The organism is Streptomyces sp. PA03-5A, from assembly GCF_033792725.1.
GTDB lineage: Bacteria > Actinomycetota > Actinomycetes > Streptomycetales > Streptomycetaceae > Actinacidiphila.
Genome location: NZ_JARAVL010000013.1, coordinates 1 through 56,167, shown reverse-complemented (window position 1 = coordinate 56,167; position 56,167 = coordinate 1). Strand labels below are relative to the sequence as shown.

The following is a 56,167-nucleotide window of genomic DNA, read 5'->3' as shown; positions in this document are numbered from 1 at the left end:
GGCCGTCCCGCATCGATCCCGGCCTCGATGGCGGCGCCCACGTCGTCGACGTGGACGTGGACGTTCCACAGCCCGTCCCCGCCGACGACGACGAGGGAGTCGCCGAGCCGGTCCAGCCGGGTGCGCAGCGCGGGGACGGCGCGGTCGGGTGCCTCCAGGAGGTAGATGACCTCGAAGTCCGGCCCGCCGGGCACCGCGTGCGGGTCCGCGCCGTCCCCGCCGGTCGCGCAGCCGTAGGGCACGACCTGGGACGCGCCCCTGGGCAACGGCACCCGCAGGGCGTCGTCGAGCGGGCCCATCGGGGCCTGTCCCGAAACCGCGTCCGCGAGGGCGCCCAGGACGGCGACGAGGCCGCGGCCGCCGGCGTCGACGACACCGGCGTCGCCGAGGACGGCCAGCTGCCGCGGAGTTGCCGCCAGGGCGAGGCGGGCCGCCTCGTACGCGGCCCGGGAGACCTCGTGGACGTCGCCGGTCACGGCGGCGGCCGCCTCCGCGGCGGCCGTGGCGACGGTGAGCATCGTGCCCTCGACCGGATGCGCGACGGCCTGGTAGGCGGACTCCGCGGCCCGGCGCAGGGCCGGCCGCAGGTCGCCGGCGTCCTCGGCGAGGACCTCGGCCATGCCGCGCAGCAGTTGGGCGAGGATCGTCCCGGAGTTGCCGCGTGCTCCTATGAGCGCGCCGTGCGCCATGGAGCGCAGGCACGAGGTGAGGTCCGGGATGCCGCCCGAGGCGGCGTGGCCCTCGAAGACGGCGTCCACGGACTGGGCGGCGGACTCCACGGTCAGGAACAGGTTCGTGCCGGTGTCCCCGTCGGCGACGGGGTAGACGTTGATCGCGTCGATCTCCTCGCGGGCCCGGCCGAGCGCCTGGAGGGACAGCCGGCACCATGCGCGCACCGCGGGAGGGTCGAGCGTCGGCGGCACGTGTTCCTCCTGCGGGGGCGGCCGGGGACCTGGGGTGGGGAGGTGTCCGCACGCAGCGTACTGAGCGCCGGGGCCCACCGGGCGACCGCCCGTACCGCTGACCATGGTAATTTCGAGGGACAGGAGCGGACGTAGTATGCTGCTCCGGTTGCCTGGGGCTGTCCCGGGCCGTCCCTCGGCATCACTGGTCTTCCTTCAATCATTTTGACGGATGCCGGATGCCGCCGGGATTTATCCGTTAGTGCATCTGAAGTCTTTGGAGTGACCCGTGGCTGCCAACTGCGACGTCTGCGGCAAGGGGCCGGGCTTCGGCAACAACATCTCGCACTCGCACCGCCGTACTCGCCGTCGTTGGAACCCCAACATCCAGACGGTGCGTGCTGTGGTCGGTCGGACGCCGAAGCGCCTCAACGTCTGCACCTCGTGCATCAAGGCCGGCAAGGTCGCGCGCTGACGCATAGGACGTCGTAGCGCAGCCTTGCGGCTACCGGAGCCGGTCCACCCTCGTGGTGGACCGGCTTTCTGCTGTGCCCTCCCGCCGGTTCGCCTCAGCGCTGCCGCCAGGCGTGGTCCACGGGGCCGATGCCGCCGCCCAGGGGGAAGCCCGCCGCGATGGCGCCGGTGACGTACTCCTTGGCGGCGTGGGCCGCCTCGGGGACGTCCAGGCCCCGCGCCAGGAACGAGGCGACGGCGGACGCCAGGGTGCAGCCGGTGCCGTGGGTGTGCCGGTTGTCGTGGCGCGTGGCGCGCAGCCAGTGCTCGCGGCTGCCGTCGGTGAGCAGGTCGACGGCGGCGCCGCTGAGGTGGCCGCCCTTGATCAGGACCCAGCGGGGGCCGCACTTGAGGACGGCCGCCGCGGCCTCGCGCATGGCGGGCTCGCCGTCCACGACGACTCCTGTGATCTGGCGCACCTCGTCCAGGTTCGGGGTGGCGACGGTGGCCAGCGGCAGCAGGCGGGTCCGTACGACGTCGACGGCGTCGGCGGCGAGCAGCGGGTCGCCGTGCTTGGAGACGCCGACGGGGTCGACGACCACGGGGACGTCGAGCGGGGCGAGGAGTTCCGCGACGGCGGTGACGAGTTCCGCCGAGGAGAGCATCCCGGTCTTGACCGCCTGGACGCCGATGTCGTCCACGACACTGCGGAACTGGGCCCGTACGGCGTCCACCGGCAGGTCCCAGGCGCCCTGGACGCCCAGTGAGTTCTGCGCCGTGACGGCCGTGACCACGCTCATCCCGTGGACGCCGAGGGCGAGCATGGTCTTCAGGTCGGCCTGGATGCCCGCTCCGCCGCCGGAGTCGGAGCCGGCGACGGTGAGCACACGCGGTGGGATCGTCATACGGCGAATCTAGTCGCCGTCGCTACTCGGATCCGAAGTGGTCCCAGCCGCCCGCCTTGTCCCAGGGGGCGCCGTCCACGGTGACCTGGGGTGCCGTGGTGGCCTTCACCACCCGGCCGATGACCCGCCAGCGGGCGGGCAGCTTCGTGTCCGGGGGGAAGGCGGCGACTATCGCGTGGTCCTCTCCCCCGGTCAGCACCCAGTGCAGCGGGTCGACCCCGACGGCCTGGCCGATGTCGGCCATCTGCGCGGGGATGTCGATGTCGGCGGAGGACAGGTCTATGGCGACGCCGCTGGCGGCGGCGATGTGGCCGAGGTCGGCGACGAGCCCGTCGCTCACATCGGTCATGGCCGTCGCACCGAGTTCCGCGGCGGCGGGACCTGCGTGGTACGGCGGTTCGGGACGGCGGTGGGCCTCGACGAAGGCCCGCGGCGAGCGGAACCCCCGGGAGAGGACGGCCAGTCCCGCCGCGGACCAGCCCAGCCAGCCGGTGACGGCGACGACGTCGCCGGGGCGGGCACCGGATCGGGTGACGGGTTCGCGGTCGCGCAGGTCACCCAGTGCGGTGATGGAGACCATGATCGTGTCACCGCGGACGACGTCGCCGCCGACCACGGCCGCGCCGGCCACCTGGCACTCGTCCCGGATGCCGTCCATCAGCTCGACCGGCCAGGTCACCGGCAGGTCGGCAGGGACGACCAGGGCGAGCAGCACCGCGGTCGGGACGGCACCCATGGCGGCGATGTCGGCGAGGTTCTGCGCGGCGGCCTTGCGGCCCACGTCGTAGGCGGTGGACCAGTCGCGGCGGAAGTGCCGCCCCTCCACGAGCGCGTCGGTGGTGGCCACCACCCGCCGGTCCGGGGCGGCGACCACGGCGGCGTCGTCACCCGGTCCGAGCCGGACGGCGGGGCTGGAGGTGAGCCGGGCGGTCAACTCCCTGATGAGTCCGAACTCCCCCAGTTCGCCCACGGTGCCCTTCATCTGACTGTCCCCTTCACCTGGCCGGTCCCCTTCTGTGTGCGCTTGCGCGACGGCTTCGGCACGGCCGGTACCGCGCGGGTCTCCCCGCGGCATGCGGCGACGCGGTACCGTGACGTTCCCTCCCACATGATCCTCGTAGCCGCCCTGGAGGTTCCGTGGTACAGGCGTACATTCTGATCCAGACCGAGGTCGGGAAGGCCTCGGCAGTAGCGGAGGTGATCTCCAAGATTTCCGGGGTCATCCAGGCCGAGGACGTCACCGGTCCGTACGACGTGATCGTGCGGGCCCAGGCCGACACGGTCGACGACCTGGGGCGCCTCGTGGTGGCGAAGGTGCAGCAGGTGGAGGGCATCACCCGCACCCTGACCTGTCCGGTCGTCCATCTGTAGGCCCCCTGTAGGCTCGGCGGGTGATGTACCGCCGGGTCGCGCTCGTCTCCCTGTCCGCCGTCGCGTGCTCGTTCGCGGCGGCGGTCTGGATTTCCGCTTCCGGCGGTGCCGCGGGCGGGGTCGCCGTCCCGTCGCCCTCCGCCTCCGCCGCCCGGATGTGCGGCGCCCTCCACGACGCGCTGCCGCGGAAGGTCGACGGCCTGTCGAAGCGGTCGGTGAGCCCCGTCTCCGACCTCACCGCCGGATGGGGGGATCCTACGGTGGTGCTGCGCTGCGGCGTGCCGCGACCCGAGATGCTGACCCCGGGCAGCGCGGCGTACAACCCCACCGCGGACGCGGTGGAGGTCAACGGCGTGAGCTGGCTCATCGAGAAGACCGACGACGGCTACCGCTTCACGACGACCGGCCGCAGGACCTTCGTCGAGGTGACGGTGCCGGCAAAGTACGCGCCCGAGGTCGATCCGCTGACCGACCTCGGACGCGCCGTGGAGACGACGATCCCCTCCGAACTCTGACGGGTCCGGCGGACCGCTCCCGGCCGATCGCGGCTCAGCGCAGGCCGGTGGAGCGCCGCAGCGCGGCCTGGATCAGCCGGTCCACCAGTTCCGCGTAGCCGACGCCGCTCTCCTGCCACATGCGCGGGTACATGGAGATCGGCGTGAAGCCGGGCATCGTGTTGATCTCGTTGATCACGAACTCGCCGTCGTCCTGCAGGAAGAAGTCCGCACGGACCAGGCCCTCGCAGGAGGCCGCGTCGAAGGCGGCCACGGCGAGCCGCTGCACCTGCGCGGTCTGCTCCGCGGTCAGCGGCGCGGGGACGACGCCCTCGGCGGAGTCGATGTACTTCGCCTCGAAGTCGTAGAAGTCGTGCGCGGTGACCGGGGGGATCTCCGCGGGGACCGAGGCGCGCGGGCCGTCCTCGAACTCCAGGACGCCGCATTCGATCTCGCGGCCCCGCAGCAACGACTCCACGAGCACCTTGGGGTCGTGCCGGCGGGCCTCCTCGATCGCCTCGTCCAGGCCGGTGAGGTCGTCGACCTTGCTGATGCCCATGGAGGACCCGGCACGGGCGGGCTTCACGAAGACCGGCCAGCCGTGGTCGGCGGCGAAGTCCACGACCTTCTTGCGGGCCGCGGCCGGGTCGTTCTCCCACTCGCGCGGGCGGATCACGACGTACGGGCCGACGGGCAGGCCGAAGGAGGTGAAGACCCGCTTCATGTACTCCTTGTCCATGCCCACGGCCGAGGAGAGCACTCCGGAGCCGACGTAGGGCACGCCGGAGAGTTCCAGCAGGCCCTGGAGGGTGCCGTCCTCGCCGTACGGGCCGTGCAGCATGGGGAAGACGACGTCGACGTCGCCCAGGACCTTGGGCACCGAGCCGGGCTCGCTGTAGACGACCTCACGGCTGGCCGGGTCCACCGGCAGCAGCACCGTGCCGTCGGAGGACTCGGTGAGCTGCGCGACGCTGGGCAGCGTGCGGTCGGCGATCGCCATCCGGGACGGGTCGTCGGCGGTGAGCGCCCAACGGCCGTCGGTGGTGATGCCGATCGGCAGCACGTCGTACTTGTCGCGGTCGATCGCGCTCAGCACCGCGCCTGCGGTGACGACCGAGATGGCGTGCTCGGAGCTGCGTCCGCCGAAGACGACGGCGACGCGCGGCTTGCGGGAAGAAGGCTGAATGCTCATGTCGCGTTGACCTTACCGTTCCGGACGTCAGCGTTCCGACTTCGCGGAGCGCGACATCAGCTCCTTGACCGCGACGACGGGCTGCTTCCCGTTGTGCACGATGTCGACGACGGTCTCGGTGATGGGCATGTCGACGCCGTGCCGGCGGGCCAGGTCGAGCACCGACTCGCAGGACTTGACGCCCTCGGCGGTCTGCCGGGTGACCGCGATGGTCTCCTCCAGCGTCATGCCCTTGCCCAGGTTGAAGCCGAAGGTGTGGTTGCGCGACAGCGGCGAGGAGCAGGTCGCGACCAGGTCGCCCAGACCCGCCAGGCCGGAGAAGGTCAGCGGGTCGGCGCCGAGCGCGATGCCGAGCCGGGTGGTCTCCGCCAGTCCGCGGGTGATCAGCGAGCCCTTGGTGTTGTCGCCCAGGCCCATGCCGTCGGCGATGCCGACCGCCAGGCCGATCACGTTCTTCACCGCGCCGCCGAGTTCGCAGCCGACGACGTCGGTGTTGGTGTACGGGCGGAAGTACGCGGTGTGGCTGGCGGCCTGCAGCCGCTTGGCGACGGACTCGTCACGGCAGGCGACCACGCTCGCGGCGGGCTGCCGCGCGGCGATCTCCTTGGCGAGGTTGGGGCCGGACAGCACGGCGACGCGCTCCGGGCCCGCCTTGGCGACCTCCTCGATGACCTCGCTCATCCGCTTGGCCGTGCCGAGTTCGACGCCCTTCATCAGGCTGACCAGCACGGAGTCGCGGGGCAGCAGCGACTGCCACTCGGCCAGGTTGCCGCGGAGCGTCTGCGACGGTACGGCGAGGATCACGAACTCCGCGTCCCGGGCGGCCTCGGCGGGGTCGGTGGTGGCCCGGATCGACTCCGGCAGCTCGGTCCCGGGCAGGTAGTACGGGTTGCTGCGCGTGCTGTTGACGGCCTCGATCACCTCGGGGCGGCGGCCCCACATGGTGACCTGGGCACCCGCGTCGGCGAGGACCATCGCGAAGGCGGTGCCCCAGGAGCCCGTGCCGTAGATCGCGCAGCGCGTCGTCACTTGGTGCTGCCCTTCTGCTTGCGCGGGTCGAAGCGCTCGGCGGGCGGGGTCTGACCGCGCAGTTCGCCCAGCAGCTCGCTGACCGCGGCCATGATGGTGTCGGTGGCGTCCTTGAGCACCTCGACGCTGGCCTCCTGTCCGTAGAAGGCCGACAGGTCCACCGGCGGCCCGGCGACGACCCGCAGCGTCTTGCGCGGGAAGAGGCGCAGCTTCTTCTCCTTCGCGTACGGCGGCATGACCTCGTTGGCGCCCCACTGGGCGACCGGGATCACGGGGGCCTTGGTCATCAGCGCGACCCGGGCGACGCCCGTCTTGCCCACCATCGGCCACATCTCGGGGTCGCGGGTCAGCGTGCCCTCCGGGTAGAAGGCGACGCACTCGCCGGAGTTGATGGCGTCCACCGCGGCCCGGAAGGCGTTGGCGGCGTCGGTGCTCTCCCGGTAGACGGGGATCTGGCCGGTGCCGCGCAGGATCGCGCCGACGAAGGCGGGCTTGAACAGCGGCGCCTTCGCGAGGAAGCGGGGGACCCGGCCGCTGTTGTACTGGAAATGCGCGTACGACAGCGGGTCGAGGTACGAGTTGTGGTTGACCGCCGTGATGAATCCGCCCTCGACCGGAATGTGATCCATTCCGCGCCAGTCCCGCTTGAAGAGAACGACAAGCGGCGGTTTGGCGATGACGGCTGCGAGCCGGTACCAGAAGCCGATTCTGCGGCGGGACACCAGAACTCCTCCTCGTTCCGCCGCCGACCCGGGATCACCGGACCGCGGCCTGCTGTGGTCGGCGGCACCGTACGGCCGGTGCGGCCGCACAAGTGTCGCCGGTAGGGCCACCGTAACGCCAGGGCGAAAGGCCCTCGGGGTGCTCCCCGGCGGAAGCACCGAGGCCAGGAGGCCCGGGCACGCACCAGGGAGATCGTGCACCCGGAGGCGGGCCGCCGGGAAGGGGGGTTGAGGGCAGGGTGGTGGTGGGCCCGGGGGACCCGAGCACAATAGTTCGGTGTCACCACCCGTGGAATGGTCGCTCGTCGTCCCGCTGAAGCCGCTGGCCGCCGCCAAGAGCCGCCTCGCGGAGGCCGTCGGCCCCGTGCGGCCCGGACTGGCACTGGCCTTCGCGCAGGACACCGTGGCCGCCGCCCTCTCCTGCGAGGCGGTACGAAATGTGACGGTCGTCACCGATGATCCGCTCGCCGGGGCCGCGCTGTCGGCCCTCGGGGCGCGCGTCCAGGCGGACTCCCCGGCGGCCGGGCTCAACGCCGCGCTGCGGCACGGCGCCGACGTGGTCCGCAGGCGCCACCCCACCGCGGCCGTGGCGGCCCTGAACGCCGATCTCCCGGCCTTGCGGCCCACCGAACTGGCAGCGGTGCTCCGCGCGGCCGCCCGGCGCCCAGGACGGTCGTTTCTGGCCGACGCGGCCGGAATCGGCACCACGCTGCTTGCGGCCACCGCCGGGACCGCCCTCGCGCCGGCCTTCGGGGGGCCCTCACGCGCCCGCCACCGGGCTTCCGGCGCCCACGAGATCGTCCTGCCGGACGTGGACTCCGTGCGCCGGGACGTGGATACGGGCGAGGACCTGGCCGCCGCCCTGGTGCTGGGGGTCGGGCCGTACACGCGGGCGCTGCTGCGGCCCGGACTTCGGGCGGCTCCGCAGGAGGGTCCCGCGGGGCCCGGGCCCGCCGGTTGCCCGGCGGCGGGCGCACCGGCCCCGGGAAGCGGTGCCCGATAGGCTGGGGCCCATGCAGGCCACCGCGTACACCTACGACCCCGAGACCCGCGCCGGCAGCGTGCTGCTGGACGACGGGACGCCGCTGCCGTTCGACGCGGCGGCGTTCGACGCCGGGGGCTTGCGGCTGCTGCGGCCCGGTCAGCGGGTGCGGATCCGCACCGAGGGCAGCGGGGACGGGCGCCGGGTGGTGTTCGTGACGCTGCAGACCTTCCCCGACCCGGGGGCCTGAGGACATGACGGCACGGGCCGGGTGCCCCTGAGTCAGGGGTACCCGGCCCGTCGGCGTGTGCGGGTCCGCGGAATCGTTACCGCTTCGCGGTCCGCTTGGTGGCGGTCTTCCGGGCCGCCGACTTGGCGGGCGCTTTCTTGGCCGGGGCCGTCTTCTTGGCGGTCGCCTTCTTCGCCGTGGTCTTCTTGGCGGTCGCCTTCTTCGCCGTCGTCGCCTTGGCCGCGGTGGTCTTCTTGGCCGTGGCCTTGGCGGCGGTGGTCTTCTTGGCCGTGGCCGCCTTGGCAGCGGTGGCCTTCTTCGCCGTCGTCTTCTTCGCGGCGGCCTTCTTGGTGGTGGCCTTGGCGGTGACGCCTCCGCTCAGGCTGCCCTTGGGCGCCTTCTTGACGGAGACCTCTCCGACCTTGGGGAGCTTCTTCGACCCGCTGACCAGGTCCTTGAAGCCCTGACCGGCGCGGAAGCGCGGGACGGAGGTCTTCTTGACCCGGACCCGCTCCCCGGTCTGGGGGTTGCGGGCGTAGCGGGCGGGACGCTCCACCTTCTCGAACGAGCCGAAGCCGGTGACCGAGACCCGGTCCCCGCTCACCGTCGCGCGGACGATCGCGTCCAGGACGGCGTCGACCGCGTCCGCGGCCTGCTGACGGCCGCCGAGCTTGTCGGCAATCGCTTCAACGAGCTGCGCCTTGTTCACGTCTTCCCCTTCGGAAACTTGCCCGGCGATGAAGTTCGGGCTTTTTCGCACGCTAGGCGGATATATACCGCAAATCAAATACGAAACGGGCGAATCACCCTTGTGCCGCAACGAACTCGGGGCTCAGGAAGACCTTTGATCGGGGAATCGGCCTTCGTCGAGGTCCTTCATCAGTTCCTCCAGACGCCTTGCCGCACCTGCGAGATCGTGCTTCGCGGCCGCGGTGATGACGAGCAGCCGCCGGGTCAACTGCATCCTGACGTCCTCCGGCACTTGCAGACCCGCCACCCGGGTGTGGGCCTGCTTCAACCTGGCAGCGAGGAACCCGTACAGCTCGAGTTGGCCATCGTGTTCCATGTGCCGATTGTGTCATCTGCGGTGAGTTGTCACGAGGTGTGGAGCCGAACACGCCGCAGCGCCCCCCGCCCGGTGGGGGCGGGGGGCGCTGCGGAGGTGGGCCGGCGGCGGCCGCGGGGGCCGCCGGACCGCTCAGACCTGCAGGGTCTGCGGCTTGAAGGAGGGGCGCTTGGCCTCGTAGGCGGTGATGTCGGCCTCGTTCTGCAGGGTGAGGCTGATGTCGTCCAGGCCGTTGAGCAGCCGCCAGCGGGCGTTGTCGTCCAGTTCGAAGGGGGCGGTGATCCCCTCGGCGCGGACCTCGCGGGCCTCCAGGTCGACGGTGATCTCGGCCGTCGGGTCGGACTCGGTCAGCTTCCAGAGCTCCTCGACCGTCTCCTGCGGCAGGATCACGGTGAGCAGGCCGTTCTTCAACGAGTTGCCGCGGAAAATGTCGGCGAAGCGCGCGGAGATGACCGCCTTGAAACCGTAGTTCTGCAGGGCCCACACCGCGTGCTCGCGGGAGGAGCCGGTGCCGAAGTCCGGGCCCGCGACCAGGACGGTCGCCCCCTGGCGCTCGGGCCGGTTGAGGACGAACTCGGGGTCCTTGCGCCAGGCCTCGAACAGGCCGTCCTCGAAGCCGTTGCGGGTGACCTTCTTCAGCCAGTGGGCCGGGATGATCTGGTCCGTGTCGGCGTTGCTGCGGCGCAGCGGGACGGCGCGGCCGGTGTGCGTGGTGAAAGCTTCCATCGTTCTCAGGCCTCCAGGACGGCTGCGCCGGGCAGATCGGCGGGGGACGAGAGGTGGCCGGTGACCGCGGTCGCGGCCGCGACCTGCGGCGACACCAGGTGGGTGCGGCCGCCCTTGCCCTGCCGTCCCTCGAAGTTGCGGTTGGAGGTGGACGCGGAGCGCTCACCGGGGGCCAGTTGGTCGGGGTTCATGCCCAGGCACATCGAGCAGCCCGCGTGCCGCCACTCGGCGCCGGCCTCCTTGAAGACCCTGTCCAGGCCCTCCTCCACGGCCTGCAGGGCGACCCGGACCGAGCCGGGCACGACCAGCATCCGCACGCCGTCGGCGATCTTGCGGCCCTTGACGACGGAGGCGGCGGAGCGCAGGTCCTCGATGCGGCCGTTGGTGCAGGAGCCGACGAAGACGGTGTCGACCTTCACCTCGCGCAGCGGCGTACCGGGCTCCAGGGCCATGTACTCCAGGGCCTTCTCGGCGGCCAGGCGGTCGCTGGGGTCCTCGAAGCCGGCCGGGTCCGGCACGGAGGCGCTGAGCGGGGCGCCCTGGCCGGGGTTGGTGCCCCAGGTGACGAACGGGGACAGGGAGGCGGCGTCGATGACGACCTCGTGGTCGAAGACGGCGTCCTCGTCGGTCCTGAGCGTGCTCCAGTACGCGACCGCCGCGTCCCAGTCCTCGCCCTGCGGGGCGTGCGGACGGCCCTGCAGGTAGTCGAAGGTGGTCCGGTCGGGGGCGATCATGCCGGCCCGGGCGCCCGCCTCGATCGACATGTTGCAGATGGTCATCCGGGCCTCCATCGAGAGCTTCTCGATGGCCGAGCCGCGGTACTCGATGACGTAGCCCTGACCGCCGCCGGTGCCGATCCTGGCGATGATCGCCAGGATCAGGTCCTTGGCGCTGACGCCCTCGGGCAGCTCGCCGTCGACGGTGATCGCCATGGTCCTGAACGGGGCCAGCGGCAGGGTCTGGGTGGCCAGCACGTGCTCGACCTGGCTGGTGCCGATGCCGAACGCCAGCGCGCCGAAGGCGCCGTGGGTGGAGGTGTGGCTGTCACCGCAGACGACCGTCATGCCCGGCTGCGTCAGGCCCAGCTGCGGGCCGACGACGTGCACCACGCCCTGCTCGACGTCGCCCAGCGGGTGCAGCCGCACCCCGAACTCGGCGCAGTTCTTGCGCAGCGTCTCCAGCTGCGTGCGCGATACCGGGTCGGCGATCGGCTTGTCGATGTCGAGGGTGGGGGTGTTGTGGTCCTCGGTCGCGATGGTGAGGTCCAGCCGGCGCACCGGGCGGCCGTTCATCCGCAGACCGTCGAAGGCCTGCGGGCTGGTGACCTCGTGGAGCAGGTGCAGGTCGATGAAGAGGAGGTCGGGCTCGCCCTCGGCGCGCCGTACGACGTGATCCTCCCAGACCTTTTCCGCGAGTGTCCGTGCCATCGCATTCCCTCCGACCGGCCGCTCTGCCGGCCTGTTCGTCGTTGCCCTGCGTGTCCGCCCCCTTGTGGGGAGTGGCCGCAGCGGCCCTGTGCATTCCAGCGTGCCGCGTCCGCCGGAAAATTGAACTTGCGTTTCACAGAGTGAGACGGGAGTATCGTTGCATGGACAACAGTAGTGGCGTCGGCGTTCTCGACAAGGCGGCTCTGGTGCTCAGCGCACTGGAGTCCGGCCCGGCCACCCTGGCCGGGCTCGTGGGCGCCACGGGTCTCGCCCGCCCCACCGCGCACCGTCTCGCCGTCGCCCTGGAGCACCACCGGATGGTGGCGCGCGACATGCAGGGGCGCTTCATCCTCGGTCCCCGGCTGTCCGAACTGGCCGCCGCGGCGGGCGAGGACCGCCTGCTGGCCACGGCCGGGCCGGTGCTCACGCATCTGCGGGACATGACCGGCGAGAGCGCCCAGCTCTACCGTCGCCAGGGCGACATGCGCATCTGCGTGGCCGCCGCCGAGCGGCTGTCCGGACTGCGGGACACCGTCCCGGTCGGCTCCACGCTGCCGATGAAGGCCGGCTCCGCCGCCCAGGTCCTGCTCGCGTGGGAGGAGCCGGAGCGGCTCCACCGCGGGCTGCAGGGGGCCCGCTTCACCGCCACCGCACTGTCCGGCGTACGGCGCCGCGGCTGGGCCCAGTCGATCGGCGAGCGCGAACCGGGCGTGGCGTCCGTCTCGGCCCCGGTGCGCGGCCCGTCCAACCGCGTCGTGGCGGCGGTCTCCGTCTCCGGCCCGATCGAGCGGCTCACCCGGCACCCCGGGCGCATGCACGCGCAGTCCGTCGTCGACGCCGCCGCCCGCCTGTCCGAGTCCCTGCGCCGCAGCGGCTGAGCCGGGCCGCCGGCCTCAGGCCGCCCGCCCCTCGCCCGCCGTCAGCCGCTGGGCCGCGGTCTCGCCGCGGCGGCCCACCGGGACGACCCCGGTCGCGGCGCCCAGCCCGAAGGCGGGCATGTCGACGTACACGGACTCGTAGCCGCCCGCCGGCACGGCGTACGTCTCGTGCCAGAAGCCCACCCTGCCCTTACCGGCCCGCGCGCGACGGTTGAACGCCGCCCACGCGGGCCGGTGCTGCTTGTCCTGCTGGGAAGCGTAGGCGAAGAGCTGCTCCGTGGACTTCCAGTACTGGACGACGTAGATCACGCGGGGCCCGCCGAACAGCAGCTGGTACCCGAGGAACCCGCTTCCGTCGTCCTGCGACAGCTCCCGCAGCATCCGCGGCATGGCCCGGAACACCGGGAGCCAGCTGCCCAGGGACCGGAAGCGGTTGATCCGCATCCCGATGAGGAACACGACGATGCCGCCCTCGGCGGCGGCGGTGTTGCGGCCCGGAATCACCTGCGCGGACATGAGGAACCCCTGTCGGTCGTCTTGGATAGTGGCACTATCCATGCTTGGATAGTGCCACTATCCAATGGAGGGCGCAAGGGAATGCGACTGGCCGAGCTGAGTGAACGCAGCGGCGTGGCGACGGCCACGATCAAGTACTACCTGCGCGAAGGGCTGCTCCCGCCCGGCCGTCGCGTCACGGCCACGCAGGCCGAGTACGGGGAGGAGCACCTGCGCCGGCTGCGGTTCGTCCGGGCGCTGATCCAGATCGGCAAGGTGCCGGTGGCCACCGCGCGGGAGGTACTCGCCGCGGTGGAGGACGAGTCGCTCAACCAGCACCTGCGGCTCGGCGCCGCCACCTTCGTCCTGCCGCACGGCCCGGAGCCCGACGAGGACGACCCGGCGACGGGGACCGCCCGCCGCGAGGTGGACGGGCTGATGGCCGAACTGGGCTGGCGGTACGGCAGCGAGGAGCACGGCCCCTCCCCCGCCTACCGGATGCTCGTCACGGCGGTCGCCGCCCTGACCCGCCTCGGATACCCCAGCAGCGCACGGCACTTGGCGCCCTACGCGCGCCTTGCCGCCCAACAGGCCGTCCACGACCTGGATCTGGTCGAGATGTACGACACCCCGCTGGAACAGGCGGCCGCCGCCGTGACGCTCACGGTGCTCTACGAGCCCGTGCTGCTGAGCCTGCGCCGGCTCGCCGAGGCCGAGGAGTCCCGCCGCCGCTTCGGAGTTGGGTGAGGCGGGCCGCCGGGAACGGGCGCGGACGGGGAAACAGGAGAGGCCCCCCGCCGAAGCGGGGGGCCTCTCCTCGATGTACCCCCGACCGGATTCGAACCGGCGCTACCGCCTTGAGAGGGCGGCGTGCTAGGCCGCTACACAACGGGGGCAAGTCTTGTGGAAATGTGCTGGGGTACCAGGACTCGAACCTAGACTAAATGAACCAGAATCACTCGTGCTGCCAATTACACCATACCCCATGGTGTGTCAAGTACCCCCGACCGGATTCGAACCGGCGCTACCGCCTTGAGAGGGCGGCGTGCTAGGCCGCTACACAACGGGGGCCCTAGCGATCCCTACCAGAGAGATCAGTACCCCCGACCGGATTCGAACCGGCGCTACTGCCTTGAGAGGGCAGCGTGCTAGGCCGCTACACAACGGGGGCTTTGCAGAAGATCTGCGCTGGGGTACCAGGACTCGAACCTAGACTAACTGAACCAGAATCAGTCGTGCTGCCAATTACACCATACCCCACCAAAACTCAACCCCCCGTGGGGGGTTTTGTTTGGCCGCGCTTCCCGCGCTGGCCTTTCGGCCCGCCCGGGCGGCGCAGGAAGAACATTACCCGATCGGTGACGGGGCTCCAAAACGAGTATCCGCCGCCAGAAGTGCGGGCAGCTCCGCGAGCCCCGTGATCCGCCGCAGGTCCGGCGCGGTGACGGAACCCGTACGGTCCAGCCACACCCCGTACAGGCCCGCCGCGTCCGCGCCGCGCGCGTCGGTGTCGGCCTTGTCGCCGACGTAGGCGACCTCCGCCGGCGGCAGTCCCAGCGCCTGGCACGCTCCCAGGAAGGCCTCCGGCGCGGGCTTGGCGTGCCCCAGTTCCTGCGAGCACACCAGGCACTCGAACCGGTCGCGCAGGCCCAGCCGGGTCAGCTTGCGCTCCTGGTGGGCGGTGCCGGAGTTGGACAGCAGGCCGTGCCGGTAGCCGGGGGTGAGCGCCTCCAGGGCCGGTACGACGTCGGGGAAGACCGCCCAGGCGGCCTCGAAATGGACGTAGTAGGCCGCGAACCAGGCGTCGGCCGCGGCGTCGCCGACGGCCGGCCCCAGCAAGGCCCTGACCCGCTCCCTGCGGTGCTCGGTGAAGGTCAGCTCGCCGGTGAGGAAGCGCGTGTAGTGCGTCTCCATGACCTCGCGCCACGTGCGCAGCGCCCGCTCCTCGCCGCCGAACGCGCCGAGCAGGCCCTCGGCCTCCAGGTGACGCAGCGCTCCGGTCCGCTCGGCGCCCGAGTAGTCGAAGATCGTGTCGTCGATGTCCCAGAGCACGGCGCGGATCGGCATATGCCGACTCTAGCCCTGTGCTCCGTCCGGGGTACCGGCGCGCGGCGGACACCGGGTGAACAGCGTCCGGCCGCTCTCGAAACGGTGCCGCTCGCCCGTCACGGGGTCGTCGAACTCCAGCACCCGGGCCAGCAGCCGCAGCGGGCGGGAGAAGTCACCGGGCGCCGCGGGCGGCAGGACGTGCGGGTAGACGGGGTCGCCGAGGATCGGCACCCCCAGGGCGTTCATGTGCACCCGCAGCTGGTGGGTACGGCCGGTCTCCGGGCGGAGCCGGTAGCGGGCCAGCCCGTCGCGGTGGTCCAGCAGTTCCACGTGGCTGCGGGCGTTGGGTTCGCCGGGGACCTCCCGGGCCGCCATCTGCCCGCGCTCCTTGACGATCCGGCTCTCCACCGTGCGCGGCAGCGCCAGGGCGGGGTCGTGCCGGGCCACCGCCTCGTACTCCTTGCGGGCCAGCCGGTCCCGGAAGATCGTCTGGTAGGCGCCGCGCAACTCGGGGCGGATCACGAACATCACCACGCCCGCCGTGAGCCGGTCGAGGCGGTGGGCCGGGCTCAGCTCGGGCAGCGCGAGGTCGTGGCGCAGCCGGGTGAGCGCCGTCTCCACGACGTGGCCGCCGCGCGGCATGGTGGCGAGGAAGTGCGGCTTGTCGACGACGAGCAGCCGGTCGTCCCGGTGGAGCACCTCGATGTCGAAGGGCACCGGGACCTCGTCCGGCAGCTCCCGGTGGAACCAGACGTGGCCGCCCGGACGGTAGGCGGCGTCGCGGGCGAGCGGGCCCTCGGCGCCGTGCACCTCCCCCGCCGCGAACATGGCGTCCAGCCGCTCCGGGGAGACCGCGGCGCCGAGCCGGTCCACCAGGTGGTCGCGGACCGTCGCCCAGGTCCCGGTGCCGGGCAGCCGCACGCGCACGGGGTCGACCCCGCGGCGCTGGGGCAGCGGGGGGATCGGGGGCCTGGTCCTGCGGCGCATGGCGTGGTCCGGGAAGCGTGCCGCCCCGGGCTCCTGGTCAAGGGCCCGGGGCGGATCGGCGTACCGCGGTCAGCCGGCCAGCTTCGCCAGGGCGGCGTCGACGCGGGCCAGGGTGCGCTCGCGGCCGAGCACTTCGAGGGACTCGAAGAGCGGCAGCCCGACGGTGCGGCCGGTGACGGCGACCCGGACCGGCGCCTGGGCCTTGCCGAGCTTGAGGCCGTGGGTCTCACCGGCGGTGAGGACGGCGTCCTTCAGGGCCTCGGCGTTCCAGTCCGCGGCCGCCAGGTTCTCCCGGGCGGTGGTGAGCAGCGCCGAGGCGGCAGCCGCGTCCTTCATCGCCTTCTGCCAGGACGCCTCGTCCTCCACCGGCGTGTCGAGGAAGAGGAAGTCGACGTTGTCGGTGATGTCGGAGAGCACGGTCAGACGGGTCTGCGCGTGCGGCGCGATCGCCTCGAAGGCGGCCTGGTCGAACGCCTCGGGCGCCCAGGGGGCGAACGGGGCCTTCAGCCACGGGCCGCAGGCCTCGGCGAACGCCTTCACGTCCAGCAGGCGGATGTGGTCGGCGTTGATCGCCTCGGCCTTCTTGAGGTCGAAGCGCGCCGGGTTGGCGTTGACCGCGTCGATGTCGAAGGCGGCAACCATCTCCTCGACGGTGAAGACGTCGCGGTCGGCGGAGAGCGACCAGCCCAGCAGCGACAGGTAGTTCAGCAGGCCCTCGGGGAGGAAGCCGCGCTCCCGGTAGAGGTTGAGGGAGGACTGCGGGTCGCGCTTGGAGAGCTTCTTGTTGCCCTCGCCCATGACGTACGGCAGGTGGCCGAAGTGCGGGGTCGTGCCGTTGCCGACGCCGATCTCGGCGAGCGCGCGGTAGAGCGCGATCTGGCGCGGGGTGGAGGACAGCAGGTCCTCGCCGCGCAGCACGTGCGTGATCTCCATCAACGCGTCGTCGACCGGGTTGACCAGCGTGTACAGCGGGGCGCCGTTGGCCCGGACGATGCCGTAGTCGGGCACGTTGTCCGGGGTGAAGGTCAGCTCGCCGCGGACGAGGTCGGTGAAGGTGATCGTCTCGTCGGGCATGCGGAAGCGGACGATGGGCTCGCGGCCCTCGCGCTCGTACGCGTCGACCTGCTCGGCGGTGAGGTCGCGGCAGTGGCCGTCGTAGCCGGAGGGGCGGCCGGCGGCGCGGGCGGCCTCCCGGCGCTCGTCGAGCTCCTCGGTGGTGCAGTAGCACTTGTACGCGTGACCGGACCCGAGCAGCTTCGCGGCGACGTCCTTGTAGACGTCCATGCGCTGCGACTGCCGGTAGGGCGCGTGCGGGCCGCCGACCTCGGGGCCCTCGTCCCAGTCGAAGCCGAGCCAGCGCATGGCCTCCAGCAGCTGCTGGTACGACTCCTCGGAGTCGCGGGCGGCGTCGGTGTCCTCGATCCGGAAGACCAGGGTGCCCTGGTGATGGCGGGCGAACGCCCAGTTGAACAGGGCGGTGCGGACCAGGCCCACGTGGGGGTTGCCGGTCGGCGAGGGGCAGAAACGTACGCGTACGGGTGCTGCGCTAGTCACGCTTGATCACCTTGTTGGTGAGAGTGCCGATGCCTTCGATGGTGACGGCGACCTCGTCGCCGACGTGGAGCGGTCCGACCCCCGCCGGGGTGCCGGTGAGGACGACGTCGCCCGGGAGCAGCGTCATGGCCTCGGTGATGTGCACGATCAGGTCCTCGATGGAGCGGATCATCTGGCTCGTGCGGCCGGACTGGCGCGGCTCGCCGTTGACAGTGGCGGTGACGGCGAGGTCGTTGGCGGCGGCGAGGTCGAGGTCCGTCTCGATCCAGGGGCCGATGGGGCACGAGGAGTCGAAGCCCTTGGCGCGCGCCCACTGCTTCTCGGCCTTCTGGGCGTCCCGCGCGGTGACGTCGTTGGCGCAGGTGTACCCGAGGACGACCTCGGCGACGCGCTCGCGCGGGACCTCGCGGCACATCCGGCCGATGACGACGGCGAGCTCGGCCTCGTGGTGCACCTCCTGCGAGAAGGAGGGGTAGACGATGGGGTCGCCCGGGCCGATCACCGAGGTGGACGGCTTGAAGAAGGCGACCGGGACCTCCGGCACCTCGTTGCCCAGCTCGGCGGCGTGTTCGGCGTAGTTCCGCCCGATCGCGACGACCTTGCTGGGGAGCACGGGCGGCAGCAGCCGGACCTTGCTCAGCGGCACCTTCGTGCCGGAGCGCTCGTACTCGGCGAACGGGATGCCCTTGATGATGTCGAGGACGAGTCCGTCCGGGACGGACTCGTCGCCCTCGACGACGCCGAAGGCGACATTGCCGTCGATGGAGAACCTGGCGATGCGCACGGGAAGCAGCTCACCTCACTGGCCGGAGACTGACGCTCCAGGTTATCCCGGGGGTGGCTCCCGGACCCGCCCGCCGAGCCGCGCCTCAGGCGGTCGGCAGCTCCGTCAGGACGGTGCGGCGGGGGTTGGCGGTCTGCCGGGGCAGCACGACGGCTTCCGCGTCCTCGACGGCCGGAGCGACCTCTGCGGTCCGCGTGTCCTCGGCGTCCGCCAGGTGCGCGAGGGTGGTGCGGCGCGGGTTGGCTATGGGTCGCATGATCATGGTCGTCTTCATGGGCCGGTCAGAACCTCGTGTTGTTACCGGGCGCCCGGGCAGGCGCGGTTGACGTAGTACACGGCTGTGTCAAACGTCAATCTATCGGCGCCCATTCCCCGATCTGGATGACCAATACAACTGACGGTCTGTGATTTTGCTCACGAACGCGGGGACAAGCAGGGCGAATCGGTCGGCCGCCCGATACCAGCGAAACCGACATCACGGCCCATCCGGACTCTTCACCCCCGGTTGGCAGCAGCCGGGCACCGGCCGGCGGGCCCCAACACCCCTGGAGAAAGCCCGGATTGCCGGGAGACACCCGAAAGGCCACCGACACCGTGTGATCCACCGGACGCACTGAGTCACGTATTCCACTCGAAACCTGTCGGCCCTTGTTGGACGTGCGGCACTGTGCTGGAATTCCCCGGACCGCCGTATCAACAGATGCCGGCGCGCAGGGGGGAGCGTGCGATCGCCGAGCGGCGGCGGCCAATGGGTATCCGCCGGGGAGGGCGGGACTCCGAAGACTCGACACCGTCCTGCCGCCCGTGCGGGGGACGCCTGGTCCAGAGGTTGCGACGCTAGTGCAGGGACGTTTCAAGAGGGATGGCGGCGCTGCGGGCGACCCGGAACAGCGCGGTGGGACCGATCACGGTCCCGCCCGCCGGGATGAAACCGCAGACGCCGGAACCGCGGGCGCACAGAGCAGCGCCACGCCGGGAAGCGGTGTGCGCACCGGCCCGAAGCACGGCTCCCGAATAGCCATGCGCAACTGGCGCATCAGCACTCGTCTGGTGTCGCTGCTCGCGCTGCCGGTGGTCGCCGCGACCACCCTGGGTGCGCTCCGCATCCAGAGCTCGCTGGAGAACGTGCAGCAGCTGGAGGCCATGACCTCGCTGACCGACCTCACGGAGCAGGCGACCAAGCTCGCCGCCGCGCTCCAGGAGGAGCGAGACGTCTCGGCCGGCCCGCTGTCCAGCACGCCCCGCGACGATGGCGACGACAACATCGTGGCCGCGCAGGCGAAGACCAAGCTGGCGCGCACGGCGTTCGTCAGCGCCGCCAACGAGGTCTCCCCGGACCTCACGGGCGTCAACGCCTCGCTGACCTCGATCAGCCGCCAGCTCGGCACCCTGCAGGCCATCCGCGAGCGTGCGTACGACCAGCCCGGTTACATCGCGCAGACGGTCAGCGAGTACGACGAGCTCATCCGCTCGCTCATCGACCTCTCCCAGGAGATGGCCGAGGCGACCGGTAACTCGGACATGATCTCCAGCACCCGCGCGCTGGCGGCGTTCTCGTCCGCCAAGGAGTACGACTCCATGCAGCGGGCCATCATCAGCGCCGCCCTGGCCGACAACCAGACCCTCAGCTCCAACGACTTCCGCTACCTGCAGGGCGTCCACCGCTCCGAGGGCACGGAACTCAAGCAGTTCAGCCAGATCTACGGCCGGACGAACGCCGAGGAGCTCCTCAAGGGCCTCAACGGCGGCAACGACATCGTCAACAAGGTCGGTGAGCAGGCCGACCGCATCGCGGCCTCCGAGTCGAGCATCCAGAACTTCCAGGGCAAGTACCTGGACTGGGACGACGACGCGAAGACCAAGATCCAGCTCATGGGCCAGATCGAGCAGACCCTGCTGCAGCAGATGCAGCAGAAGGCCCTGACGCTGCGCGACGAGGCCCAGCAAGAGGCGATCATCAGCGGTGCGCTGATCCTCCTCGTGCTCGGCATCTCGGTCGTCGGCGCCTTCGTCGTCGCCCGGTCCATGGTCCGCTCGCTGCGCCGGCTGCAGGACACCGCCCAGGAAGTCGCCCAGAAGCGACTGCCCGAGCTGGTCAAGCAGCTCTCCGAGTCCGACCCGCAGGACGTCGACACCTCGGTCGAGTCGATCGGCATCCACACCCGCGACGAAATCGGCCAGGTGGCCCGCGCGTTCGACGAGGTCCACCGCGAGGCGGTCCGACTCGCCGCCGAGCAGGCGCTGCTGCGAGGGAACGTCAACGCGATGTTCACCAACCTCTCGCGCCGCAGCCAGGGCCTGATCCAGCGTCAGCTGAGCCTGATCTCCGAACTGGAGTCCCGCGAGGCCGACCCGGACCAGCTGTCCAACCTCTTCAAGCTCGACCACCTCGCGACCCGTATGCGCCGGAACGGCGAAAACCTCCTCGTCCTCGCGGGCGAGGAGCCCGGCCGCCGCTGGACCCGCCCGGTCCCGCTGGTCGACGTCCTCCGCGCCGCCGCATCCGAGGTGGAGCAGTACGAGCGCATCGAGCTCACCTCGGTGCCGGCGGTCGAGGTCACCGGCCGCGTCGTCAACGACCTCGTCCACCTGCTCGCAGAGCTGCTGGAGAACGCGACCTCGTTCTCCTCCCCGCAGACCAAGGTGCGGGTCACTGGTCACGCGCTGCCCGACGGCCGCGTGCTGATCGAGATCCACGACACCGGCATCGGTCTGTCCCCGGAGGACCTCGCCGACATCAACGAGCGGCTCGCCAATCCGCCGACGGTGGACGTCTCCGTCTCCCGCCGCATGGGTCTGTTCGTGGTCGGCCGCCTGTCCCTGCGGCACGGCATCCGGATCCAGCTCCGTCCGTCCGACTCGGGCGGCACCACCGCGCTCGTCATGCTGCCGGTGGACGTCACCCAGGGTGGCGCCAAGCCCCAGCCCGGCGCGGGCAACCGCGGTCAGCAGCCGGGCGGTGCCCCCGCCGCGGCTCCGGGCACTCCCGCGCCGGCCATGGGTGGCGGCGGCGGTACCGGCCTCGCCGGCATGCACCGCGGTGGGCAGCGCGGCCAGGTGTCCGGTTCCGCGTCGCGTCCGGCCCTCAACTCCGGTCCCGGCATGGGCCCGCAGGGCGGCCGTCCGGCCGGCCCCGGTGCTCCGGCGGCGCCCGGGCCGCAGCGCTCGGGCCCGAGCTGGGCCAACGAGCAGGTCCCCGGTGGCCAGGGCAGGCCGCAGCAGCAGCAGCAGCCGCAGCGACCGGCCGCTCCCCCGCAGCGTCCGGCGGCGCCGCAGCCGATGGGCGCGGCCCACGGCCCCGAGGCCGACATGCCGCGCGGTCACGAGGACCTGGAGTCCACGGCGCAGTTCGAGCGCCCGGACTTCAACGCCATGCCGCACACCGCACCGGCGTACGGCGGCCCCCAGACCCAGCAGATACCGCAGATGCCGCAGCACGGCGGCCAGCCCCAGCAGATGCCCCAGATGCCGCAGCACGGTGGCCAGGCCCCGCAGCAGCAGCAGGGCCAGTTCACCCGCAGCGATGTCTTCCAGCGCCCCGCGGCACCCCACGTGCAGCAGGCGCCGCAGACCCCGCCGGCCGCCCCGGCGGCGCCCCAGGGACCGCGCCACTCCGGCGGGTACGCCCAGGGACCCGGCGCCGCCCATCAGCAGCGTCCCGCGGCCCCGCAGGCCGACCGGCAGCCGCTGCCGGCCGTCAACGAGCCGATGGCGCTGCCTCCGGCCCCCGTTCGCCACGACGAGCCGAGCCCGATCTTCGACTCGCTCGAGTCGGACTGGTTCCGCACCGGTCGCGCCGAGCGCATGCAGCAGGTGCACGTCGAGCGGGGCCCGGTCGGCCCGCAGCAGAACGGCAACGGCCCGGGCGCCGCAGCGCCCACCCGGCCGCCGCAGCGCCCGCAGCAGCCCGCCCCGCAGCAGCACCCGCAACAGCCGCAGCGGGCCCGCGCCGAGCACGCGGCGCCGCCTTCGCAGCCTGCGCACCCGCCGCAGCCCTCGCAGCCCCCGCGGCGCGACTCGGCGGCGTGGCGGTCCTCGCCGAACGACGAGGTGTGGGAGCGCGCGGGCCAGGTCCGCCAGCCGTCCGCGGGCGGGGTCACCCCCTCCGGGCTGCCGCGGCGGGTCCCCAAGGCCAACCTCGTCCCGGGAGCCGGTGCTCCCCAACAAGCCCCACAGGGCGGTCCGCAGGTTTCCCGGGCCCCCGACGACGTGCGCGGACGCCTGACCAACCTCCGTCGCGGTATCCAGCAGGGTCGCCAGGCCGGTACGGGAACGACCGACGGCCGCGGCTTTGGCACCACTCACCAGCAGGAGCGTTAGTTGAGTCAGATGAGCCAGGCGGCACAGAATCTGAACTGGTTGATCACCAACTTCGTGGACAACACCCCCGGGGTGTCCCACACCGTGGTGGTATCCGCCGACGGCCTGCTGCTGGCCATGTCCGAGGGTTTCCCCCGTGACCGCGCCGACCAGTTGGCGGCCGTCGCCTCCGGCCTCACCTCGCTGACCGCGGGCGCGTCCCGCATCTTCGAGGGCGGCAGCGTCAACCAGACCGTCGTGGAGATGGAGCGCGGCTTCCTCCTCCTGATGTCGGTCTCGGACGGATCCTCGCTGGCCGTACTGGCGCACCCCGAGTGCGACATCGGCCTCGTGGGCTACGAGATGGCCCTGCTCGTCGACCGAGCGGGCGCCGTTCTCACCCCCGACCTGCGCGCAGAACTCCAAGGCAGCCTGATGGGCTGAGCTCCTCCCCGGAGCCCGGCCGAATGCACGCCCCATGACTACTCGCGACACGCGTCCGCTCTTACCCGGAGGACCATTCATGACCCCGCCGCCCGCCTCGCCCGGCCCGTACGGCGCGCCCCACCATGCGCCGTACGGGGGCGAAGGCGACCAGCCGCTGGTGCGGCCGTACGCCATGACCGGTGGTCGCACCCGGCCGCGCTACCAGCTCGCCATCGAGGCACTGGTCAGCACCTCCGCGGACCCGAGTGCCTACCAGGGGCTGCTCCCCGAACACCAGCGCATCTGCCACCTGTGCATGGAGATCAAGTCGGTCGCCGAGATCTCCGCACTGCTGGGGATCCCGCTGGGGGTGGCCCGGATTCTGGTGGCCGACCTGGCTGAGGCCGGTATGGTCGCCATCCACCAGCCGAGCAGCGGCGAGGCCGGCGGACAGCCTGATGTGACACTGCTCGAAAGGGTGCTCAGTGGACTTCGCAAGCTCTAGGCCGGGGCAGCAGGCGGCGTACGGTGCGCCGCCCGCGGCCCGGTCCACCACCTCGGCGAAGATCGTGGTGGCGGGTGGCTTCGGCGTGGGCAAGACCACGTTCGTCGGGGCGGTCTCGGAGATCAACCCGCTCCGTACGGAGGCCGTGATGACCTCGGCATCCGCGGGCGTGGACGATCTGACGCACGTGGCCGACAAGACCACGACGACCGTGGCGATGGACTTCGGTCGTATCACGCTCGACGACGACCTGATCCTGTACCTGTTCGGTACGCCGGGCCAGGACCGCTTCTGGTTCATGTGGGACGACCTGGTCCGCGGTGCCATCGGCGCCGTCGTCCTGGTCGACACCCGCCGGCTGGCCGACTGCTTCCCGGCCGTCGACTACTTCGAGAACAGCGGTCTGCCGTTCGTCATCGCCCTCAACGGCTTCGACGGCCACCAGCCGTACACGCCCGACGAGGTCCGGGAAGCGCTGCAGATCGGCCCGGACGCCCCCATCATCATCACGGACGCCCGGCACCGCGCCGAGGCGAAGAGCGCGCTGATCACGCTCGTCGAACACGCGCTGCTCGCTCGTCTCAAGTAAGCATTCCAGCTTGCCACTTCGCGTATGGACCGGCTGTGTCTTTTGACATGGCCGGTCCTTCTGTTCATAACGTTTCGACCGCGAATCGGAACAACCCGAACACCGCCCGCGCCCAGTCGGCTTCACTGCGCATACATCTACCCAGTGAATTGCCACCGCTTTACGCTTATGCCCGTTTTAACCGGCGCGTGATCATGGCTTCGCAGTCCTCGCCGGACGTTTGTGGAGCACCCCCATGACGTGCTGGAATTCATCGAAACCCGAGAGTAGGAACGGCGCCGCCCGCGCCGTCGCCGAGAGGTTGTTGGTCGAGTGAGGAACACGAGGCGAGCAGAGCCGGGTCCCGCGGACCACCCGCGTGGCAATTTCACCCCGCCTGCGCGATACGGCACGGCCCAGGCCGCTGCCCCCGAGGCGGCCACCGCGCCCGAGCCGGTGACGAGCCCGGGCAGCCGCTTCGCCATGCGCAACTGGCGGGTGGCCACCCGTCTGAACGTCATCCTCCTCATCCCGGTGATGGTCGCCCTGGTCTTCGGCGGCTTCCGGGTGCAGAGCTCGGTGCAGACCTGGCAGGACGCCGACGACGCGGTGCGGACCGCCAACGCCGTGCGCGCCGCAGTGGACTACGCCAACGCCGTGCTGAACGAACGTGACCTCAGCGTTGTTCCCCTGCTGGCCGGCGACACCGAGAACAAGGACGTCGTCGCGACCCGCGCGGCCACCGACCAGGCGGCCGCGAAGTTCGACGCCGCCGTCGCCGAGCTGCCCGTGAGCGACCGGCTGCAGCGCCGCGTGGCGAACATCCGCGAGGGCGAGAAGGTCCTGGCGAAGCTGCGTGACACGGCCTTCACCCGGCAGCTCCCGGGCGTGCAGACCGAGGAGAAGTACGTCGAGGTCCAGCACCCGCTGATGGAGCTCGCGAACGAGCTGGGCTTCGGCACCAACAGCATCGCCTCCTACGGCCGCACCCTCTACGCGCTCGAACTGACCAAGGCCGCCGAGTCGCTGACCCGCTCCATCGGCACCCACCTGCTCGTCGAGGACCGCGACAAGCTCGTCGACGGCGAGCTGAAGCTCCAGCTGACCGCCTTCACCTCGTACGCCTACCTCCAGCAGGTCGCTCTGGAGGAGTACCGGGGCGGTGGCACCGACGCGGACTACCAGCGACTGCTGGACGCGCAGGACGCGGCCCTGGAGAAGGGCAAGGAGCAGGTCGCCCAGGCCGCCCAGGCGGCCAAGCAGGCCGGCCAGCCCTTCAAGGCTCCGCCGAGCCTGGAGAACATGATCAAGCTGATCGCCTCCGGTCAGAGCACCGAGCAGCTCAAGGCCCAGGGCGTGACCGCGGAGAGCTGGTTCGGCGCGACCACCCTCGCCTTCGACGCCTACAAGAGCGTCGAGCAGCACCTGGCCAACCAGGCGTACAACGACTCGAGCGACATCGCCGACAGTGCCCGCATTGAAGCGATCGTCAACTCCGCCATCGTGCTCGTCGCGCTGATCATCGCCTTCATCGTGGCCGCCATGGTGGCCCGTTCGATGAGCAACAGCATGCGACGGCTGCGCACCGCGGCCTTCGAGGTCGCCGAGCAGCGCCTGCCGGCCCTGGTCGACCAGCTCTCCCGCACCGATCCGGGCAAGGTCGACACCCGCGTCCAGACGATCCCGATCACCTCGAACGACGAGATCGGCGAGGTCGCCCGCGCCTTCGACCAGATCCACCGCGAGGCCGTACGGCTCGCCGCCGAGCAGGCCCTGCTCCGTGGCAACGTCAACGCGATCTTCACCAACCTCTCCCGCCGCAACCAGGGCCTCATCCAGCGCCAGCTGACGCTGATCACGGACCTGGAGAACAACGAGGCGGACCCGGACCAGCTGGAGAATCTCTTCAAGCTGGACCACCTGGCGACCCGCATGCGCCGCAACGGCGAGAACCTCCTGGTCCTCGCCGGCGAGGAGCCCGGCCGCCGCTGGAACCAGCCGGTCCCGCTGGTCGACGTGCTCCGCGCCGCGGCCTCCGAGGTGGAGGCGTACGAGCGCATCGAACTGGTCGGCATCCCCGAGACCGAGATCCACGGCACCGCCGTCACCGACCTCGTGCACCTGCTGGCCGAGCTGCTGGAGAACGCCACCACGTTCTCCTCGCCCCAGACCAAGGTGCGGGTCACCGCGACCCGGCTTCCCGACGGCCGCGTCATGGTCGAGATCCACGACAAGGGCATCGGCCTCACCGCCGAGGACTTCGCGGACATCAACCACAAGCTGGCCGAACCGCCGACCGTCGACGCGTCGATCTCCAAGCGCATGGGCCTGTTCGTGGTCGGCCGCCTCGCCGACCGGCACGGCATCCGCGTCCAGCTGCGCCCGTCCGGCGAGCAGGCCGGCACCACCTCGCTGGTCATGCTCCCCGAGCCGATCACCCACGGTGGCGGCGGCGAGGAGATGCCGCTGGAGGACGACTTCACCGTGTCCCGGATCGTGCCGGAGCTCGAGACCCCGCAGTTCGCCGCCTACGGACCGACCGCCGCGGAGCTCGGCTTCGACGACTCGCGCTACGAGCGCGCCGAGGCCCCGGCCGACACCCGCTCGCTCGACCCGGTCGGCCGCTCGCTCATGCGTGACCAGCGCCGTGCCCAGCTCGAGGCCGCGGCCGGCGACCGTGCCCCGGAGCAGCTGCCGTTCGAGGGCGACGCCCGGGAACCGGGCTACCAGGAGACCGGCGCCGAGGCCGCGTTCCAGGACAACGGCTTCCAGGACAACGGCTTCCCGGCGAACGGCTTCGACCAGCAGGGCTACCAGGAGCCGCAGGGCCAGCCGTTCCAGGAGCAGCACGGCTACGACGCGCAGCCCGGGTTCCAGGAGCCGGTGTACACCGAAGGCGGCTACGCCGAGCAGGGGTACGCCGCTGCGCAGAACGGCTACGCCCAGGACGACTGGCAGCAGCAGAACGGGTACGCCCAGGAACAGTGGACGGCGACGCCGGGCGGCGAACTGCCGCAGACGGCCCAGCCGCAGGGTTTCCCGGCCCAGGCGACGGCCGATTCCGCCACAGCCACCCCCTTCGAAGCCCCGGAGCGCGTAGGCTTCGACCGACCGGCTCCGGCCACCGGCCCGCTGCAGTCCTCGGTGACCGACGCGGGGCTGCCGCGCCGCGACCGCGGATGGCAGCAGTCCGGACAGGCGGCCCCGGCGCAGCCGGAGCCCCAGTCGGCGGACGGCTTCCCGGCGCAGCCGGCGCCCTCCGTACCCGCGTCGGACGGGGAGTCGGAGTGGCGCTCCACGAACGACGACAACTGGCAGCGGGCCGAACAGGCCCGCAAGCCCAAGGCGGGCGGGGTCACCCCCTCCGGCCTGCCCCGACGGGTCCCCAAGGCCAACCTGGTCCCGGGTACCGCACAGCAGACTCCGCAGGGCGGACCGATGGTCTCCCGTGCACCCGAGGACGTCCGTGGCCGCCTGAGCAATCTGCGGCGCGGTGTCCAGCAGGGACGCACTGCGGGAACTGACACGAACGGCCAGGGCTTCGGCCCCAAGCACCAGGAGCGTTAGTTGAGTCCGATGAGCCAGGCGGCACAGAACCTGAACTGGTTGATCACCAGTTTCGTGGACCAGACCCCAGGGGTCTCCCATACGGTTGTGGTCTCTGCCGACGGTCTGCTGCTGGCGATGTCCGAAGGCTTCCCGCGGGACCGTGCGGACCAGTTGGCCGCGGTGGCCTCCGGTCTGACCTCGCTGACCGCGGGTGCCTCGCGCATCTTCGAGGGCGGGCACGTGAACCAGACCGTCGTGGAGATGGAGCGCGGCTTCCTCTTCATCATGTCCGTCTCGGACGGTTCCTCGCTGGCCGTGCTGGCGCACCCGGAGTGCGACATCGGCCTCGTGGGCTACGAGATGGCCCTGCTGGTCGACCGCGCGGGCAACGTGCTCACGCCCGATCTGCGTGCGGAATTGCAGGGCAGCCTGCTCAACTAACGGACAGGCATGCGGGCGCGTCTGGAGACCCGTAGGGTTTTCAGACGCGCTACCCAGCTGGAGGAGGAACCGTGGCAACGCCCCCAGGCGGAGATCAGTACGGCAATCACCAACAGCAGCCGCCCTTCAAGCGGTTCGACTTCCCCTCGGCACCCAGCCAGGACCCAGGTCCCGGCCCCACGCCGTCGCACCGGCAGCCGAGGATCCAGCCGTACGAACCCCCGCAGGCGCCACCGCCTCGGACAGCGCAGACCGGGCGTTCCAAGCCGCCGTCCGGTCTGGTACGTCCCTACGCCATGACCGGTGGCCGCACCCGGCCGCGCTACCAGCTCGCCATCGAGGCACTGGTCAGCACGACCGCCGACCCGGTCCAGCTGCGGGGCCAGTTGCCGGAGCACCAGCGGATCTGCATCCTCTGCCGGGAGATCAAGTCGGTCGCGGAGATCTCCGCGCTCCTCTCCATCCCCCTCGGCGTCGCCCGAATCCTCGTCGCCGACCTGGCGGAGGCCGGGCTCGTCGCCATTCACCAGCCCGGTGGCGACGATGCCTCGGGCGGACAGCCAGACGTGACACTGCTCGAAAGGGTGCTCAGTGGACTTCGCAAGCTCTAGCGGTCCAGCTCGCTCAACCACCTCGGCGAAGATCGTGGTGGCGGGCGGCTTCGGCGTGGGCAAGACCACGTTCGTCGGTGCCGTATCGGAGATCAACCCGCTGCGTACCGAAGCCGTGATGACCTCCGCCTCCGCGGGGATCGACGATCTGACGCACGCGCCGGACAAGACCACGACGACCGTGGCGATGGACTTCGGCCGTATCACCCTGGACGAGGACCTGATCCTCTACCTGTTCGGCACGCCGGGCCAGGACCGCTTCTGGTTCATGTGGGACGACCTGGTGCGCGGCGCCATCGGCGCGGTCGTCCTGGTGGACACCCGCCGGCTGGCGGACTGCTTCCCGGCCGTCGACTACTTCGAGAACAGCGGTCTGCCGTTCGTCATCGCCCTCAACGGCTTCGACGGCCACCAGCCGTACAACCCCGAGGAAGTCCGCGAGGCCCTCCAGATCGGTCCCGAGGCCCCCATCATCATCACGGACGCCCGGCACCGCGCCGAGGCGAAGAGCGCGCTGATCACGCTGGTCGAACACGCGCTGATGGCGCGGCTGCGGTAGCGGTTCCCGCTTCCCGTACGACGCGAAAGGCCCCGCACGACATGTGCGGGGCCTTCGCGTCGGGCCGGACCACAGGAGGACCGTTGCCCACACCCTTCGAACCGGACGACCCGGCGCACCTCGGCATCCCCGGAGGCCTGGGGTGATCGCCCCCGTGACGGCCGCTTCCCTTGCCGAGGTCTTCGCCCCGGAGCAGATCGTGCGCGTCCACGCCACGGGGCACCGTGCCACGGGGCAGGACGCAGGGCTCACGCACGGGCCCACCCGCGGCTTCCTGGCGGACGTGGGCCTGCCGGTGGCCGACGGTGTGCTCTTCGAGCTCCGGAAGGACCTCTCGGGCGGGCCGACGCCGCTGCGGGACGCGTCCCTCGTCGAGGACCTGACGGACTACGAGGGGTTCTCCCCCGGCGTCCACCGGTGGCTGCACCTGGGCCGGGCCCTCCACGCCGAGGTGGCCCTCGACGGCGGCACCGGAAGGGTGCACGTGGTCGACCACGAGGTGCGCAGGATCGAGTGGATCCACACCGACGTCTCGTCGATGGTCCACGGGATGTGCCTGCTGCAGCTCAGGCGCCCGGACTACGACCCTCCCGGCGTGTTCCCCGAGATCGACGACCTCATCCGTATCGCTGAGGAGATCCGCGACGCCCTGACCGCCGTCGATCCCGTCCCGTTCGGCACGGGCGACGGGCTGTGGGAGGCCGTCTTCGACGACATCGCGGGCGGCATGTGGTGAGGACGTCCCCGTACGACGACGGCGGCGCGGCACCCGCGATGGGGGTGCCGCGCCGCCGTTCGGAGCCGGAGGGTCAGCTGCGCCAGCTGTGCGGCGCGCTGAAGCCGGACTGCCGCTCGAGGCGGCGCCAGCCGGCCGTGGAGCGGGGCTTGACGTAGTCGGTCGCGTCCTGGCCCTGGGCCGCGGCGCGGGCGAGCAGGACAGCGGTGAGTGCGGCCAGTTCCTCGTCGCTGGCGTGGCCGCGCTCCACGCGCACGAGCGCGGCGGAGGTGCTGTCGGCAGGAGTGCTCACGGGGTTCGTCTCTCCCTTACTGGGGCGGGTTGCCGTGCTTGCGGGACGGCAGGTCGGCGTGCTTGGTGCGCAGCATCGCGAGCGAGCGGATGAGGACCTCGCGCGTCTCGGCGGGGTCGATCACGTCGTCCACCAGGCCGCGTTCGGCGGCGTAGTAGGGGTGCATCAGCTCGGACTTGTACTCCTTCACCATGCGGGCGCGCATGGCGTCGGGGTCGTCGGCCTCGGCGATCTGGCGCCGGAAGATCACGTTGGCGGCGCCTTCGGCGCCCATGACGGCGATCTCGTTGGTCGGCCAGGCGTAGGTGAGGTCGGCGCCGATCGACTGGCTGTCCATGACGATGTAGGCACCTCCGTACGCCTTCCGCAGGATCAGCGAGATCCGCGGCACGGTCGCGTTGCAGTACGCGTACAGCAGCTTGGCGCCGTGCCGGATGATGCCACCGTGCTCCTGGTCGACGCCGGGCAGGAAGCCGGGGACGTCCAGGAGGGTGATGAGCGGGATGTTGAAGGCGTCGCACATCTGGACGAAGCGCGCAGCCTTCTCGCTGGCCTCGATGTCGAGGACGCCGGCGAGGGAGGCGGGCTGGTTGGCGATGATGCCGACGACCTGGCCGTCGAGGCGGGCCAGGGCCACGATGATGTTGGTCGCCCAGCGCTCGTGGATCTCCAGGTACTCGCCGTCGTCGACGAGCTCCTCGATGACCTGGTGCATGTCGTACGAGCGGTTGCCGTCGGCGGGGACGATGTCCAGCAGGACGTCGCCGCGCCGATCGGCCGGGTCCGCAGCGGGGACCGACGGGGGGTTCTCGCGGTTGTTCTGCGGCAGCATCGACAGCAGGTAGCGGACCTCCTCCAGGCAGGTCTGCTCGTCGTCGTACGCGAAGTGCGAGACACCGGAGACCTCGGAGTGGACGTCGGCGCCGCCGAGCCCGTTCTGGGAGATCTTCTCGCCGGTGACGGCCTGGACCACGTCCGGGCCGGTGATGAACATCTGAGAGGTCTCCCGGACCATGAACACGAAGTCGGTCAGGGCCGGGGAGTACGCGGCGCCGCCGGCGCAGGGGCCGAGCATCACGGAGATCTGCGGGATCACACCGGAGGCACGGGTGTTGCGCTGGAAGATGCCGCCGTAGCCGGCGAGCGCCGAGACGCCCTCCTGGATGCGGGCGCCGGCACCGTCGTTGAGCGAGACCAGCGGGGCGCCGGCCGAAATGGCCATGTCCATGATCTTGTGGATCTTGCTGGCGTGGGCCTCGCCCAGCGCGCCGCCGAAGATCCGGAAGTCGTGGGCGTACACGAAGACGGTCCGCCCGTGGACGGTGCCCCAGCCGGTGATGACCCCGTCGGTGTAGGGCTTCTTCGCCTCCAGGCCGAACCCGCTGGCGCGGTGCCGGCGCAGCGGCTCCACCTCGTTGAAGGAGCCCTCGTCGAGCAGCAGGTCGATGCGCTCGCGCGCGGTGAGCTTGCCCTTGGCCTTCTGGGCCTGGGTCGCCTTCTCGCTGGGGCCGAGCCGGACCTGCTCGCGGATGGCGTGCAGTTCCGCGACGCGCCCGCGGGCGTCGTTCGCCGGCTGCGCGGCCTCTTCGGCCCCTTCGGCCTCGGCGGGCTGGGTCGGCACCTCGTCCAAAACGCTCATGACATCGACCATACGAGCGGAGGGCCGTCATAATCGGCGTCGACTTCGTACAGTGTCCGGACCCGCTTCATGGAGCATCTGGACAGAACCAACACAAGAAAGGCCCCGCACGGCACGTGCGGGACCTTTTCTTTGTAGCGGTCGTCCACCCGGACGCAACGGGACCGCTACCTTCCGGATACCGCCTCGGCCAGCGCAAGGACACGCCGGGCGTCATCCACATGGAGGTTCTCGATCATCCGGCCGTCCACCGTGACCACCCCGCGGCCCTCGGCCACGGCCTGCTCGAAGGCCTCGATGATGCGCCGCGCCCTGTCGGCTTCCTCCTGCGAGGGGGCGAAGACCCTGTTGCAGACCTCCACCTGCCGGGGGTGGATGAGGGTCTTGCCGTCGAAGCCGAACTGCCGGCCCTGGACGCACTCCGCCTCGAAGCCGGTCTCGTCGGTGACGTCGTTGTAGACACCGTCCAAAATCACCTTGCCGGCCTCGCGCGCACCCAGAAGGGCGAGAGAGAGCCCGGTGAGGAGCGGGGCCCGGCCCGGGACGTGCTCGGCGTGCAGCTCCTTGGCGAGGTCGTTGGTGCCCATGACCAGTACGCGCAGCCGCTCGGAGGCCGCCGCGACGGCACGGGCGTCCAGCATCGCGCGCGGGGTCTCCACCATCGCCCAGATGGCGGTGCGGTCCGGGGCGCCGGCGGCCTCCAGGGCCCGCTCGACAGCGTGCACGGTCGCGGCCGAGTCGACCTTGGGGACGACCACGGCGTCGGGGCCCGCCTCGGCGGCGGCCCGCAGGTCGTCCTCGTGCCAGGGGGTGCCGGGCGAGTTCACCCGGATGGTGACCTCCCGGTACCCGTACTCCCCGGAGGCGGCGGCAGCGGCGACGCGCTTGCGGGCGTCGGCCTTGGCGTCCGGCGCGACGGAGTCCTCCAGGTCGAGGATGAGCGCGTCGGTGGGGAGGGCCTTCGCCTTCTCCAGGGCGCGCTCGTTCGCGCCGGGCATGTAGAGGACGGAGCGGCGCGGCCGCAGGATCGCGTCGGTCATCGGTTCTGCTCCTGCTCCTTGTACGCGGCCTCGTACGCCTGCGCCAGCTCCGGGTCGCGAGCGGCCAGCGCCTCCGCGAGCTCGATGACGACGTGGCACTGCTTCACCGTGGCGTCGTCCTGCATCTTGCCGTCGATCATCACCGCTCCGGTGCCGTCACCCATCGCGTCGATGACCCTGCGCGCCCAGGCGACGTCCGCCGGCGCCGGGGAGAAGACCCGCTTGGCGATGTCGATCTGCACCGGGTGCAGGCTCCACGCCCCGACGCAGCCGAGCAGGAAGGCGTTGCGGAACTGGTCCTCGCAGGCGGTGGTGTCCTTGATGTCGCCGAAGGGCCCGTAGTACGGCAGGATCCCGTGCGCGGCGCAGGCGTCGACCATGCGCGCGATCGTGTAGTGCCACAGGTCCTGCTGGAAGGTCAGCCGCGGCAGCTCCACGTCCCCTTCCGCGCCCAGGGGGCCTTTCGGGTCCTCCCGCACGAGGTACCCCGGGTGTCCCCCGCCGACGCGGGTGGTCTTCATGCGGCGGCTCGCCGCCAGGTCGGCCGGGCCGAGGGAGATGCCCTGCATCCGGGGGCTGGCCCCGGCGATCTCCTCGACGTTCGCCACGCCCGTGGCGGTCTCCAGGATCGCGTGGACCAGGATCGGCCGCTCGATGCCCGCCTTGGCCTCCAGCTGGGCGAGCAGCCGGTCGACGTAGTGGATGTCCTCGGCGCCCTCCACCTTGGGCACCATCACGACGTCGAGCTTGTGGCCGATCTCGGTGACCAGGGTCAGCAGGTCGTCCAGCGCCCACGGCGAGTCCAGGCTGTTGATCCGGGTCCACAGCTGGGTGTCGCCGAAGTCGTGGGCCTTGGCCGTGTCGACCAGCCCGGCGCGGGCGGCCTCCTTGCGGTCGGCTGAGACGGCGTCCTCCAGGTTGCCCAGCAGGACGTCCACCTTGGGGGCGATGGAGGGGACCTTCGCGGCCATCTTCTCGTTGCTCGGATCGAAGAAGTGGATCATCCGCGACGGCCGGAACGGTACTTCCCGTACGGGGGCCGGGGCCCCCACGGCCAGCGGTCGGAAGAAGTCCTTCGCGGAACGCATGCGGTCTCCCGGGGTCGAGGGTGGGGAGCGTACGGCGCTCACTTTATGATCCGCGGGACCTCCGCGTTACTGGTCGGTACGTGTGCCGTTGGTCACCGGTCGGCCACGGGCGGCAGACGGTAGGTCAGGTCGGGCTCGCCCTCCTCGTTCGCGGTGCTCTCGCTGCCGGGGACGGCCCGGAAGCCGTGCCGTTCGTAGAACGCGCGTGCCGCGGCGTTGCGCCGGAAGACGTGCAACGACAGTGGGCCGTCCGGGTGGTGGCGCACGACCTCGTCGAGCAGCCGCGAGCCGATGCCACGTCCGCGCGCGTCGGGCCGCAGGTAGAGGTGCTCCAGCCAGTCGCCGTCGAGCGCCGCGAAACCGGCCGCGGCACCGGTCGCGGCCTGCTCCGCGACCCAGACCCGGCACTGCTCCAGGACGACGTTCGCGACCCACCACCGGGTCTCCTCGTCGGTGTGCAGCCGGGGCAGCCAGGGCATCGCGGCCGCCCGGGAGGCGAGGAAGACCGCGGTGATCGTGTCCGCGTCCGCGGCCTGTCCGGGCCTGATCCGTATCGCTGTGTCATCGGTCACGCGATGACCGTACGCCGGGAGCGGGAGCGTGATCGAATGGGTTTCTCCGCCCCGGGAAGGACGAGCCCCATGACCACCGCGACCGTGCACTCGCTGACCTGCTATCCCGTCAAGGGCTGTGCCGGCGTGCCCTTGGACGGCGTCGCCGTCGGCGCGACCGGTCTGGCCCACGACCGTACGTTCATGGTGGTCGACGCCGCCGACGGGTCCTTCCGCAGCCAGCGGGCGCTGCCGCGGATGGCCGTGGTGCACGCGGACGTCACCGACGACGGCAAGCATCTGGCGCTGTCGGCGCCCGGCGCCGGGGAACTGACGCTGGAGGTGGCGTACGAGGGGCCGCCGCGTGAGGTCGTCCTGTTCGACCGGCCGCTGGGGCCGGCGGTGGACCAGGGCGAGGAGGCCGCACGCTGGTTCTCCGAGGCGCTGGGGGCGCCCTCGCGCCTGGTGCGCGTGCGCCCGGGCTTCGACCGGGACGGCTGGGGCGAGCACCCAGGCAAGGTCAACTTCGCCGACGCCCACGCCCTCTCGGTGGCCTCGCTGGCCTCGCTCGACGACCTCAACCGGCGCATCACCGAGCGCGGCGGCACGCCCGTGCCCATGGACCGCTTCCGTCCCAACATCGTGGTCGCCGGCTGGAGCGAGCCCCACACCGAGGACCGGGTGCGGCTCATGGACGTCGGCACCGCCCGGCTCGGCTACTCCGTCCGCGCGATGCGCTGCTCCGTGCCGCTGGTCGACCAGGCGACCGGCCGTACGGCCGGCCCCGAGCCGGTGCGCACCCTGGCCGGCTACCGGCGGGAGCCCGAGTACGGCAACAAGGTGAGCTTCGCGATGAAGGCGGCGGTGCTCCGGCCGGGCACGATCGCGGTGGGCGACCCGGTGGAGGTGCGGGCCTGGGCGTGACCGCCCTCCCCGGCCGGCCGAACGCGGGCCTGCCCTGGCCGCAGCTGGACCCGGGCCGCAACAAGGTCGTGGTGCCGGAGCCCGACGGTTGCGACGCGCCCGTCGTCGAGGTGCGGGACCGCCGCCCGCGGCCCGGCCGGGACCGGGCCGCGGGCGGCTCACCCGGCGAGGATCAGCAGCCGCCGCAGTTGTAGTACAGGACGTCCCAGTGGTTGCCCTCGTCGGCGTAGATGTTGCCCGAGCCGGAGCGGTACTGGGGGGCGCCGTCACCGCGCAGGCCGATGTAGGTGAAGGCGCTGTGGATGTAGTTGGTGACGCAGCTGTTCTTGCCGTAGTCGAGCTTGTAGCCGTTCCAGTGCGAGTAGGTGCCGCTCGCGTGACCGGTCTCGGTGCCGCCGGTGATGTTCAGGGCGCAGCCGGTGGCGCCCTTCAGGGTGACCGCGCCCTGGGCGGTCGCCTGGTTGAGCTGGTCGAAGGACGTGCAGGTCGCGTTGTTGCGGTTGGAACAGCCACCTGACGAGGACCAGGTGATCCCGGCGTTGCGGAACATCGTCGTGGCCTGGGCGTGCGTCAGTTTGGTGACGGCGTAGGCGTCGTGGGACGCGGCGAGACCGACGCCGGGGGCGAACAGCACTCCGAGCGCGAGGACGAGTGCGCTCAGGACGGAGCGGATCTTCATCGGGGATTCCTCCTGCTGGTGACCGTGCTTCCGGTGGGGCGGCTGTGCAGCTGGAGCAGGTGGAGCAGGAGGAGTGTGCCCGGCGTTCTACGCGCGTATGCACGGCAGTTGGGCCGCCGTCGAAGGGGACGCGGACGCGGACACGGTTGGTGCCGGGTCCACGGCCGCGTCCACGGCCGTGTCCGTGTCCGTGTCCGCCGAGCTCATCGGCCGGCGGCCGTCAGTCGTTCCGGCGCGGCTCCACACCGGCGCGCAGCAGCCCGTACGCGTACGCGTCCTCCAGGGCCTGCCAGGAGGCGGCGATGACGTTCTCGCCGACACCGACGGTGGACCACTCGCTGATGCCGTCGGAGGTGGAGACCAGTACCCGGGTGATGGACTCCGTGCCGTGCTTGCCCTCCAGGATGCGGACCTTGTAGTCCACCAGCTCCAGCTTCGCCAGCTGCGGGTAGGTCCGCTCCAGCGCCACGCGCAGCGCGCGGTCCAGCGCGTTGACCGGGCCGTTGCCCTCGGCGGTGGCGACGATGCGCTGGCCGTCGGCCCACACCTTGACCGTCGCCTCGTTGGCGTGGGTGCCGTCGGGGCGGTCCTCGACGATGGCGCGCCAGGACTCGACCCGGAAGTAGTGCAGCGGGCGGCCCTCGACCTCCTCGCGCAGCAGGAGTTCGAAGGAGGCGTCGGCGGCCTCGTAGGTGTAGCCCGCGAGTTCGCGCTCCTTGACGCGCGCCACGACCCGGCCGATCAGCTCGCGGTCGTCACCGAGGTCGATGCCGAGTTCCTTGCCCTTGAGCTCCACCGAGGCGCGGCCCGCCATGTCGGAGACCAGCATGCGCATGGTGTTGCCGACAAGCTCCGGGTCGATGTGCTGGTAGAGGTCGGGATCGACCTTGATCGCCGAGGCGTGCAGCCCTGCCTTGTGGGCGAAGGCCGAGATTCCCACGTACGGCTGGTGGGTGGAGGGCGTGAGGTTGACGACCTCGGCGATGGCGTGCGAGATGCGGGTCATCTCGACGAGGGCGCCGGCGGGCAGGACCTTGCGGCCGTACTTGAGCTCCAGCGCCGCCACGACCGGGAAGAGGTTGGCGTTGCCGACCCGCTCGCCGTAGCCGTTGGCGGTGCACTGGACGTGCGTGGCGCCCGCGTCGACGGCGGCGAGGGTGTTGGCGACGGCGCAGCCGGTGTCGTCCTGTGCGTGGATCCCGAGACGCGCGCCGGTGTCGGCGAGCACGGTGCGGACGACGGCGGTGATCTGGGCGGGGAGCATCCCGCCGTTGGTGTCGCACAGGACGACGACGTCGGCGCCGGCCTCGTGGGCGGCGCGCACGACCTCCTTGGCGTACCCCGGGTTGGCCTTGTAGCCGTCGAAGAAGTGCTCGCAGTCGACGAAGACCCGGCGGCCCTGGGAGCGCAGGTAGGAGACGGTGTCCCGGACCATCTCCAGGTTCTCCTCCAGCGTGGTCCGCAGGGCCAGCTCGACGTGCCGGTCATGGGACTTGGCGACCAGGGTGATGACCGGTGCGCCCGACTCCAGAAGCGCCCTGACCTGGGGGTCCTCCGCCGCATTGCCGCCGGCGCGACGCGTGGCGCCGAAGGCCACCAGCTGGGCGTGCGACAGGTCCAGCTCGGCGGCGGCGCGGGCGAAGAACTCGGTGTCGCGCGGGTTGGCGCCGGGCCAGCCGCCCTCGATGAAGCCCACCCCGAAGTCGTCCAGGTGCCGGGCGATCGTCAGCTTGTCGGCGACGGTGAGGTTGATGCCCTCGCGCTGCGCGCCGTCGCGCAGCGTGGTGTCGAAGACGTGGAAGCTGTCGTCCAGTACGGCCGTCATGGTTCGTTCCAACTCCTGTCGGGTGAGTGGTTCCGGAGGACCGGGCTCCACTTGCCCCCATCTTCCCTCGCGCTGCACCGCCTCCGGCACGGGTGGGCCGGGAAACGAAAAGACCCCTCGCGGGTGCGAGAGGTCTGCGCGCGGGTCTGGGACACGGTGGTCGCTTCCGCGGTGGTCTGCGGTTCGGCGATCACTGAGGACCGGCGCGCCTGCTGCCGATAATCATGGCGAACGAGGGCACATCGGCAGTCTGCCACAGGACCCGCGGGCGTGGGACACGGTCTCAGGATGCGGGCACCCGGTCGGCCGCGGGCCGACCGTCAGGCGGTGGGCGCCGGGGTGAGGGCGTCGTCCAGGAACTCCTTGACGTGCTCCAGGGCCTGCTCGCGGTCCAGCCCGGGCAGCCCGATGACCAGAGGCACGCCGAAGCCGTCCAGCAGCGCCCTCAGCCGTACGGTGAAGCGCTCGGGATCCAGTGGCCGGAAGTCGCCGCGCGAGATGCCCTCGGCGAGCAGGGCGACCAGGTCGCGGTGCCAGACCAGTTCGAGATCGAGTTGTCGGCGGAGCACCTCCTCGGCGGCCGTCGTCCTGTTCCAGATCTCGGACCAGAGCGTCCATCGCGGGTCGCGGCGCCCGTCGGGCAGGTACAGGTCGATGACGGCGTCGAGCCGTACCCGGGGAGCGGTGGGGCTGCCCAGCACCCGCCGGCGCTCGGCGGCGAGCTGCTCCTCGCTCCATTCGAGGGTCTGCAGCAGCAGCTCGTCCTTGCTGCCGAAGTAGTAGAGGACGTGGCCGCTGCTCATGCCGACCTGCCGGCCGAGGCCCGCGATGGTCAGCTCGGCCAGCCCGCGCTCGGCGATGGTCGCCATGGCGGCGGCCATCACGTCCTCGCGGGGCTGCTTGAGCCGCCGCCGCGGGCGGGCGGGTCCGGTCACGGTTCCTCCGGGGCGGTCACATCTGGGGCTGCTGCTGGGTGATGCAATGAATACCACCACCGTGGGCGAAGATCGTACGAGCGTCCACCAGCACGACCTCCCGCTGCGGGAGGAGCCGCTCGAAGACGGCCTTGTTGACCTCGTCGGCGGGGTCGTCGAAGGCGCACAGGATCACGGCGCCGTTGCAGAGGTAGTGGTTGACGTACGAGTAGTCGACCAGCTCCCCGTCCACCTCCTGGAGCTGCGGCGCGGGCAGCTCCACGACCTCCAGCGGCCGGCCCTTGGCGTCGGTGGCGGCCCGCAGCAGGGACGTGACCTCCCGGGAGACGGCGTGGTCGGGGTGGGCCGGGTCCTGCTGGCTGTGGACGACGACCACGCCGGGGCGGACGAAGGCCGCCACGATGTCGACGTGCCCGCGGGTGCCGAAGCGGCCGTAGTCGGCGGTGAGACCGCGGGGCAGCCAGATCGCCTTGCGCGTTCCGAGGAAGGCGTGGACCTCGGCTTCCACCCGCTCCCTGGTCCAGCCAGGGTTGCGGCCCGGGTCGAGCTGCACGGTCTCGGTGAGCAGCACGGTTCCCTCGCCGTCGACGTGGATGCCGCCGCCCTCGTTCACGAAGGACGTGCCGTAGCGGGTCGCGCCCGCCCGTCCGGCGACGAAGGCGCCGATCTCCGCGTCGTGCCCCCAGGCCGCCCACTCCTGGGCGCCCCAGCCGTTGAACGTCCAGTCGGCGGCCGCGAGGCGTCCGGCACCGGTCAGGAAGGTCGGGCCCATGTCGCGCATCCAGGCGTCGTCCAGCGGCGCCTCGGTGACCGTGACGTGCGCGCCGCCTGAGCCGAGCAGCTCCCGTGCGCCCGCGGCGTCCTCGGGGCGTGCCACGACGGTCACCGGCTCGAAGCGGGCGACCGTCCGGGCCACGGCGGCCCAGGCCCCGCGGGACACGGCCAGGTCCTCGGCGCCGTCGAAGGTGACGCTGGGGGACGGCCACGCCATCCAGGTGCGGGTGTGCGGGGCCCACTCGGGCGGCATCGTGTAGCCGTCGGCGGCGGGGGTGGCGGGCATGGCGCTGGTCCTTGTCACAAGAAGTAGAGACGGCTGAGCGACACCTGTTCCGCGGGCTCGGAACGCAGCGGGTCGCCGTCGAGCGTCACCAGGCCCGTCCTGCCGTCCACGTCGACCTGCCCGGTGCGGGAGTTGAGGACGAGGTCGGCCGGGCCGATGCCGCGGGTGCCGCGCACGGCGACGCGGCGGCGCCGGGTGGGCATCCGGTCGTGCTCCAGCTCCAGGGCGGGGCGGGCCACGAACGCCACGGACAGGTCGGCGGCGGTCGCGCCGTGGGCCCCGAACAGCGGGCCGAGGACGAGCGGTTCGCAGGTGTCGGTGGCGGCGCCCGGGTCGCCGGTGACCCCGTACGCGGGGAAGCCGGACTTGAGCACCATCTGCGGCTTGGCGCCGAAGTACTGCGGTCGCCACAGCACGATGTCGGCGAGCTTGCCGACCTCGATCGAGCCGATCTCGTGGGCGAGGCCGTGGGCGATCGCCGGGTTGATGGTGAGTTTGGCGACGTAGCGCAGCACGCGGGCGTTGTCGTAGTCCGGGCCGTCCCCCTCCAGGGGGCCGCGCTCGGACTTCATCTTCCCGGCCATGGCGAAGGTGCGGCGTACGGTCTCACCGGCGCGGCCCATGCCCTGGGCGTCGGAGGAGGTGATGCCGATCGCCCCCAGGTCGTGCAGCACGTCCTCGGCGCCCATCGTGCCGGCGCGGATGCGGTCGCGGGCCATCGCGGCGTCGCCCGGCAGGTCGGGCTTGAGGTCGTGGACGGAGACGATCATCCCGTAGTGCTCGCCGACCGCGTCGCGGCCGAAGGGCAAGGTGGGGTTGGTGGAGGAGCCGATGACGTTGGGCACGCCCGCCATCTTCAGCACGTTGGGGACGTGCCCGCCGCCGCAGCCCTCGATGTGGAAAGCGTGGATCGTGCGGCCCTCCAGCACGCGCAGGGTGTCCTCCACGGACAGGCACTCGTTCAGGCCGTCGCTGTGCAGGGCGACCTGGACGTCGTACTCCTCGGCCACGCGCAGCGCGGTGTCCAGGGCGCGGGTGTGGGCGCCCATGTCCTCGTGGACCTTGAAGCCGGACGCCCCGCCCTCGGCGAGCGCCTCGACCAGCGGCGCCGGGTCGGAGGACGAACCGCGGCCGAGGAAGCCGATGTTGACGGGCCAGGCGTCGAAGGAGTTGAAGGCGTGCCGCAGCGCCCAGGGCGAGTTGACGCCGACGCCCCACACGGGCCCGAACTCCTGGCCGATGATCGTGGTGACCCCGGAGGCGAGCGAGGCCTCCATGATGCGCGGGGACAGCAGGTGGACATGGGTGTCCACGGCTCCGGCGGTGGCGATCAGCCCCTCGCCGGACACGATGGAGGTGCCCGTGCCGACCACGACGTCCACCCCGTCGAGGGTGTCGGGGTTGCCGGCCCGGCCGATGGCGTGGATGCGGCCCTCGCGGATGCCGATGGACACCTTGCGGATGCCGACGGCCGCATCGATGACCAGCACGTTGCTGATCACCACGTCGCAGGTCTCGCGGACGGCGGCGGCCTTGAGCGCCAGCCCGTCGCGGGCGGTCTTGCCGAACCCGGCGAGGAACTCGTCCCCGGGCCGCTGGGAGTCCGACTCGACGCGGACCACCAGGCCCGAGTCGCCCAGCCGGACCCGGTCCCCGGCACGCGGTCCGTGCACGGCGGCGTACTCGTACGGGTCGATGGTCATGACCGCGCTCCCAGGTATCCGCAGGCGGCGGCCCGCCGCAGCGCCTCCGCCTTCGCGCCGGGCGCGTCGAGCGGACCGTCGACGAGCCCGGCGAAGCCGATCACCACACGGTCGCCGCCGACCGGGACCAGCCCGACCTCCCGCGCCTCCCCCGGCCCGAAGCGCACGGAGGAACCGGCCGGCACGTGCAGCCGCATGCCGTACGCCGCCGAACGGTCGAAGTCCAGCCGGGGGTTGGCCTCGAAGAAGTGGAAGTGCGAGGTCACGCTGACCGGTACGGAGGCGGTGTTGCGCACGGCCACCACCACCTCCGGGGGCTGCTCGGGAACGGCCGGGCCCGGCAGCACGGCGCCGGGGGCGTCCGACCCCAGCGAGCCCCCGCCGATCGGGTCCGTGATCACGGCCAGCCGCGAGCCGTCGTCGAAGACGGCCTCCACGTGGACCTCGGTGACGACGTCCGCCACGCCGGGCAGCACGTCGCCGGGGCCGAGTACGGCACGGCCGGCCTCGACGGCCTCCGCGAGGCGCGCCCCGTCCCGCGCGGCCTCGCAGACCGTGTCGGCGATCAGGGCGGTGGCCTCGGGCACGTTGAGCCGCAGCCCGCGCGCCCGGCGGGCCCGGGCCAGCTCCGCGGCGCCGAACAGCAGCAGCCGGTCGCGCTCGGTCGGGGTGAGCCTCACGTCTCCGCACCTCCCACATCGACCTCCCACATCGATCACCGTTTAGAGCACCACTCTAAACCTGAAAGCCGCCCAGGGGAAGTATTGACCTCGGCGCAGGGTGGGAGGAAATTGAGTGGCGTTCAAACTTTCCCGGCACGGCAAGGGAGCCCGCCATGCAGATCGAACAACGCGGAGTGGACACCGTCCCCGACGAGGAACGGACCAGTCGCCCCCGCGACCTGGTCAGCATCCTGCTGGGCTCCAACCTCGCGCTGGGCGTGATCGTCTTCGGCTGGCTCCCGGTCTCGTTCGGCCTCGGCTGGTGGGCCTCCGTCACGTCCCTGCTCCTGGGCACCGTGGTCGGCACGGTGCTGGTCGCCCCGCTTGCGCTGGTCTCGCTGCGCACCGCCACCAACCTCTCCACGAGCAGCGGCGCCCACTTCGGCGTGCGCGGCCGGCTGCTCGGCTCGGTCATCGGCCTGCTGCTGTCGCTCGGCTACACCGCGCTGACCCTGTGGGTCGGCGGCGATGCCGTCGTCGGCTGCCTCGGCCGGCTCGTCGGGCTGCCGGCCGGCGGCTGGAGCTACACCGTGGTCTACGCCCTGCTCGCGGCCTGCACCGCCACGTCCGCCGTCTTCGGCTACCGGATGCTGCTGCGGCTCAGCCGCGCGCTGTCCGTAGGGCTGACGGTGCTGCTGGTCATCGGGGTCCTCGCGTACGCGGGGGACTTCACGACGGCCGCGCCCGCCGGCACGCAGTACCTGCTCGGCGGCTTCTGGCCGACCTGGCTGCTCGCCACGGTCTCGGCGGGCCTGAGCGGGCCGATCGCGTTCATCACGCTGCTGGGTGACTACACGCGCTACATATCGCCGCGCCGCTTCTCCCAGCCGCGGGTCTTCCGGGCCACCTGCGCCGGGCTCGTCGCCGGACTGCTCGTGCCCCAGCTCTTCGGCACCTTCACGGCGCTCGCGGTGGGGGCCGGCGAGGACTACGCGGGGCCGCTGGTCGCGGCGGCGCCCGCCTGGTACCTGGTGCTGCTGCTGGCCAACGCGTCGGCGGGCTCGGTGGGCAACGCGGGGCTGATGCTCTACAGCATGGGCCTGGACCTGGACGCGATCCTCCCGCGGGCGACGCGCACGCAGGCGACCTACGTGGTGGCCGCGGTCTCCACCGCACTGGTCTACCTCGGGCACTTCGCCTGGGCCGCCCAGGACGCGATGACCTCGTTCGTCCTGCTGCTCACCGCCGTGGGCACCCCGTGGGCGGTCGTCACCCTCATCGGATTCGCCCGGAGCCGGGGCCGCTACGACACCGACGCCCTCCAGGTCTACAACCGGCGCAGCCGCGGCGGTCTGTACTGGTACCGCGGCGGCTGGAACGTGCAGGCCACGCTCGCCTGGGCGGCGGGGTCCGGCATCGGGCTGCTCGCCGTCGACACCCCGGCCTACAGCGGACCCCTGCTGTCCGTGACCGGCGGGATCGACCTCAGCTTCCTGATATCGGGTGCCGTCACGGCCGCGGTGTATCTCGTGCTCAACGCGGGCCGCCCGCACCCCGTGCCGCCGACTCCGGAACGGGTCGCGGTCACGGTCACCGTGTGAGGCGGGGCCGCTCCCCCGCCCGGCCCCGCCGTCGCACGGACAGCGGCGCGGCGCCGCCCGGTCCTGCCCGGCGCGGCGCCGTACGGGGGCGATGGGCGGTCAGCCGCCCAGAGGGTGCATCCAGCCGTGGGTGTCGGGGGACTGGCCGGTCTGGATGTCGAGCAGCGCCTTGCGCAGCTTCATGGTCACCTCGCCCGGCTCGCCGTCGCCGACGGTCCAGTCCGCACGGGTGGACTTCACGGAACCGACCGGCGTGATGACGGCCGCGGTGCCGCAGGCGAAGACCTCGGTCAGCGATCCGTCCGCGTTGCCGTTCTTCCAGTCGTCCACGCTGATGCGGCCCTCGCGGACCTCGTAGCCGAGGTCGGCGGCGATGCGCAGCAGCGAGGCGCGGGTGATGCCGGGGAGGAGGGAGCCGGTGAGCTCGGGGGTGACGATCGTGTCCCCGTACACGAAGTACAGGTTCATGCCGCCCATCTCCTCGATCCAGCGGCGCTCGATCGCGTCGAGCCACACGACCTGGTCGCAGCCGTGCTCGATGGCCTGGGCCTGGGCGACCAGCGACGCGGCGTAGTTGCCGCCGGCCTTCGCGGCGCCCGTGCCGCCGGGCGCGGCACGGACGTACTCCTCGGAGAGCCAGACGGAGACCGGCTTGACGCCACCGGGGAAGTAGGCCCCGGCCGGGGAGGCGATGACCATGAACAGGTACTCGTTGGCCGGCCTGACCCCGAGACCGACCTCGGTGGCGAACATGAAGGGGCGCAGGTACAGCGACTGCTCACCTTGGCTCGGCACCCACGCCTCGTCCTGGGTGACGAGCGCGTCGACGGCGGCGAGGAAGGTCTCGACGGGCAACTCGGGCATGGCCAGGCGGCGGGCGGAGGCCTGGAAGCGCTCGGCGTTGGCCTCGGGACGGAAGGTGGCGACGGACCCGTCGGGCTGACGGTAGGCCTTGAGACCCTCGAAGATCGTCTGCGCGTAGTGCAGCGTCATGTTCGCGGGGTCGATGGAGAGCGGCGCGTACGGGACGAGCTCCGCGTCGTGCCAGCCACGGCCCTCGGTCCACCGGATCGTCACCATGTGGTCGGTGAAGTGGCGGCCGAATCCGGGGCTGGCGAGGATCGCCTCGCGCTGCGCGGCGGGCAGCGGGCGCGAGGAGGGCTTGAGCTCGATCGTGGGCGTCGTCATCTGTCGTGTCCTTCGCGTCAGGGTCAGGGCGGACCGCACCCGCCGTCCCGAGGTGCTAGGACGTCCGAGTTTCCCCTCGCACAGCGGCCCCACCGCTGATTATCGCAGCGGCGGGGCCGGAGACGTACATGCGCGGCCCGAGAGGTCAGGGTCAGTCGTGGAGCGGTCACTGACCGGCCGGGCCGACTGGCGGAGGCTAACCCGGCGGTCAGCCGGCTACTCGCGCGGCGAGCGCGTCGCCGATCTCGGAGGTGCTGCGCGTCCCGGAGCGCTCGGCGAGGTCCGCGGCGACGGCGGCCTCGATCCGCTCGGCCTCGGCGGTGTAACCGAGGTGCCGCAGCAGCATGCCGACCGAGAGCACGGTGGCGGTCGGGTCGGCCTTGCCCTGGCCGGCGATGTCCGGGGCGGAGCCGTGCACCGGCTCGAACATCGACGGGAACGCACCGCCCGGGTTGATGTTGCCGCTGGCGGCGAGGCCGATGCCACCGGTCACGGCGGCGGCCAGGTCGGTGAGGATGTCACCGAAGAGGTTGTCGGTGACGATCACGTCGAAGCGCTCGGGCTGGGTGACGAAGAAGATCGTCGCGGCGTCCACGTGCAGGTAGTCGGTGGTGACCTCGGGGTACTCCTCGCCGACCTTGTCGAAGATGTTCTTCCACAGGTGGCCGGCGTGCACGAGGACGTTGTTCTTGTGGACCAGCGTCAGCTTCCTGCGGGGGCGCGCCTGGGCGCGGGCGTAGGCGTCGCGCACCACACGCTCGATGCCGAACGCCGTGTTGAGGCTGACCTCGGTGGCCACCTCCTGCGGCGTACCGGTGCGCAGGGAGCCGCCGTTGCCGACGTACGGGCCCTCGGTGCCCTCGCGGACGACGACGAAGTCGATGCTCGGCTCGCCGGCCAGCGGACCCTTCACACCCGGGAAGAGCCGGGAGGGCCGCAGGTTGACGTGGTGGTCGAAGGCGAAGCGGAGCTTCAGCAGCAGCCCGCGCTCCAGGACGCCCGAGGGCACCGACGGGTCGCCGACCGCGCCGAGCAGGATCGCGTCGTGGGCCTTGAGCTGTTCCAGCTCCGCGTCCGGCAGGGTCTCGCCGGTCTCGTGCCAGCGCTTGGCGCCGAGGCTGTACTCCTTGGTCTCCAGCTTCACGTCCTGCGGAAGGACGGCGGACAGGACCTTCAGGCCCTCGGCCACCACCTCCTGGCCGATTCCGTCGCCGGGGATCACTGCGAGACTGATGCTGCGAGACATGGCGAGAACCCTACTCCGCCGTCCATGGAATGACACATGATGTCCGCATGGCGGACGCCTCCTGTACGCGCCAGGTGCTGTTCACCCGTATGACCGTGCTGAGTTGGCGGCGGAAGGGAATTCCCTGTCCATGGACACTCCACGCATGGGCATCGACGAGGATCTCGCCGGCCGTCTGAGCATGGCGGAGCAGCATGCCTGGCTGCGGGAGCGGCACTCCCGCAGACGGGTGATCCGGGGCGGTGCCGCGGTCGCCGGGACCGTCGCCGGGGCCGGTGTGCTGGGCGCGTCGGCGTACGCCGGGAGGGAGCCGGCCGCCGCGCCGGCGCGCTTCCCCGCGGTGCCCGTCCCGCCGGCCGCGGTCCACGTGGACGGTGCGCTGGTGGCCCCGTTCGGCCGGCACCTGGCCTTCGGCGCCGACCCCGGGACCCAGATGCGCGTCTCCTGGCAGGTGCCGCTGCCGGTGCGGGGGCCGTTCGTCCGGGTGGGGCTGCGGCCCTGGGACCTCGGGCAGCGGATCGAGGCCGAGGTGCGCCCGCTGCACACGGCAGCGCTCGGCAAGGAACTGCCCGCGGTGGAGCAGTACTACCTGCACGCGGCGCTCGACGGGCTGCGCCCCGGCACCACGTACTACTACGGCGTGGGACACCAGGGCTTCGACCCCGCGTCGGCGCCCGCCTACGCGACGATCGGCTCCTTCGCCACCGCCCCGGACCCCGGGCAGCGCAGGTCGTTCGTGTTCACGGCCTTCGGCGACCAGGGTGTCAGCTACCACGCCCTGGCCAACGACAGTCTGATCCTGGCTCAGAACCCCGCGTTCCACCTGCACGCGGGCGACATCTGCTACGCCGACGACTCGGGCCGGGGCACGGAGGGCGACACCTACGACGCGCGCGTGTGGGACCAGTTCCTCGCCCAGACCGAGAGCGTCGCCTCACGCGTCCCGTGGATGGTCGCGCTCGGCAACCACGACATGGAGGCCTGGTACTCCCCCAACGGCTACGGCGGCCAGGAGGCCCGCTGGTCGCTGCCGGGCAACGGCCCGGACCCGGGGCGGCTCCCCGGCGTCTACTCCTTCGGCTACGGCAACGTGGCCGTCGTGGCGCTGGACGCCAACGACGTGTCGTACGAGATCCCGGCCAACCACGGGATCAGCGGCGGCCGGCAGACCGCCTGGCTGGACCGCCGGCTGGGCGAACTGCGGGCCCGGCGCGGCGTCGACTTCGTCGTCGTCTTCTTCCACCACTGCGCCTACTCGACCACCAGCGCGCACGCCTCCGAGGGCGGGGTGCGCGAGGCCTGGGTGCCGCTCTTCGAGAAGCACCGGGTCGACCTGGTGGTCAACGGGCACAACCACGTCTACGAGCGCACCGACGCGGTGCTCCGCGACGCCGTGGGCAAGGACGTCCCCGTCGGGGCGACCACGCACCCCGAGCGCGACGGCATCGTCTACGTCACGGCGGGCGGCGCCGGGAAGAGCCTGTACGCCTTCCCGGTGCCGGACAGCCACGAAGGGCACGTCAAGGACCTGGACGGCGTGGAGACCTACCACTGGGTGAAAGGTGCCCACAAGGTCACGGAGACGGTGGAGTGGTCACGCGTCCGCTACACCGGCCACTCGTTCCTGACCGTGGAGTCGCAGCCCGCGCCGCCCGGTGGGACGGCGCGGCTGGTCGTCTCGGCGCTCGCCGAGAACGGCAGACGGATCGATCACTTCACCATCGCGCGGACGGCCAGGTAGGCCAGGCGTCGCAGACGGCGGAGGGGATGGGGAACGGAGTGGCCGGTCAACGCGGCTCGTGTCCCGTCGATCCGCCGTTGTCACGGCGGTCCAGGGCGCGCTGGAGGGCTTCGGCGGCGTTCTTGCGGGCGGTCTCGTCCATGGTGAACAGCTCCCGGAGAAGAAGAGAGGGTTGTGTCGCCATAGAACGGGGCGGGGAGCGGCGCTGCAGGGGGTGACCTGCCACAGGTGCGCGGCTGTCCGCCGGTCGCTGGTGGAGCGAGACGTTCGGCTCCTACAAAGCTAGGACAGCTCCGCCGATCTGTCTCCACAATTACTCGGACTTCCTACTATCTGAGACGGCGAAGGCCCGGCACCCCCACGGAATCGGGGGTACCGGGCCCTGCCCCTTGCGGGCTCGTCCGGGTGACGCGGAGGTCAGCCCATGTGCGGGTAGCGGTAGTCGGTCGGGGGCACCAGGGCCTCCTTGATCGACCGGGTCGACGTCCAGCGCATCAGGTTCTGCGCGGCACCCGCCTTGTCGTTGGTGCCGGAGGCACGGCCGCCGCCGAACGGCTGCTGGCCGACCACGGCGCCGGTGGACTTGTCGTTGATGTAGAAGTTGCCCGCGGCGAAGCGCAGCCGCTCCATGACGTGGGCGACCGCGGCGCGGTCACGGGCGACGACCGAGCCGGTCAGCGCGTACGCGGCGACCGATTCCATCTGGGTCAGCATCGCCTCGAAGGCGCCCTCGTCGGCGTCGTCGTAGACGTGGACGCCGAGCACCGGGCCGAAGTACTCCTCGCGGAAGATCTCGTTCTCCGGGTCGGAGGAGACCAGCACGGTCGGCCGGACGAAGTAGCCGACGCTGTCGTCGTAGGTGCCGCCGGCGACGACCTCGACGGTCGGGTCGGCCTTGGCGCGGTCGATGGCGGCCTTGTTCTTGGCGAAGGCGCGCTCGTCGATCACGGCGCCGATGAAGTTCGACAGGTCGGTGACGTCACCCATGGTGAGGCCGTCGACCTCGGCCGCGAACTCCTCCTTGAAGCCGTTCTCCCACAGGGAGCGCGGGATGTAGGCGCGGGAGGTGGCGGAGCACTTCTGGCCCTGGTACTCGAAGGAGCCGCGGGTCAGCGCGGTCTTCAGCACCGCCGGGTCGGCCGAGGGGTGGGCGACGACGAAGTCCTTGCCGCCGGTCTCGCCGACGATCCGCGGGTAGGAGCGGTACTTGTCGATGTTGGTGCCGACCGTCCGCCACAGGTGCTGGAAGGTCCGGGTGGAACCGGTGAAGTGGATGCCGGCCAGGTCCGGGTGCTCCAGGGCGACCTCGGAGACGGCGATGCCGTCGCCGGTGACCAGGTTGATGACGCCCTTGGGCAGCCCGGCCTCCTCCAGCAGCTCCATCAGCAGCACGGCGGCGTGCGTCTGGGTCGGGGAGGGCTTCCACACCACGACGTTGCCCATGAGGGCCGGGGCGGTCGGCAGGTTGCCGGCGATCGCGGTGAAGTTGAAGGGCGTGATCGCGTAGACGAAGCCCTCGAGCGGGCGGTGGTCGAGGCGGTTCCACACACCCGGGGAGTTGGCGATCGGCTGCTCCGCCAGGATCTGGCGGGCGAAGTGCACGTTGAAGCGCCAGAAGTCGACCAGCTCGCAGGGGCTGTCGATCTCCGCCTGCTGGGCGGTCTTGGACTGGCCGAGCATCGTGGAGGCGGCGATCGTCTCGCGCCAGGGGCCGGCCAGCAGGTCGGCGGCGCGCAGGATGATGGCGGCGCGGTCGTCGAAGGACATGGCGCGCCAGGCCGGGGCGGCGGTCAGCGCGGCGTCGATCGCCTCGCGGGCGTCGTCCTGCGTGGCGTTGGCGTAGGTGCCGAGGCGGGCGCCGTGGTTGTGCGGCTGCACGACGTCGAAGCGCTCGCCGCCGCCCATCCGCCGCACGCCGCCGATGGTCATCGGCAGCTCCACCGGGTTCCCGGCCAGCTCCTTCAGCTTCGCCTCGAGCCGGGCCCGCTCCGGGCTCCCCGGGGCGTAGGAGTGCACCGGCTCGTTCACCGGGGCGGGGACCTGGGTCACAGCGTCCATGGAAGACATCTCCTTGTGTCCTTGTGGGGTCGTGGGCTCAGCGGGTGGGGAGGAAGGACCGCAGGAAGAAGGCCAGGTTCGCCGGCCGCTCCGCGAGGCGCCGCATGAAGTACCCGTACCAGTCTGCGCCGTACGGGACGTAGATGCGCATGCGCTCGCCCTCGTCGGCCAGGCGCCGCTGCTCGGCGGTGCGGATGCCGTACAGCATCTGGAACTCGTACGAGCCCTGCTTGCGGCCGTGCCGGTGCGCGAGCTCCTGGGCGATGGAGATCAGCCGCGGGTCGTGGGAGCCGATCATCGGGTAGCCCTCGCCCGCCATCAGGATCTTCAGGCAGCGCACGTAGGCGCGGTCGACCTCGGCCTTGTCCTGGTGGGCGACGGTGGCGGGCTCCTTGTAGGCGCCCTTGACCAGGCGCACGCGGGAGCCGGCGACGGCGAGGGCGCGGGCGTCCTCCTCCGTGCGGAAGAGGTACGACTGCAGGACGGCTCCGGTGCCGGGGTGGCGCAGGCGCAGGTCGGCGAGGATCGCGAGGGTGGAGTCGACCGTGGTGTGGTCCTCCATGTCGAGCGTGACGGTGGTGCCGATCTCGCTCGCCAGGTCGGCGACGGGGCGGACGTTCTCCAGTGCGATGTCGTGGCCGCCGGCCGGCAGGGCCTGCCCGAAGGCCGACAGCTTGACGGAGACCTCGGCGCGGGTGCCCAGGCCCTCGGCCTTCAGGGCCTCCAGCAGCCGCAGGTAGGCGTCACGGGTCGCGAGCGCGGTCGCCTTGTCGGTGACGTCCTCACCCAGGTGGTCGAGCGTGACCTCCAGGCCGGAGGCGGTCAGCGACCGCACGGTCTCCATCGCGGGCGCCAGCTCGTCACCCGCGATGAAGCGGTTCACCACGGGGCGGGTGATCGGCGCGCCCGCGACGACGCGGCGCATACGGTCGCTGCGCGAGGCGGCGAGCAGCACGGGACCCAGCACGGTCTCCTCCTGGAGGAAGGGCTGCCCAGGGGGCAGGCAGCGTCGCCGTGAAATCTAGGATCCACCTACCCCGCCCACCATCGACAGCTGTCACGCATCCGATCGGCATCCCTCATACAGATGTATGAGGGAGAATGGCGGCGTGCGCGGTGACTACCAGGAGCTGGTCGACGAGGTCTCGGCGCTGCTCGGCGCTCCCGCGACCCTGGAGGACCGCGACTTCCGGCTGATCGCCTTCGGCGCGCACGACAGCGACGACGACGCCGCCATGGACCCGGTGCGGACCCGGTCGATCCTCACCCGCCGCTCCACCGCCGAGGTGCGCTCCTGGTTCGAGCGCTTCGGCATCGCCCGCGCGACGGCCCCGGTCCGCATCCCCGCCGCCCCCGACGCCGGGGTGTTCCGGCCCCGGCTGTGCCTGCCGGTGCGGCACGGCGGCGTCGTCCACGGCTACGTGTGGCTGCTGGACACCAGCGGGTACACCGACGCCCAGCTGGCCGCCGCCATGGCGGTCGCCGCCCGCATCGGCGCGTTGCTGGCCGCCGAGTCCCGCGCGGGCGCCGACGCCGGCCGGGCGCTGGGCGATCTCATCGGCTCCGCCCCCGGGCCCGGCCGCACGGCCGCCCGCGAGGCGTTGCGGGCCGCGCTCGGCCCGGACGCGGACGAGGCGCACGCGGTGGTGTGCGTCCTGCCCTGGCCGGGTGGCGAGGACGGCGACGCCCCGGGACCGCGCGGTGTGCCGGGCGCCGCCGCGCTGTGCGTGGTGCCGCCGCGGGAGACCGCGGGCGAGTCGCACCGGGAGCCCCCGGTCGCGGCGCTCGCCGCCCTGGTGCGGCTGCGCTCGGCGACGATGTCGGGGCCCGCGCTCACGGCGGCCGCACGGCTGATGGAGGGCAACGGCCAGGCGGCGGAGCCGGGCGCGCGGGCCGGCATCAGCGCCCCGCGCCAGGGACTCGCCGAGCTGCCCGAGGCATGGCACGAGGCCGTCTCCGCGGCCCGCGCCGCCCGCGCCCAGCCCCGGCTCGGGCGCACGGCGGAGTGGGACGCGATCGGCCCCTACCGGATGCTGGCCGCACTGCCCACCGGGGCGGTGGACCCGGCGGTGCGCCCGCTGCTGGAGCCCTCGCACGCCGACCTCGCACGGACCGCCGAGGTGTACCTCGACCGTGCGGGGCAGGCCGGGCGCGCCGCCGCGGAACTGCGGATACACCGTCAGACGCTCTACTACCGGCTGTCCCGCGTCGAGCGGCTGACCGGCCTCGACCTCGACGACGGGGAGGACCGGCTGCTGCTCCACATAGCCCTCAAGACGGCCGGGCTCGGGGACTGATGGGACTGTTGCCGACCCGAGGGGGCACAAGTAACGTGGCGCGAGGCCGTTGGGGGGCTTGATCAACACGCGCAGGACGCGGGCGACCCGCGCGTCCCGCGCGGACACCGCGGAGCGAAACAAGGGGATCGGGAGCCGGTGACTCATTCCACGGAGGCCCACGGACGCGAACGCCCGGCGCTGTGGAGGACGCCGCCGGCCGTCCCCGGCAGACCGCGCCCCGACCGCAGACTGCTCCTGGCCGGGCTGCTGCTGGTCGTGTCGCTGGCCGCCTTCACCGCGCTGTGCCTGTCGATGCCCGTGCCCATGGCCGACATGCAGGTCTACCGTGCCGAGGGCGCGGCCGCCGTCGACGGCACCGACCTGTACGGCTTCACCGTCACCGAGTGGAAGCTGCCCGCGACCTATCCGCCCTTCGCCGCGCTGCTGTTCGTACCGACGACGTGGCTGCCCGTACCCCTGCTGAAGCTGGCCTTCATGGGCGGCAACCTGCTGCTGCTCGGGCTGCTCGCGCACCTGTCCTGCCGGGCGACGGGGTGGCCGCGCGCCCGTGGCTCGCGCTGGGTGGTGGTGCTCCTGGCGATGGCCCTCGGGCTGTGGCTCGAGCCGGTCTTCCAGACGATGCTGTACGGCCAGATCAACCTGCTGCTCACGGTGCTGGTGCTGTGGGACCTGAGCAGGCCGGACGGCGCACGCGGCAAGGGCATCGCGATCGGTGTGGCGGCCGGCATCAAGCTCACCCCGGCGATCTTCGCCGTCTACCTGCTGCTGACCGGCCGGCGCAAGGAGGCCGCGGTCGCCGCCGCCGCCTTCGCCGGCACCACGCTGCTGGGTGCGCTCGCGCTGCCCGGCGCGAGCGTCGACTACTGGACCCGCTGCCTGTTCGACACCAGCCGGATCGGCAAGGTCTGGATCGTCGACAACCAGTCCCTGCAGGGCCTCGTCGCCCGGATGCTGCACACCGCCCACCCGGGCGCCGTGTGGGCGGTCGCCGCGCTCGTGGTGGCCTGCGCGGGGCTCGCGGTCTCGGTGCGGATGGGCCGGCTGGGCCGGGAGGCCTGGGGCGTGGTGTGCTGCGCAGTGACGGCGCTGCTCATCACCCCGATCAGCTGGTCGCACCACTGGGTGTGGTGCGTGCCGATGCTGATCCTGCTCGCCGCCGAAGCGCCGCGCTGGGCGCTGCGGGTGGCCGCGGTGGCCTTCCTGGCGCGCACGCTGTGGATCGTGCCGAAGGCCGGTGACCTCGATCTGCACCTGGCGTGGTGGCTGCAGCCCTTCGCCTCCCCGTACCCCGTGCTGGGCCTGGTCTTCCTTGCGGCGGTGGCGCTGCGCTTCCGGCCCGGCTCCCCCGCGGTGGCGGCGCTGACGGCGAAGGGGCGGCCGTCCCGGATCGCCCGGGTCGGCCGCCCCCAGCGGAGCGAACCGGCCGTCAGTCCTCGAGATTGACCGCGCGGGCCGAGCTCGCGCCGATCTCCTCGGCGATCTCGGCCAGCACCGGCGCCGGGATGGCGGTGTCGACGGTCAGCGCGACCAGCGCCTCCCCGCCGGCCTGGTCACGGGCGACCTGCATGCCCGCGATGTTGACGCCGGCGTCGCCCAGGATGCGGCCGATGGTGCCGACGACGCCGGGACGGTCGGTGTAGCGCAGGAAGCCCATGTGGTCGGCGAAGACCAGGTCCACGTCGTCGTCGCCGACGGCGACGATCTTCTGGATGTGCTTGGGGCCCGCCAGCGTGCCGGAGACGGCCACCTCGGTGCCGTCGGAGAGCGTGCCCCGCACGGTGACCAGGTTGCGGTGGTCGGGCGACTCGCTGCTGGTGGTGAGGCGGACCTCGACCCCGCGCTCCTGCGCGAAGAGCGGGGCGTTGACGTAGCTGACGGTCTCGTCGACCACGTCCTCGAAGACGCCCTTGAGGGCGGAGAGCTCCAGCACCTTCACGTCGTGCTGGGTGATCTCGCCGCGCACCTCGACGTCGAGGCGGACCGCGACCTCGCCCGCGAGGGCGGTGAAGATCCGGCCGAGCTTCTCGGCGAGCGGCAGGCCCGGGCGGACGTCCTCGGCGATGACACCGCCCTGGACGTTGACCGCGTCCGGCACCAGCTCACCGGCGAGCGCCAGGCGCACGGAGCGGGCGACGGAGATACCGGCCTTCTCCTGGGCCTCGTCGGTGGAGGCGCCCAGGTGCGGGGTGGCCACGACGTTGTCGAACTGGAAGAGCGGCGAGTCCGTGCACGGCTCCTTGGCGTACACGTCCAGGCCGGCGCCGCCGACCCGGCCCTCCTTGAGCGCCGCGGACAGCGCCTCCTCGTCCACGATGCCGCCGCGGGCGGCGTTGACGATGCGGACGTGCGGCTTGACCTTGCGCAGCGCCTCCTCGCCGATCAGGCCCACGGTCTCCGGGGTCTTGGGCAGGTGCACGGTGATGAAGTCGGAGACCTGCAGCAGCTCGTCGAGGCTGAGGATCTTCACGCCCATCTGGGCGGCGCGCGCGGGCTGGATGTAGGGGTCGTACGCGACGATCTTCATCCCGAAGGCCGACATGCGCTGCGCCACCAGGGCGCCGATGCGGCCGAGGCCGACCACGCCGAGGGTCTTCTCGGCGAGCTCGACGCCGGTGTACTTGTTGCGCTTCCACTCGCCCTGCTTCAGGGCCGCGTTCGCCGGGGCGATGTTGCGGGCCACGGCGATCAGCAGGCCGCACGCCAGCTCGGCGGCGGTGACGATGTTGGAGGTCGGGGCGTTGACGACCATCACGCCGGCCTTGGTGGCCGCGGAGACGTCCACGTTGTCCAGGCCGACGCCCGCGCGGGCCACGACCTTGAGCTTGGAGGCTGCGGCGATGGCCTCGGCGTCCACCTTGGTGGCGCTGCGGATCAGGATGGCGTCGGCGTCGGCGATCGCGCTCAGGAGTTCTCCCCGGTCGGCGCCGTTGCAGTGCCGGATCTCGAAGTCCGGCCCGAGGGCGTCAACGGTGGCGGGCGACAGCTCTTCAGCGATGAGTACGACGGGGTTGCTCACGTGAGTCCTCACTAGTCCCTGGTCTACGGCCGCGTCCCGACGGCCGAAGGCGGTGGAGAGGGATGGCATGCCGCGTGGAAGACGCACGACGCTGTGAGCCTGACGCGCTTGTTAATGGAGTGTATCGGCGGCGGGCCCGGCATCCTGCGACAACGTGGAAGGATCACCCGCACGAGGGTGTACGGGGTGGCCAAAGCCGCCGGTCCCGGGGGCGCGGCGCCCCCGGGACCGTTCCGACCGCGGTGCGGAGGACTTACGCCTCCTCGTCCACCCAGCTCATGAGCTTGCGGAGCTTCTTGCCGGTGGTCTCCAGCAGGTGGTTCTCGTCGGCCTTCTTGTACTCGTTGTACCGGGGCAGGCCGGCGTTGTACTCGGCGATCCAGTTGTTGGCGAACGAGCCGTCCTGGATCTCACCGAGGATCTTCTTCATCTCGGCCTTGGTGGCGTCGGTGATGATGCGCGGACCGGTGACGTAGTCACCCCACTCGGCGGTCTCCGAGATCGACCAGCGCATCTTCTCCAGACCGCCCTCGTACATCAGGTCCACGATGAGCTTCAGCTCGTGCAGGCACTCGAAGTACGCGATCTCCGGCTGGTAACCGGCCTCGGTCAGCGTCTCGAAACCGGCCTTGACCAGCGCCGCCGTACCACCGCACAGCACCGCCTGCTCACCGAACAGG

54 protein-coding genes, 5 tRNA genes and 1 pseudogene (1 of these 60 cut by a window edge) are annotated in these 56,167 nt (G+C 71.7%); 22 read left to right on the top strand and 38 right to left on the bottom strand.

From position 1 onward, the window contains the following. Window positions 1-923 carry the 5' portion of a DAK2 domain-containing protein gene (locus PV410_RS17890; RefSeq protein ID WP_500325637.1) on the bottom strand. 751 nt of this gene lie to the left of the window's left edge, so the window shows 923 of its 1,674 coding nt (coding positions 1-923); its start codon is at window positions 921-923; the stop codon falls past the left edge of the window. A gap of 268 nt (window positions 924-1,191) precedes the next feature. On the opposite strand from PV410_RS17890, the gene rpmB reads away from it, so the two are divergent. Next, window positions 1,192-1,377 carry a 50S ribosomal protein L28 gene (rpmB, locus tag PV410_RS17885; protein ID WP_014628431.1) on the top strand — a complete coding sequence of 62 codons (186 nt, stop codon included), beginning with the start codon at window positions 1,192-1,194 and terminating at the stop codon, window positions 1,375-1,377. A gap of 94 nt (window positions 1,378-1,471) precedes the next feature. Here rpmB and thiD read toward each other — a convergent pair whose 3' ends face one another. Then, a complete protein-coding gene (thiD, locus tag PV410_RS17880; RefSeq protein WP_500325636.1) occupies window positions 1,472-2,260 on the bottom strand; it encodes a bifunctional hydroxymethylpyrimidine kinase/phosphomethylpyrimidine kinase in 789 nt (262 codons plus the stop codon). Window positions 2,261-2,282: 22 nt separating this feature from the next. After that, window positions 2,283-3,242 carry a thiamine-monophosphate kinase gene (locus tag PV410_RS17875; RefSeq protein ID WP_499514196.1) on the bottom strand — a complete coding sequence of 320 codons (960 nt, stop codon included), beginning with the start codon at window positions 3,240-3,242 and terminating at the stop codon, window positions 2,283-2,285. A gap of 155 nt (window positions 3,243-3,397) precedes the next feature. Here PV410_RS17875 and PV410_RS17870 point away from each other — a divergent pair, with 155 nt between their 5' ends. Both PV410_RS17870 and PV410_RS17865 read left to right on the top strand, forming a co-directional pair. Continuing rightward, complete coding sequence (locus PV410_RS17870) at window positions 3,398-3,631, top strand: Lrp/AsnC family transcriptional regulator (protein WP_018562083.1); 234 nt, start codon at window positions 3,398-3,400, stop codon at window positions 3,629-3,631. A gap of 23 nt (window positions 3,632-3,654) precedes the next feature. Further along, on the top strand, window positions 3,655-4,146 hold the full coding sequence (locus PV410_RS17865; protein ID WP_500325861.1) for a DUF3515 domain-containing protein: 492 nt from the start codon (window positions 3,655-3,657) through the stop codon (window positions 4,144-4,146). A gap of 34 nt (window positions 4,147-4,180) precedes the next feature. Here the strand turns inward: PV410_RS17865 and PV410_RS17860 are convergent, their stop codons facing one another. The 3 genes from PV410_RS17860 to PV410_RS17850 are packed head-to-tail and all read right to left on the bottom strand — an operon-like array spanning window position 4,181 to window position 7,068. Then, window positions 4,181-5,317, bottom strand: a complete 1,137-nt coding sequence (locus PV410_RS17860) for a D-alanine--D-alanine ligase family protein (RefSeq protein ID WP_500325634.1) — start codon at window positions 5,315-5,317, stop codon at window positions 4,181-4,183. Between the two features lie 27 nt (window positions 5,318-5,344). Beyond that, window positions 5,345-6,292, bottom strand: a complete 948-nt coding sequence (locus PV410_RS17855; protein ID WP_500325860.1) for an NAD(P)H-dependent glycerol-3-phosphate dehydrogenase — start codon at window positions 6,290-6,292, stop codon at window positions 5,345-5,347. A gap of 50 nt (window positions 6,293-6,342) precedes the next feature. Beyond that, a complete protein-coding gene (locus PV410_RS17850) occupies window positions 6,343-7,068 on the bottom strand; it encodes a lysophospholipid acyltransferase family protein (protein WP_500325632.1) in 726 nt (241 codons plus the stop codon). A gap of 289 nt (window positions 7,069-7,357) precedes the next feature. On the opposite strand from PV410_RS17850, the gene cofC reads away from it, so the two are divergent. Both cofC and PV410_RS17840 read left to right on the top strand, forming a co-directional pair. After that, complete coding sequence (gene cofC / locus PV410_RS17845) at window positions 7,358-8,071, top strand: 2-phospho-L-lactate guanylyltransferase (RefSeq protein WP_500325858.1); 714 nt, start codon at window positions 7,358-7,360, stop codon at window positions 8,069-8,071. 10 nt (window positions 8,072-8,081) lie between these two features. Next, the gene (locus PV410_RS17840) at window positions 8,082-8,300 is read left to right on the top strand and encodes a hypothetical protein (protein WP_018562077.1); all 219 of its coding nucleotides are present in this window, start codon (window positions 8,082-8,084) and stop codon (window positions 8,298-8,300) included. Window positions 8,301-8,376: 76 nt separating this feature from the next. On the opposite strand, the gene PV410_RS17835 is transcribed toward PV410_RS17840, so the two are convergent. The 4 genes from PV410_RS17835 to leuC form a co-directional block, all read right to left on the bottom strand. After that, window positions 8,377-8,988, bottom strand: coding sequence for an HU family DNA-binding protein (locus PV410_RS17835; RefSeq protein WP_500325631.1), 612 nt, complete (start codon window positions 8,986-8,988; stop codon window positions 8,377-8,379). Window positions 8,989-9,111: 123 nt separating this feature from the next. Next, on the bottom strand, window positions 9,112-9,345 hold the full coding sequence (locus PV410_RS17830; RefSeq protein WP_018562075.1) for an SCO5555 family protein: 234 nt from the start codon (window positions 9,343-9,345) through the stop codon (window positions 9,112-9,114). A gap of 132 nt (window positions 9,346-9,477) precedes the next feature. Further along, entirely contained in the window at window positions 9,478-10,071 is a 594-nt protein-coding gene (gene leuD / locus PV410_RS17825; RefSeq protein WP_500325629.1) for a 3-isopropylmalate dehydratase small subunit, read from the bottom strand. A gap of 5 nt (window positions 10,072-10,076) precedes the next feature. Next, window positions 10,077-11,498 (bottom strand): 3-isopropylmalate dehydratase large subunit, encoded by a 1,422-nt coding sequence (leuC, locus tag PV410_RS17820; RefSeq protein ID WP_500325628.1) that lies wholly within the window; start codon window positions 11,496-11,498, stop codon window positions 10,077-10,079. 161 nt (window positions 11,499-11,659) lie between these two features. Here leuC and ndgR point away from each other — a divergent pair, with 161 nt between their 5' ends. Continuing rightward, the gene (gene ndgR / locus PV410_RS17815) at window positions 11,660-12,376 is read left to right on the top strand and encodes an IclR family transcriptional regulator (protein WP_499514189.1); all 717 of its coding nucleotides are present in this window, start codon (window positions 11,660-11,662) and stop codon (window positions 12,374-12,376) included. 15 nt (window positions 12,377-12,391) lie between these two features. On the opposite strand, the gene PV410_RS17810 is transcribed toward ndgR, so the two are convergent. Then, on the bottom strand, window positions 12,392-12,892 hold the full coding sequence (locus tag PV410_RS17810) for a DUF4188 domain-containing protein (RefSeq protein WP_500325627.1): 501 nt from the start codon (window positions 12,890-12,892) through the stop codon (window positions 12,392-12,394). Between the two features lie 81 nt (window positions 12,893-12,973). Here PV410_RS17810 and PV410_RS17805 point away from each other — a divergent pair, with 81 nt between their 5' ends. After that, window positions 12,974-13,618: a MerR family transcriptional regulator gene (locus PV410_RS17805; protein ID WP_500325626.1), complete on the top strand. Its 645-nt coding sequence runs from the start codon at window positions 12,974-12,976 to the stop codon at window positions 13,616-13,618. Between the two features lie 76 nt (window positions 13,619-13,694). Here PV410_RS17805 and PV410_RS17800 read toward each other — a convergent pair. The 10 genes from PV410_RS17800 to PV410_RS17755 form a co-directional block, all read right to left on the bottom strand. Further along, window positions 13,695-13,767, bottom strand: a tRNA-Glu gene (locus tag PV410_RS17800). Window positions 13,768-13,785: 18 nt separating this feature from the next. Beyond that, a tRNA-Gln gene (locus PV410_RS17795) sits at window positions 13,786-13,857 on the bottom strand. A gap of 12 nt (window positions 13,858-13,869) precedes the next feature. Continuing rightward, window positions 13,870-13,942, bottom strand: a tRNA-Glu gene (locus PV410_RS17790). A 27-nt stretch (window positions 13,943-13,969) separates the two neighbouring features. Beyond that, window positions 13,970-14,042, bottom strand: a tRNA-Glu gene (locus tag PV410_RS17785). Window positions 14,043-14,059: 17 nt separating this feature from the next. Beyond that, a tRNA-Gln gene (locus PV410_RS17780) sits at window positions 14,060-14,131 on the bottom strand. 87 nt (window positions 14,132-14,218) lie between these two features. Beyond that, window positions 14,219-14,938, bottom strand: coding sequence for an HAD family hydrolase (locus PV410_RS17775; RefSeq protein ID WP_500325624.1), 720 nt, complete (start codon window positions 14,936-14,938; stop codon window positions 14,219-14,221). 9 nt (window positions 14,939-14,947) lie between these two features. Beyond that, window positions 14,948-15,907 (bottom strand): pseudouridine synthase, encoded by a 960-nt coding sequence (locus PV410_RS17770; RefSeq protein ID WP_500325622.1) that lies wholly within the window; start codon window positions 15,905-15,907, stop codon window positions 14,948-14,950. 69 nt (window positions 15,908-15,976) lie between these two features. Beyond that, on the bottom strand, window positions 15,977-17,461 hold the full coding sequence (gltX, locus tag PV410_RS17765) for a glutamate--tRNA ligase (protein WP_500325621.1): 1,485 nt from the start codon (window positions 17,459-17,461) through the stop codon (window positions 15,977-15,979). Then, window positions 17,454-18,245, bottom strand: a complete 792-nt coding sequence (locus PV410_RS17760) for a fumarylacetoacetate hydrolase family protein (protein ID WP_499514183.1) — start codon at window positions 18,243-18,245, stop codon at window positions 17,454-17,456. Before PV410_RS17760 ends, gltX begins: the two co-directional genes overlap by 8 nt. Before the next feature lie 85 nt (window positions 18,246-18,330). After that, a complete protein-coding gene (locus tag PV410_RS17755) occupies window positions 18,331-18,519 on the bottom strand; it encodes a hypothetical protein (RefSeq protein ID WP_500325619.1) in 189 nt (62 codons plus the stop codon). Window positions 18,520-19,085: 566 nt separating this feature from the next. On the opposite strand from PV410_RS17755, the gene PV410_RS17750 reads away from it, so the two are divergent. The 9 genes from PV410_RS17750 to PV410_RS17710 all read left to right on the top strand — a co-directional run bounded on the left by PV410_RS17750 (window position 19,086) and on the right by PV410_RS17710 (window position 29,939). Further along, window positions 19,086-22,565, top strand: a complete 3,480-nt coding sequence (locus tag PV410_RS17750; RefSeq protein WP_500325617.1) for a sensor histidine kinase — start codon at window positions 19,086-19,088, stop codon at window positions 22,563-22,565. 9 nt (window positions 22,566-22,574) lie between these two features. Further along, window positions 22,575-22,988: a roadblock/LC7 domain-containing protein gene (locus tag PV410_RS17745; protein ID WP_018562063.1), complete on the top strand. Its 414-nt coding sequence runs from the start codon at window positions 22,575-22,577 to the stop codon at window positions 22,986-22,988. A 79-nt stretch (window positions 22,989-23,067) separates the two neighbouring features. After that, complete coding sequence (locus PV410_RS17740) at window positions 23,068-23,475, top strand: DUF742 domain-containing protein (protein ID WP_361792631.1); 408 nt, start codon at window positions 23,068-23,070, stop codon at window positions 23,473-23,475. Next, window positions 23,456-24,064, top strand: coding sequence for a GTP-binding protein (locus PV410_RS17735; protein WP_078620110.1), 609 nt, complete (start codon window positions 23,456-23,458; stop codon window positions 24,062-24,064). Before PV410_RS17740 ends, PV410_RS17735 begins: the two co-directional genes overlap by 20 nt. A 462-nt stretch (window positions 24,065-24,526) precedes the next feature. Beyond that, a complete protein-coding gene (locus PV410_RS17730; protein WP_500325856.1) occupies window positions 24,527-27,610 on the top strand; it encodes a sensor histidine kinase in 3,084 nt (1,027 codons plus the stop codon). 9 nt (window positions 27,611-27,619) lie between these two features. Further along, window positions 27,620-28,033 carry a roadblock/LC7 domain-containing protein gene (locus PV410_RS17725; protein ID WP_018562059.1) on the top strand — a complete coding sequence of 138 codons (414 nt, stop codon included), beginning with the start codon at window positions 27,620-27,622 and terminating at the stop codon, window positions 28,031-28,033. A 71-nt stretch (window positions 28,034-28,104) separates the two neighbouring features. Beyond that, entirely contained in the window at window positions 28,105-28,644 is a 540-nt protein-coding gene (locus PV410_RS17720; RefSeq protein ID WP_500325615.1) for a DUF742 domain-containing protein, read from the top strand. Beyond that, complete coding sequence (locus tag PV410_RS17715) at window positions 28,625-29,203, top strand: GTP-binding protein (RefSeq protein ID WP_089224993.1); 579 nt, start codon at window positions 28,625-28,627, stop codon at window positions 29,201-29,203. Before PV410_RS17720 ends, PV410_RS17715 begins: the two co-directional genes overlap by 20 nt. Window positions 29,204-29,357: 154 nt before the next feature. Then, the gene (locus tag PV410_RS17710; RefSeq protein WP_500325613.1) at window positions 29,358-29,939 is read left to right on the top strand and encodes an SUKH-4 family immunity protein; all 582 of its coding nucleotides are present in this window, start codon (window positions 29,358-29,360) and stop codon (window positions 29,937-29,939) included. Between the two features lie 73 nt (window positions 29,940-30,012). On the opposite strand, the gene PV410_RS17705 is transcribed toward PV410_RS17710, so the two are convergent. From PV410_RS17705 to PV410_RS17685, 5 genes are all read right to left on the bottom strand, one after another. Next, window positions 30,013-30,231 (bottom strand): acyl-CoA carboxylase epsilon subunit, encoded by a 219-nt coding sequence (locus tag PV410_RS17705; RefSeq protein WP_089224994.1) that lies wholly within the window; start codon window positions 30,229-30,231, stop codon window positions 30,013-30,015. Window positions 30,232-30,247: 16 nt separating this feature from the next. Then, window positions 30,248-31,870: an acyl-CoA carboxylase subunit beta gene (locus PV410_RS17700; RefSeq protein WP_500325611.1), complete on the bottom strand. Its 1,623-nt coding sequence runs from the start codon at window positions 31,868-31,870 to the stop codon at window positions 30,248-30,250. Window positions 31,871-32,037: 167 nt separating this feature from the next. Beyond that, the gene (locus tag PV410_RS17695; protein ID WP_500325609.1) at window positions 32,038-32,910 is read right to left on the bottom strand and encodes an HpcH/HpaI aldolase/citrate lyase family protein; all 873 of its coding nucleotides are present in this window, start codon (window positions 32,908-32,910) and stop codon (window positions 32,038-32,040) included. Further along, window positions 32,907-33,998, bottom strand: a complete 1,092-nt coding sequence (locus tag PV410_RS17690) for an HpcH/HpaI aldolase/citrate lyase family protein (RefSeq protein ID WP_500325607.1) — start codon at window positions 33,996-33,998, stop codon at window positions 32,907-32,909. Before PV410_RS17690 ends, PV410_RS17695 begins: the two co-directional genes overlap by 4 nt. A gap of 92 nt (window positions 33,999-34,090) precedes the next feature. Then, entirely contained in the window at window positions 34,091-34,570 is a 480-nt protein-coding gene (locus tag PV410_RS17685) for a GNAT family N-acetyltransferase (RefSeq protein ID WP_500325605.1), read from the bottom strand. A 69-nt stretch (window positions 34,571-34,639) separates the two neighbouring features. Between PV410_RS17685 and PV410_RS17680 the strand changes: the two genes are divergently transcribed. Continuing rightward, entirely contained in the window at window positions 34,640-35,473 is an 834-nt protein-coding gene (locus PV410_RS17680; RefSeq protein WP_500325603.1) for an MOSC domain-containing protein, read from the top strand. Next, window positions 35,470-35,667: a hypothetical protein gene (locus PV410_RS17675; RefSeq protein ID WP_500325601.1), complete on the top strand. Its 198-nt coding sequence runs from the start codon at window positions 35,470-35,472 to the stop codon at window positions 35,665-35,667. Before PV410_RS17680 ends, PV410_RS17675 begins: the two co-directional genes overlap by 4 nt. Here PV410_RS17675 and PV410_RS17670 read toward each other — a convergent pair. The 6 genes from PV410_RS17670 to ureA form a co-directional block, all read right to left on the bottom strand. Next, window positions 35,646-36,152 carry a hypothetical protein gene (locus PV410_RS17670; protein WP_499514173.1) on the bottom strand — a complete coding sequence of 169 codons (507 nt, stop codon included), beginning with the start codon at window positions 36,150-36,152 and terminating at the stop codon, window positions 35,646-35,648. The two genes, PV410_RS17675 and PV410_RS17670, sit on opposite strands and share 22 nt — an antisense overlap. 220 nt (window positions 36,153-36,372) lie before the next feature. After that, window positions 36,373-37,977 carry a citramalate synthase gene (gene cimA, locus PV410_RS17665; protein ID WP_500325599.1) on the bottom strand — a complete coding sequence of 535 codons (1,605 nt, stop codon included), beginning with the start codon at window positions 37,975-37,977 and terminating at the stop codon, window positions 36,373-36,375. Between the two features lie 320 nt (window positions 37,978-38,297). Next, a complete protein-coding gene (locus PV410_RS17660; protein WP_500325597.1) occupies window positions 38,298-38,912 on the bottom strand; it encodes a TetR/AcrR family transcriptional regulator in 615 nt (204 codons plus the stop codon). A gap of 16 nt (window positions 38,913-38,928) precedes the next feature. Further along, a complete protein-coding gene (locus PV410_RS17655; RefSeq protein ID WP_500325595.1) occupies window positions 38,929-39,972 on the bottom strand; it encodes an agmatine deiminase family protein in 1,044 nt (347 codons plus the stop codon). Window positions 39,973-39,986: 14 nt separating this feature from the next. Next, entirely contained in the window at window positions 39,987-41,675 is a 1,689-nt protein-coding gene (locus PV410_RS17650) for an urease subunit alpha (protein ID WP_500325593.1), read from the bottom strand. Beyond that, window positions 41,672-42,355, bottom strand: coding sequence for an urease subunit gamma (gene ureA / locus PV410_RS17645; protein WP_500325591.1), 684 nt, complete (start codon window positions 42,353-42,355; stop codon window positions 41,672-41,674). The genes PV410_RS17650 and ureA overlap by 4 nt, the downstream gene beginning before the upstream one ends. A gap of 155 nt (window positions 42,356-42,510) precedes the next feature. Here ureA and PV410_RS17640 point away from each other — a divergent pair, with 155 nt between their 5' ends. After that, window positions 42,511-43,938, top strand: coding sequence for a cytosine permease (locus PV410_RS17640; RefSeq protein ID WP_500325589.1), 1,428 nt, complete (start codon window positions 42,511-42,513; stop codon window positions 43,936-43,938). A 99-nt stretch (window positions 43,939-44,037) separates the two neighbouring features. Here the strand turns inward: PV410_RS17640 and PV410_RS17635 are convergent, their stop codons facing one another. Both PV410_RS17635 and PV410_RS17630 read right to left on the bottom strand, forming a co-directional pair. Beyond that, window positions 44,038-45,126 carry a branched-chain amino acid aminotransferase gene (locus PV410_RS17635; RefSeq protein ID WP_500325587.1) on the bottom strand — a complete coding sequence of 363 codons (1,089 nt, stop codon included), beginning with the start codon at window positions 45,124-45,126 and terminating at the stop codon, window positions 44,038-44,040. Window positions 45,127-45,334: 208 nt separating this feature from the next. Further along, the gene (locus tag PV410_RS17630; protein ID WP_499514165.1) at window positions 45,335-46,372 is read right to left on the bottom strand and encodes a 3-isopropylmalate dehydrogenase; all 1,038 of its coding nucleotides are present in this window, start codon (window positions 46,370-46,372) and stop codon (window positions 45,335-45,337) included. Between the two features lie 130 nt (window positions 46,373-46,502). Between PV410_RS17630 and PV410_RS17625 the strand changes: the two genes are divergently transcribed. After that, on the top strand, window positions 46,503-48,113 hold the full coding sequence (locus PV410_RS17625) for a purple acid phosphatase family protein (RefSeq protein ID WP_500325585.1): 1,611 nt from the start codon (window positions 46,503-46,505) through the stop codon (window positions 48,111-48,113). Window positions 48,114-48,530: 417 nt separating this feature from the next. On the opposite strand, the gene pruA is transcribed toward PV410_RS17625, so the two are convergent. Next, entirely contained in the window at window positions 48,531-50,171 is a 1,641-nt protein-coding gene (gene pruA / locus PV410_RS17620; RefSeq protein ID WP_500325583.1) for an L-glutamate gamma-semialdehyde dehydrogenase, read from the bottom strand. Between the two features lie 37 nt (window positions 50,172-50,208). Then, on the bottom strand, window positions 50,209-51,138 hold the full coding sequence (locus tag PV410_RS17615) for a proline dehydrogenase family protein (RefSeq protein WP_500325581.1): 930 nt from the start codon (window positions 51,136-51,138) through the stop codon (window positions 50,209-50,211). A 142-nt stretch (window positions 51,139-51,280) separates the two neighbouring features. Here PV410_RS17615 and PV410_RS17610 point away from each other — a divergent pair, with 142 nt between their 5' ends. Beyond that, window positions 51,281-52,468 carry a PucR family transcriptional regulator gene (locus PV410_RS17610; protein ID WP_500325579.1) on the top strand — a complete coding sequence of 396 codons (1,188 nt, stop codon included), beginning with the start codon at window positions 51,281-51,283 and terminating at the stop codon, window positions 52,466-52,468. Window positions 52,469-52,606: 138 nt separating this feature from the next. Then, a complete protein-coding gene (locus PV410_RS17605) occupies window positions 52,607-53,914 on the top strand; it encodes a glycosyltransferase 87 family protein (protein ID WP_500325577.1) in 1,308 nt (435 codons plus the stop codon). Here the strand turns inward: PV410_RS17605 and serA are convergent. Next, window positions 53,898-55,487 carry a phosphoglycerate dehydrogenase gene (gene serA, locus PV410_RS17600; RefSeq protein WP_499514159.1) on the bottom strand — a complete coding sequence of 530 codons (1,590 nt, stop codon included), beginning with the start codon at window positions 55,485-55,487 and terminating at the stop codon, window positions 53,898-53,900. The genes PV410_RS17605 and serA overlap by 17 nt on opposite strands. Window positions 55,488-55,740: 253 nt before the next feature. Next, window positions 55,741-56,167 (bottom strand): annotated as a pseudogene (locus tag PV410_RS17595) (ketol-acid reductoisomerase); the annotation flags it as partial.

Coding starts and splice junctions, on each gene's coding strand:
- thiD (WP_500325636.1), bottom strand. CDS start 2,260: ATGACGATCCCACCGCGTGTGCTCACCGTCGCCGGCTCCGACTCCGGC.
- PV410_RS17875 (WP_499514196.1), bottom strand. CDS start 3,242: ATGAAGGGCACCGTGGGCGAACTGGGGGAGTTCGGACTCATCAGGGAG.
- PV410_RS17865 (WP_500325861.1), top strand. CDS start 3,655: ATGTACCGCCGGGTCGCGCTCGTCTCCCTGTCCGCCGTCGCGTGCTCG.
- PV410_RS17860 (WP_500325634.1), bottom strand. CDS start 5,317: ATGAGCATTCAGCCTTCTTCCCGCAAGCCGCGCGTCGCCGTCGTCTTC.
- PV410_RS17855 (WP_500325860.1), bottom strand. CDS start 6,292: ATGGTCCTCGCCGACGCGGGTGCCCAGGTCACCATGTGGGGCCGCCGC.
- PV410_RS17840 (WP_018562077.1), top strand. CDS start 8,082: ATGCAGGCCACCGCGTACACCTACGACCCCGAGACCCGCGCCGGCAGC.
- PV410_RS17830 (WP_018562075.1), bottom strand. CDS start 9,345: ATGGAACACGATGGCCAACTCGAGCTGTACGGGTTCCTCGCTGCCAGG.
- leuD (WP_500325629.1), bottom strand. CDS start 10,071: ATGGAAGCTTTCACCACGCACACCGGCCGCGCCGTCCCGCTGCGCCGC.
- leuC (WP_500325628.1), bottom strand. CDS start 11,498: ATGGCACGGACACTCGCGGAAAAGGTCTGGGAGGATCACGTCGTACGG.
- ndgR (WP_499514189.1), top strand. CDS start 11,660: ATGGACAACAGTAGTGGCGTCGGCGTTCTCGACAAGGCGGCTCTGGTG.
- PV410_RS17810 (WP_500325627.1), bottom strand. CDS start 12,892: ATGTCCGCGCAGGTGATTCCGGGCCGCAACACCGCCGCCGCCGAGGGC.
- PV410_RS17805 (WP_500325626.1), top strand. CDS start 12,974: ATGCGACTGGCCGAGCTGAGTGAACGCAGCGGCGTGGCGACGGCCACG.
- PV410_RS17775 (WP_500325624.1), bottom strand. CDS start 14,938: ATGCCGATCCGCGCCGTGCTCTGGGACATCGACGACACGATCTTCGAC.
- PV410_RS17770 (WP_500325622.1), bottom strand. CDS start 15,907: ATGCGCCGCAGGACCAGGCCCCCGATCCCCCCGCTGCCCCAGCGCCGC.
- PV410_RS17755 (WP_500325619.1), bottom strand. CDS start 18,519: ATGAAGACGACCATGATCATGCGACCCATAGCCAACCCGCGCCGCACC.
- PV410_RS17745 (WP_018562063.1), top strand. CDS start 22,575: ATGAGCCAGGCGGCACAGAATCTGAACTGGTTGATCACCAACTTCGTG.
- PV410_RS17740 (WP_361792631.1), top strand. CDS start 23,068: ATGACCCCGCCGCCCGCCTCGCCCGGCCCGTACGGCGCGCCCCACCAT.
- PV410_RS17730 (WP_500325856.1), top strand. CDS start 24,527: ATGCGCAACTGGCGGGTGGCCACCCGTCTGAACGTCATCCTCCTCATC.
- PV410_RS17725 (WP_018562059.1), top strand. CDS start 27,620: ATGAGCCAGGCGGCACAGAACCTGAACTGGTTGATCACCAGTTTCGTG.
- PV410_RS17700 (WP_500325611.1), bottom strand. CDS start 31,870: ATGAGCGTTTTGGACGAGGTGCCGACCCAGCCCGCCGAGGCCGAAGGG.
- PV410_RS17695 (WP_500325609.1), bottom strand. CDS start 32,910: ATGACCGACGCGATCCTGCGGCCGCGCCGCTCCGTCCTCTACATGCCC.
- PV410_RS17690 (WP_500325607.1), bottom strand. CDS start 33,998: ATGCGTTCCGCGAAGGACTTCTTCCGACCGCTGGCCGTGGGGGCCCCG.
- PV410_RS17680 (WP_500325603.1), top strand. CDS start 34,640: ATGACCACCGCGACCGTGCACTCGCTGACCTGCTATCCCGTCAAGGGC.
- PV410_RS17670 (WP_499514173.1), bottom strand. CDS start 36,152: ATGAAGATCCGCTCCGTCCTGAGCGCACTCGTCCTCGCGCTCGGAGTG.
- cimA (WP_500325599.1), bottom strand. CDS start 37,977: ATGACGGCCGTACTGGACGACAGCTTCCACGTCTTCGACACCACGCTG.
- PV410_RS17655 (WP_500325595.1), bottom strand. CDS start 39,972: ATGCCCGCCACCCCCGCCGCCGACGGCTACACGATGCCGCCCGAGTGG.
- PV410_RS17650 (WP_500325593.1), bottom strand. CDS start 41,675: ATGACCATCGACCCGTACGAGTACGCCGCCGTGCACGGACCGCGTGCC.
- PV410_RS17640 (WP_500325589.1), top strand. CDS start 42,511: ATGCAGATCGAACAACGCGGAGTGGACACCGTCCCCGACGAGGAACGG.
- PV410_RS17635 (WP_500325587.1), bottom strand. CDS start 45,126: ATGACGACGCCCACGATCGAGCTCAAGCCCTCCTCGCGCCCGCTGCCC.
- PV410_RS17630 (WP_499514165.1), bottom strand. CDS start 46,372: ATGTCTCGCAGCATCAGTCTCGCAGTGATCCCCGGCGACGGAATCGGC.
- PV410_RS17625 (WP_500325585.1), top strand. CDS start 46,503: ATGGACACTCCACGCATGGGCATCGACGAGGATCTCGCCGGCCGTCTG.
- pruA (WP_500325583.1), bottom strand. CDS start 50,171: ATGGACGCTGTGACCCAGGTCCCCGCCCCGGTGAACGAGCCGGTGCAC.